This is a genomic window from Streptomyces sp. NPDC052910, from assembly GCF_055585605.1.
In genome coordinates this window covers 1-55,214 of record NZ_JBVJJR010000003.1, presented here as the reverse complement: position 1 = coordinate 55,214, position 55,214 = coordinate 1, and the positions used below count along the sequence as shown (strand labels likewise).

The following is a 55,214-nucleotide window of genomic DNA, read 5'->3' as shown; positions in this document are numbered from 1 at the left end:
CGCGCGAGGCGCTCGGCCTGGGCCCGGACGACTTCGACGACGTGAAGCTCGCCGGCGAGACCGGCCCGCTGCCCGCCTGGTTCCTGCCCGGCGCCCGCGACACCTTCGTGGTCACCGCGCACGGGCTCGGCACCACCCGCGAACACCCCATGGCCCTGCTGCCGTTCCTGCGCCGGCTGCGGCTCCCCGCGCTCGTCCCCGCCCACCGGGGCGACCCCGGAGCCGCCCCGTCCGCCGACGGCCTCGACCGGCTCGGCGCCGTCGAGTGGCGTGACGTCGCCACCGCCGTCGAGGAGGCCGTCCGGCACGGCGCCCGGCGCGTGGTGCTGCACGGCTGGTCCACCGGCGCCACCGCGGCCCTGCTCGCCGCGGCCGACCCACGGGTCCGGCCGCACGTCGGCGGGCTCGTCCTCGACTCACCGGTGCTCGACTGGGACGCCGCGCTGCGCGCCCTCGCCGCGCGCCGGCTCCCGGCCGCCCTGCGCCCGCTCGCGGTGCACGCGGCCCGGGTGCGGGCCGGGCTGGACCAGGAGCGGCTTCGCGCCGCCGTCGCCGACTCCGCCCGCCCGGCCGTGCCCGTCCTGCTGCTGCACAGCCCGGACGACGCCGTCGCGCCCTGGGCGCACTCCCGGGAGCTGGCCGCGCGCCGTCCGGATCTGGTCACTTTGCGGACCGTCCGCGACGCCGGGCACGCGGCCCTGTGGAACGCGGACCGCAAGGGCTACGAGGAGTCCCTGCGACGGTTCCTGACGCCCCTTATGTAGGTCGTCACCAGGGGGCATCCGTGACTGCATGGTTGATTCCGATTGGGTTTTCGGAGCGTGAACGGCAAGACTGCACCTGTGACGTCCCGTACTCCGCGCGACTCCCGGCTCAGACTCGTACCCCGGCAGCCGATCACCGCCGCCCGCAGGGCGGTGGCCGACCGAGGCTCCCGTCCGGCACCCCGGCCGCCCGCCGGCATCCCGGGCCGTCCGGAACTCGCCCGGCAGGCGAGAGCCGGACTCACCGGTGCCGTCCGGCTCGCCCGCTGGGCGGCCGCCGAGCACGCCCGCGGGGCCGGACCGGGCCCCGACGAGGCCGGTGCGCTCGGGCCGGCGACGGCCGAGCGGGCCGCCGCCGACCTCGGCCTGACACTGCGCCAGGTGCAGGCCGACTGGGACCGTGCCCGGCTCGCCGGACTGCTCGAACTGCACGACGGCAGCGCCCGCGCCGGCTGGCGGCTGACCGCCTGGGACCGCGACGACAGCGCCGTGCTGCGCGGCTGGGTCGCCTTGTTCGACGCCTGGTCGCTCGCCCACCCCGAGCCGGCCGGCACCGACCCGACCGTGGCCGCCGAGGTCGTCGAGGCCGCCCCGCAACTGCTGTCCGTCATGCACCTGTCCGGCGGCCCGGTCGCCGTCGCCATGCTGCTCGACCTGCTCCGGCAGCGGGTGGCGGAGATCCGCGCCGAGCGCTGCGAGATCTCCTACGACGGCCCAGGACCGGTCCCGTCCGGGCCGCCCGTGCCCGCCCCCCGCGCCGGGGACGCGGACGACGCGGGACCGCTGCCGGACCTGCTCGCCTGGGCGCTCGACGGCCTGGCCTCCGTCGGCGCCCTCGTGGTCCGCGGCGGCACCGGGCCGGACGCCGAGGCCGTGCTCACGCCGCTCGGCAACTGGGCGGTCTGGGTCAAGCTCGAACAGATCTGCGTGGCCGCCCAGAGCCCCGCCGGCAACATCGAGCTCTCGGCCGAGGCGATGCTGCGCGGCTGCGCCGACCTCAGCCCCGGGCCCGCCCGCGCCGAGTACCGGGCCTGGCTCGCCGCCCGCCCCGTGCGCAGCGCCGTTGCCGAGCTCCTGGAGGCGGCCCGGGGCGACGACGCCCTCGTCCGCGGCCTCGCCTTCGAGGCGCTGCGGGCCGTCGGCGCCCCCGCCGAACCCGCCGTCCGCGCGGTCGTCGACGAGACGGTGCTGCGCCCCTACGCCCTGCTGTGGCTGGCGGAACAGGACGGGCGCGACCCGGAGGAGGCCGCCGAGGTCCTCACCCGGGAGGAGGCCACCTGGCTGTGGGTCGACACGGCGGCGGCGGTCGCCGACCACGGGGAGAGCCGGCTGCTCGTGCGGCACCTGGAGTCCGCCGTGCAGGGCACGGTGCCGGCGCTGCTCGCGGAGGTACGGGCGGTGGGGCATCCCCGGACCGTCCAGGTGCTGGTGGCGCTGGCCGCCGCGCACCCGGATCCGGCCCTGGCGAAGGCGGTGCGCAGGGCGGCGTTCCAGGTGCACCGCGGGGGGAGCTGAGCCCCGGTCCCGCCCCTTCGCCGCTCGTCCTCAAGTGCCGGACGGGCTGAAATCAGCCCGTCCGGCACTTGAGGACAGCGCGCGCAGCGCGCTTCGGGGGGCGGGGGCTCGCCCCGCAGGAAACGGTGAATGGGGGTTCCCCCTCTGAGGGAGGGCCAGGGGCAAACTCCCCGACGTCAGCCGGCGACCTCCGGCCCCGCCGGCGCATACGTCCCGAACGTCCAGAGGTTGCCCTCCAAGTCCCGCGCCAGATAATCCCGCGCCCCGTACACCTGGTCGGCCGGCGGCACCAGAATCTCCGCCCCCTGCCGCCGAGCCCGCTCGCAATGAGCGTCCACATCGTCCACGACGACATAGATCCCGGCAGGCCCCGCATCGGCCATGGCCTCGGCGAAAGGGCCGCCCCGCCCGGCCGAGCCGATCATCACCATGCCGTTGCCGTGGACGAGCTCCGCGTGCAGCACGGTCCCGTCCTCGCTCTCGTAGAGCGCGGACCTGACAAAGCCGAAGGCGGTGGTGAGCTGGGCCAGGGCCGCCCGGGCGTCGCGGTAGAGAAGCGCCGGGGTGACGGTGGGACGGATGGTGTGGGTGAGGTCCGACATGGCACTGACTCCTCGCTTCCGCGGGTCACCGGCTACCGGAACGTGTCGCAGGCGGCCACGTTCCCCGTCCGGTACCCGGTGGTGAACCACTGCTGCCGCTGCTGTGCCGACCCGTGGGTCCAGCTCTCGGGGGTGACCCGGCCCTGGAACTTCTCCTGGATGCGGTCGTCGCCGACCGCCGCCGCGGCCGACAACCCGTCCTCGATGTCCGTCGTGGTCAGCGGCTTGAGCAGCGGCTTCCCCGTCGTCTTAGACGGCGTCGAGGCCGCGTGGTGGGCCCAGACGCCCGCGTAGCAGTCGGCCTGGAGCTCGACCTTGACCGCGTTGCTGCCGGCCCCGGTCCTGCGGTCCTGGGAGCGGGCGAGCGTCCCGGTGAGGTTCTGGATGTGGTGCCCGTACTCGTGGGCGACGACGTACGCCTCGGCGAAGGGGCCGCCGCGCGCCCCGAACTTGCTCGTGAGCTCCTTGAAGAAGTCCAGGTCCAGGTAGACCTTGTGGTCGCCGGGGCAGTAGAACGGCCCGACGGCCGACGTCGCGGCCCCGCAGGCGGTGTTCGTCCGGCCGGTGAACAGCTTCGTCTGCGCCTGGCTGTAGGCGGTGGAGCGGCGGGCGAACTCCTGGCTCCAGAACGCCTGGGCACTGTTGACGACGCCGACGATCCGGCAGTCCTCGCGGGTGTTGGCGTCCCGGCCCTTGTGGCAGTCCCGCTGCACCTGGGCGTCCGTGCTCGCCGAGGACGAGGTGCCCGGCTCGCCCGAGGACAGCCCCAGCTCCTGCGGGCCGATGCCGAAGAAGAGGCCGGCGAGCAGCGCGAGCAGCCCCACCAGGCCGCCGCCGACGGTCAGCCCGCCGCCGGGGATCCGGCTGCCCCGCTCGTCCTGGACCTGCGAGGTGTCGAGATCCGCGTCGTCGTCGAACTGCATGCGCGACCGCCTCTCCACCCGGGGACACCACCCCGAGTATCCGTTAAACGCCCGATGTGTGCTCCGTCACGGCTTTTGCCTCGGCCGGGACGGTGCCTTCCCGGTGCCTCCGGTGCTTCCGCAGGAGGGGCTGCCCTGCGCGCGACGGGCGAAACGGCGGGCAAGGAGAGCGGAGGCCAGGGGAGGCCGGCGGAGGACAGCGGAGGCCGGGGAGCGCAGGGCAGGAGCGGACAGGACGAGCAAGAGGAAGCCGAGGGGATGGGATGGCAGGGAAGACGACATGGGCGCAGCCGGGGAACCACGCGGATGCCGGTACGGCGCACCCCCCCCGCCTGCCCCCGCCGCCGGGCGCACCCCCCGCCCATCACCGGGCACCCACCGTCACCGGGCACCCACCCGTCACCGGGCACCCACCCGTCACCGGGCACCCGCCCCGCCGCCGGGCGTACACCCCGCCCGTGACCGGGCGCACACCCCGTCCGCCCCCGGCGTGCGACGCGTGCGACCGGCGCGGCGGAACGCCCCGTCCGCCCCGTCGTCCCGCCGCCCGGCCGGGAAATCCGCTTGCCCGCCCCCGTTAGAATCTTCCCCATGGCTTCTCTCCTCGTGCATTAGACGGCGCAGCCGCCCGCGCGGCAGTGTTCGCCCCCTCCCCGGCCCCAGCGGCACCGGGAGGTGTCCCCCTCGACCGCCGTCCCACCCGCCCAGGAGTAGTCCCGTGATCACCGCCTCCGGCATCGAGCTGCGCGCCGGCGCACGCGTCCTCATCGAGTCCGCCAGCTTCCGTATCGCCAAGGGCGACCGCATCGGTCTGGTGGGCCGCAACGGCGCGGGCAAGACCACCCTCACCAAGTGCCTGGCCGGCGAGGGCATCCCCGCGGCCGGCACCATCAGCCGTTCCGGCGAGGTCGGCTACCTGCCGCAGGACCCGCGCACCGGCGACCTCGACGTCCTGGCCCGGGACCGCATCCTCTCCGCGCGCGGCCTGGACTCCGTCCTCCGCAAGATGCGCGAGAACGAGGACCGCATGGCCAACGGCCAGGGCGCGACCCGCGAGAAGGCCATGAAGAAGTACGAGCGGCTGGAGACGGAGTTCCTGACCAAGGGCGGGTACGCCGCCGAGGCCGAGGCCGCGACCATCGCCGCCAGCCTCGGCCTGCCGGACCGCATCCTCGGCCAGCCGCTGCACACCCTCTCCGGCGGTCAGCGCCGCCGCGTCGAGCTCGCCCGCATCCTCTTCTCGGACGCCGACACCCTGCTCCTCGACGAGCCGACCAACCACCTCGACGCCGACTCCATCGTCTGGCTGCGCGACTACCTGAAGACCTACCGCGGCGGCTTCGTGGTGATCTCCCACGACGTCGACCTGGTCGAGACGGTCGTCAACAAGGTCTTCTACCTGGACGCCAACCGCTCCCAGATCGACGTCTACAACATGGGCTGGAAGCTCTACCAGCAGCAGCGCGAGGCCGACGAGAAGCGCCGCAAGCGCGAGCGGCAGAACGCCGAGAAGAAGGCCGCGGCCCTCAACTCCCAGGCCGACAAGATGCGGGCCAAGGCCACCAAGACCGTCGCCGCGCAGAACATGGCCCGCCGCGCCGAGAAGCTGCTCGCCGGCCTGGAGGCCGAGCGCGTCTCCGACAAGGTCGCCAAGCTGCGCTTCCCCGACCCGGCGCCGTGCGGCAAGACCCCGCTGATGGCCGAGGGCCTGTCCAAGTCCTACGGCTCGCTGGAGATCTTCACCGACGTCGACCTGGCCATCGACCGCGGCTCCCGCGTGGTCATCCTCGGCCTCAACGGCGCCGGCAAGACCACGCTGCTGCGCCTGCTGGCGGGCACCGAGAAGCCCGACACCGGCCGGGTCACCCCGGGCCACGGCCTCAAGCTCGGCTACTACGCCCAGGAGCACGAGACGCTGGACCCGGACCGCACGGTCCTGGAGAACATGCGCTCCTCCGCGCCCGACCTCGACCTGGTCGAGGTCCGCAAGGTGCTCGGCTCCTTCCTGTTCTCCGGCGACGACGTCGACAAGCCCGCCGGCGTGCTCTCCGGCGGCGAGAAGACCCGGCTGGCCCTGGCCACCCTGGTCGTCTCCTCCGCCAACGTCCTCCTCCTGGACGAGCCCACCAACAACCTCGACCCCGCCAGCCGCGAGGAGATCCTGGGCGCGCTGCGCACCTACAAGGGCGCGGTGGTCCTGGTGACGCACGACGAGGGCGCCGTCGACGCGCTCGAGCCGGAGCGCATCATCCTGCTGCCGGACGGCGTCGAGGACCTGTGGGGCCCGGACTACGCGGATCTGGTGGCCCTGGCCTGATCCGCCGCGGATCCGGCGGCCCTCACCCCGGGGGCGCCGGTCCGCCCCCGCGGAGCCGCCCCGGTGGCCGGCCGGGCTCCGTTGATCAGTGCCGTCCCGATCATTCGGCCGATGCGTGATCCTTCATCTGAGTGAGGGCGGCTCATCCCCCGGTGTGGTGGAACGCTCCGGCGCACGCACCGCAAGCGGCACCCGGTGCCATTCGCCCCCGCACTCCCCGGCCCCGCCCTGACCTGCCGCTTTCGTCCGCCACCCGGACGGACGTACGGGCCCGAGAAGCCGGAATCGCCTGTTCCAAGCGACTTCCACGGCCCGGATCGCGGAAACCTTCTGTCATCGACCTTGCCGAATGGGTGGCCAGGATCCCGGCAAGGGGTGATCATGAGAGACAAGAGGCGCATCTCCCATGAGGAGGCACGGGTGGCCGAGACTCTGAAGAAGGGCAGCCGGGTGACCGGCGCCGCGCGCGAAAAGCTCGCGGCAGACCTGAAGAAGAAGTACGACTCCGGTGCGAGCATCAGGGCGCTGGCCGAAGAGACCGGCCGCTCCTATGGCTTTGTCCACCGGATGCTCAGCGAATCCGGCGTGATCCTGCGGGGTCGCGGCGGTGCGACGCGTGGCAAGAAGGCCGCCTCGGCCTGACACCGCGCACCTGTCGGGCACCGAAAGCATGGGCAGTGCCACCCGGTCGGCCGTTCGACCGGCCGGGTGGTTACTGTGCAGTCACTTATCAGCGACTGCATGCCGATACCGGAGGCTCCCATGACCGCCCCGCAGGCCCTGCTCGACCAGGACGGCGTTCGGCTCACCGTGGACGACGCGGTGGCCACCGTCACCCTGGCCAATCCCGCCAAGCGCAACGCCCAGTCGCCCGCCCTGTGGCGGGCCCTCACCGAGGCCGGGCGGCTGCTGCCGGGCAGCGTGCGGGTCGTGGTGCTCCGGGGCGAGGGCAAGTCCTTCTCCGCGGGCCTCGACCGGCAGGCCTTCACCCCCGAGGGCTTCGACGGCGAGCCGTCGTTCCTCGATCTGGCGCGCGGCACGGACGCCGACCTGGACGCGGAGATCGCCCGCTACCAGGAGGCTTTCACCTGGTGGCGCCGGAACGACGTCGTCTCCATAGCCGCCGTCCAGGGGCACGCCATCGGCGCGGGCTTCCAGCTCGCCCTCGCGTGCGACCTGCGCGTCTGCGCGGAGGACGTCCAGTTCGCCATGCGCGAGACCAGCCTGGGCCTGGTCCCCGACCTCACCGGCACCCGGCCGCTCGTCGAGCTGGTCGGTTACGCCCGCGCGCTGGAGATCTGCGCCACGGGCCGTTTCGTCCACGCCGAGGAGGCCGAGCGCACCGGCCTGGCCAACCTCGTGGTCCCGGCCGCGGAGCTCGACGCGGCGGTGGCCGACCTCACCGCCGCCCTGCTGGCGGCCCCGCGGAACGCGGTCGTCGAGACCAAGGCCCTGCTCCGCGACGCGGCCGGCCGCACCTACGACGACCAGCGCGCCGCTGAGCGCGCCGCTCAGGCTCGGCGGCTGCGGGACCTGGCGGGGCTGGGGGAGTAGGGGAAGCCCCCTGGGGGAGTCTGAAGGCAACCGCGCGGAGCGCGGTTTCGGGGGTGTGGGGGCTTGCCCCCGCAGGAAACGGTGAAAGGGCGGGACGGGGGCCCACGCCCCCGGTTCTCAGCCGCGTACCCGGACGCCGTACCGCTTCCGGAGGAACCTCAGCTCCCACAGGGCCACCGCCGTCACGGACACCGGACCGCCGAGGAACGCGGCGACCCGCACCGCCGGCGGCCCGTTCGGCAGGCCGTCCCCCACGGAGAGCAGGCTGAGGGCCCACACCAGGACCACCGTGAGGACGGCCGGCAGGGCGGCGTGCACGTCGGCGGTGTTGAACGCGTACCGGGCGGCCGCGCCGGTGGCGAAGACGATGAACAGCGCCAGCCACATCGTCACGGGGGCCACGACCAGGGCCAGCAGTCCCGTCCACCGCCCGAGCGCCCCGGTGCCGTTGAGGTAGGAGAAGCCCAGCAGGCAGCCCGCCAAGGCCAGGACCGCGCCCACGTACCAGCCGACGGCCTTCAGCGGGTACCGCAGCCGTGACCGCAGCGTCGGGCGGCGGTGCGGCGGCGCGTAGCGGATGAAACAGGCGACGACGACCGGGCCGAGCAGGATCATCACCACCGGCGCCAGGAAGTGCTTGCCCACCCCGTCGTCGACCACCGCCGACCAGCCGCCGTCCACTCCGTAGACCGAGACGAGGCCGAAGGTCGCCAGGGCGCCGAGCAGCGCCCGCGCCCGCTGCACCCGGGTGATCAGCGGATCCTCGACCCGGCCGGGCCCCGCCGCGGCGAAGACGTCCCGGGCCTTGCGGCGCGCGGAGCCGAAGACGCCCCCGAGGCAACCGCCGCCGAGGCAACCACCCCCGGCACAGCCGCCCCGGCGGCGGGCCCCGCCGCCGGGGCGGTGGGGCGGCGGCTGCGGCGGTGGCCAGGGCGGTCCCGGATAAGGTCGTCCCGCGTACGTCATGACGGAGCGTCATCCCCCCTGGAATCCGGCCCATCGGACGCCGGCCCCTCCCCTGGGGTCGACGCACCGGATTCTAAGCGCTGTCCCCGCGCCCCTGCGCCCCCTGTGACCTCTGCCGTACCGCCTCCGGGGGCACCTTTCGGTGGTGCGCGTGCGGACCCCCGTCGTCCGCCTCCGTCGGGTCGACGGCCGTGACGACCACCGCGACCGGCGCCGGTGCGACCGCGGCGCGCACCGCCCGGACGACGTCAGCCGCCCGGTGCCCGCCGGCGACGGCGATCTGCACCCGGGCGGCGGGATCCCGGCCGCCGCCGAGCACCGCGTGCTCCCGGGCCACCCCGGGGGCGGCGAGGGCGGCGGCCCGCAGGGCATCCGCGGGACCGGTGGCGGATGGCGGGGCGGGGGCCGGGGGCTCGTCCGCCTCCCCCTCCCTCTCCTCCTCCGTCTCCGGGGTCCTCTCCGGCGCCAGGTCGGGCAGGACGTCCGTTACCCTCAGGTCGATCGCCGCCCACTCCAGTCCCAGCCGTTCCTCGGACACCGCCCACAGTGCGGCGCGCAGCCGGTCCGCCGTTTCGCGCAGCGGCTCGTGCGGGACGTCGTGCGTGAACTCGTGGGGGAGGGCGCCGGGAGTGAGCGCCGCGGTCAGATCCGCCACGCAGCGCAGCGGGCCCGGCGGGAGCGCGCCCGGGGGCGCGGGGCACCCGGACGGCGGTACGGCACCGGACGGAGTACCGGCCGCCGTGACGCGGAGGGCCCCGAGCCGGACGCCCGCCACCCCGCGGGCCGCCCGGCGCAGCACCCCGGCCACCGCCTGCTCGGTGATCCAGGCGCCGTCGGCCGGATCCCCCAGGGGCAGCAGCGCACCGAGGCCGAGCTGCCGGCGGACGGCGCGGACGAGCGCGTCCCGGGAGTCACCCCCTCGGTCGCCGTTGCCGTTGCCGTCGCCGTCTCCCGGCCGGTCCGGCCCGGTCTGTGTCTCCACGGTCATCCCGGTCATCCCTGTCGTCCCACCGCCGTCGTCCGTCCCCGGAGGGCACCAGCCTGCCGTATTCCGTGCCGGGCGGCGCGCCGGACGGCACGGAACACCGGATGGACGCCCGGGATGCCGCGCACGCCGCGAAACTCCCCTCAACAGGGCCTATGGTGGCAACAGGATCGGTGACGCTTTCCCTCCCCTTCTCGTCCCTCGGAACTTTTCCTTCGGAAGCGAGGCGAACGACCATGACCGACACCGCAGGACGCGGCCGGGCCGAAGGGCCGGGCCCGGACGGCCGCGAGGGCGGCGCCAAGGAGTTCGTGGCCCCCGGTGACCGGGGCCGTACCACCATCGCCGACGGCGTGGTCGAGAAGATCGCCGGAATGGCGGCCCGGGACGTGCTCGGCGTCCACGCCATGGGCGGCGGGCTCGCCAGGACCTTCGGCGCGGTCCGCGACCGGGTGCCCGGCGGCGGCAAATCCGTCACGCGTGGCGTGAAGGCCGAGGTCGGCGAGGTGCAGACCGCGCTCGACCTGGAGATCGTCGTCGACTACGGCGTCGCCATCGCCGATGTCGCCCGCGCCGTGCGCGAGAACGTGATCTCGGCGGTGGAGCGGATGACCGGCCTGGAGGTCGTCGAGGTGAACATCGCGGTGAGCGACGTGAAGCTGCCGGACGAGGAGGACGAGGAGCCGGCGCCGCCCAGGATCCAGTGAGGCATACCGGCCGGCCCTCCCCGGGCCGGCCCGCCCGTCCGACTCGTTGAGGAGCGCACGATGAGCATGGCCGTGGTCGGCTTGATCGTCGGCATGGCGCTGGGATTCGCCGGGTACTTCGGCGGGTTCGGCGCCTTCCTGCTGGTGGCGGCGCTGGGCGCCGTCGGGTTCGTCGTGGGCCGGTTCCTTGAGGGGGACCTGGAGCCCGGCGACTTCTTCCGGCCGCGTGACCGCGACCGTGAGCACGACGGCCGGCGGAGGTAGGCGGTGCCGGGAGGGCGGGCCGTGGAACCGGCCGCACGCGGGGCGACCCGGATCGCCGACCGCGTCGTCGCGAAGATCGCCTCGCAGGCCGCGCGCGAGGCGCTCGACGAGGAGCCGGACGGGTCGGGCGGGACCGGCGGGCCGGGCGACGAGTTCGCCGGAGCCGACGGGGGTGCGGACGGCCGGCGCACGCCCCCGTACGCGTCCGTGACCGTCCACGAGGAGACGGCGCGGGTCCGCGTCTCGGTCGAGCTCGGCTATCCGGCGGACCTCGGGGCGCGGTGCCGCGCGGTCCGCCGGCGGATCGTCGAGCGGGTACGGACGTTGGCGGGCATGGAGGTGCCGGAGGTCGTGGTCACGGTGGAGCGGCTGCATTCGCCGCACATGGAGCGCGGCGCGGTGGAGCGGGTCCGATGAGCGGTCCCGCGGCTCCCGGGCCGGACCCGGTGGCACCGGGCCCGCCGGCATCGGATCCGCCGGCACCGGGCCCGGTGGAGCCTCCCGGTTCCCCCGAGGGCCCGGAGCGGCCGGACGCCGGACGCTCCGGACGGTTCTGGTCCGCCCGCCGGCTGCCCGCGGCGCTCGTCGCGCTCGCCGTACTGGCCCTCGCCGGCTTCTTCCTCTACGACGTGATCGCCGTCCGCGCGGGCCACCCGGCCATGGGCTGGCGCCGGCGGCTCGCCCGCGAACTGGCCCACCGGCACCTCGACGACGGCTGGATCGTGACGGGCGCCGTGCTCGCCCTGCTGGCCGGGGTCTGGCTGATCGTCCTGGCGGTCACGCCCGGCCGGCGCGGCGTGCTGCCGATGCGCCGCGAGACCCCCGACATCCGTGCCGGGCTCGACCGCCGGGCGGCGGCGCTGGTGCTCAGGGACCGGGTGATGGAGGTGCCCGGTGTGCAGTCCGTCCGGGTCGAGGTCGGCCGGCTCACCGTCCGGGCCCGGGCCCAGGCGCACTTCCGGGACCTGGACGAGGTCCGTGGCGACGTGGACGGCGCACTTGCCGACGGGGTACGGGAGTTGGGCCTCGCCCGGCGTCCCGTCCTCTCGGTCCGGGTGCGCCGGCCGGCGAGGCGGTGAGCGTACGGTGTTGAGGACCGTCAACCGGGTGCTGCTGGGCCTGACCGGGCTCCTGCTCGCGGCCCTCGGCGCCGCCGTGCTCGTCGGCGCCCTGGACCTGCCCCTGCACTGGGACTTCTCGCTGCCGTCCGACTGGCCGTTCACCGGCCCGGACGACGTCCTGCTCACCGACGGCGACCGGCGCCGGTGGCGGGGCCGCGACTGGTGGTGGCCGGTGGTGCTCGGCGTCCTCGCCGCCCTGGTGCTGCTCGCCCTGTGGTGGCTGCTCGCCCAACTGCGCCGGCGCCGGCTGCGCGAGATCGTGATCGACTGCGGCGACGGAGAGGTGGCCCGGCTGCGCGGCCGGGCGCTGGAGGAGGCACTGAGCGCGGAGGCGGCGGCCCTGGCCGGCGTCGACCGTGCCCGCGTCGTCCTCACCCGCCGCCGGGGCCACCCGGAAGCCCGCGTCACCCTGACCCTCGCCCCCCACGCGGCCCCCGCGACGGCCCTGCGCCGCCTGGACACCGAGGCCCTGCACCACGCCCGCACGTCGACCGGCCTCCCCCGCCTGCGCGCGAAGGTTCGCTTGCGCGCGGTGCGGCACCGGGCGGAACGGGTGGGGTAAGGGCGCGGGGCCGCGCCCCCGCCGCGGGCGGCCGGGGCGTCCGGCCGGCGCCTGCCCGCGGGCCGTACCGACCGCGAACCGCCGCGGCGGGCGCTCGGCGTCGGCCGCCGCCTGCTGCCGCTGATCGGCGACGCGGCCGCCTTTGAACGGGTACGGCCGCTCCCGCGCCTTGCCGGGCCCTCCGGGCGCCCACCGGCCAGGCCCGGCCGGTGGGGCGCGGGCCGGTCGCGGTGGGAAGGCCGGTGCCGTGCGGGACAGGCGGGGCTTCCGGGCTCGCCTGGGGGCGGCCCGCGCCCCGAGTCGCGGCCCGCGCCCCGAGTCGCGGGCCGCGCGCCTCGCGCCCCTCCCGCCGCCGACAGGGGAGCGCCCCGCACCGGGTCAGAAGCCGTGCCGTGCCCCGCCGTCGACCGGGATCATGACGCCCGTGAGGTACGAGGCGGCGGGGGACAGGACGAAGGCCGCCACCGTGCCGAATTCCTCCGGGGTGCCGTAGCGGCGCAGCGGGATCGCCTCCGCGCGGGCGGCCCTGGTCGCCTCGGGGTCCTCGGTGAGACCGTCGAGTTCGCGGACCCGGTCGGTGTCGATGCGGCCGGGCAGCAGGCCGACGACGCGGACGCCGCGCGGGCCGAGCTCCGTCGCGAGGGACTTGGCGAAGCCGGCCAGGCCCGGCCGGAGGCCGTTGGAGACCGTGAGGCCGGTGATGGGCTCGTGGACGGACGAGGAGAGGACGAAGGCGATCACGCCGCCCTCGGACAGCTCCCCGGCGGCGGTCCTGGCGAGCCGGACCGCGCCGAGGAAGACGGACTCGAAGGCCGCCCGCCACTGGTCGTCGTCGTTGTCGGCGAACCGGCCCGTCGGCGGGCCGCCGACGCTGACGAGGACGCCGTCGAAGCGCCCGAAGCGTTCGCGGGCGGTGGCGATGAGCCGCCCGGCCGTGGCGGGGTCCGCGTTGTCGGCGGCCACGCCCACCGCGGCGGGGCCGAGTTCCGCGGCGGCGGCCTCCGCCGCGGCCGCGTCCCGGCCGGAGAGCACCACGCGGGCTCCGTCGGCCACCAGCCGGCGGGCGGTGGCGTTGCCCAGCCCGCGGGTCGCGCCGGTCAGTACGTACACCCGGTCCCTGAGTGCAAGATCCATGCGGCCAGTGTGCCGGGCGGGGAACGGCTTGTCAGGGGGTGAAGCGATCAGTCCGAGGCGGGAGGGGCCGAGGTGGCTCCGGCCTTGGGCTGGGGGTCGGGCTGGGCCTCGGGGTCAGGCTGGGGCTTGGGATCGGGCTGGGACTTGGGATCAGGCTGGGTTTGCGACTCCGGCTTCGCGGCCGAGGCCGATCCCGTCGAGCCCGCCGACCCCGTTGAGCCCTCCGAGCCCTCCGAGCCCTCCGAGCCCTCCGAGCCCGCCGGGTCCGCCGAGCCCTTCGCCGCGGCGGCAGCGGCCGCCGCCTGGTCGCGGCGCTCGCGGCGGACCAGGATGACCCAGCCGACCGGCACGAACGCCGAGAACAGCCACCACTGGACGGTGTACGCCATGTGGTTGCCGATGCTGCTGTGGTCGGGGTCGTCGATGGTCTGCGGCTGGCCGTCGGGCGCGGGGGAGATGAGCTCCAGGTAGCCGCCCAGCATCGGGCGGTGCAACTGCTCGCCCTGCCGCCGGCTGTTGATGATCATGATCATCCGGGGCGGCAGCCCCTTGGTGTCCCGGATGCCGCTGCCCGGGTCCTCGTCCGCGCGCAGGCGTCCGACCAGGTCGATCGTGCCGGACGGCGGGGCGGGCACCTTGGGGAACTCGCGCTGGCCGGCGTCGGCCGGCACCCAGCCGCGGTTGACCAGGATCGCCTTGCCGTCCTCCAGTACGAAGGGCGTGATGACCATATATCCGGACTTGCCGGAGTTGTCGGTGCGGAGCCGCGCCACCACCTCGCCCTTGACGTCGTACCGCCCCCGGGCGGTGCCCCGGCGCCAGACGTTCTCGCCGGGCACCTCGCGCCCGGGCGCGGTGAGTTCCGTGACGGGCGCGGGCGGGCGGGTGAGGCTGCGTTCGATGCGGTTGTTGCGCGCCACCCGTTGCTCATGGCGATGGAGCTGCCAGAAGCCCAATTCGATCATCACCGGGATGAGGACGAGCCCCACGAGCGTGAGGATCACCCACTGCCGGGTCAGCAGGAAGCGGTACACCCGAGTGACGGTACCTGGTGACCCCGCCCGCCCGGTCACGGGGTGCCGGGCCACCGGGTCGCGGCGCACTCGGTCCGGCGCACTCGGCCCCGGCGCACTCGGCCCCGGCCTACCCGGTCACGGCGCACCAGGTCACGGGGTGCCGGGCCGCCGGGTGCCGGGCACGCCCGAGCCGGCGTCCGCCGGGACGACGTGCGAGAGCAACTGGACGAAGACGGCCTCGTCCACCACGGGCGTCCCGAACTGGCGCGCCTTCACCGTCTTCGAGGTGTGGGCGTCCGGATCGTTGGTGACCAGCAGGCTGGTGAGCCGGGACAGGCTCGTCGCCACGTGCAGTCCGGCCTCCGTGGCGCGGTCCTCCAGCAGCTCGCGGTCGATGGAGGTGTCGCCGGAGAACGCCACCCGCATGCCCTGGATGAGCTGTTTGCCCGGTTCGTACCGCCCGGGGTTGGGGTACGGGCAGGCCGGGCGGCGCCGGCTGGGCCGCCAGCTCGCCGGACCCCCGTGCCGCCGGTCCGGCTGGTAGCCGACCGTCGCCGAGCGGACGGCCGCGGGCCCGTCCGACCACTCCGTCAGCGGCTGGCAGGCCAGCAGCGGCAGCCGCAGCCCCGCCTCGGCCGCCAGGTGCAGGCTGGGCCGGAACGCCTCGGCCAGCACCCGCGCGTCGTCCAGCGCGTGGTGCGCCTGCCGCTGCACCACCCCGTAGTGCGCGGCCAGCGACTCCAGCTTGTGGTTGGGCAGCGGCAGCCGCAGCTCCTTGGAGAGCGCGATCGTGCACAGCCGCTGGCGCACCGGGGCCTCGGCCCGTGCCCGGGCGTATTCCCGGGCGATCATGGACCAGTCGAAGGCCGCGTTGTGCGCGACCAGGACCCGCCCGTCGAGCCGGCGCGCGAAGTCCTCCGCGACCTCCTCGAACAGCGGGGCGTCCGCGAGGACTTCGGAGGTGAGCCCGTGGATCCACACCGGCCCCGGATCGCGCCGCGGGTTCACCAGCGTGTACCAGGTGTCCTCCACCCGGCCTCTGGCGTCCAGTTGGTACACGGCGGCCGACACTATGCGGTCGTCCCGGGCGAGACCGGTGGTCTCGACGTCGACGACCGCGTATCCGTCGGGATACGCGGCCGGCCACGAGGCGGGCGATGCGGCTGCGGTGCGGTCTTCGAGCATGGTCCCAGAGCTTACGGGCCCCCACTGACAGCGAGCCCCGGCCCCCGCCCCCGACCGCTCCGGCGGCCGTCCGCCGCTCCGGGGCGCCGGCCGGGCCCCGCCTCGTCGAACCCGGGGTAACCTCGATCGGTACCCGACGGTAACAACCCCTAGCGGGACGCCCGTAGGGGTGCTTATGGTGCCGTCATGCCGCACCTTCCGGATGTCGTGTTGTGGTCGGTCCCCGCGTTCGCCGTGCTCACCGCGATCGAAGTGGTGAGCTACCGGATCCATCCGGACGACGAGGCCGAGGGGTACGAGACCAAGGACGCGGCGACCAGCATCGGCATGGGCGTGGGGAGCGTCGCCTTCGACGCGCTCTGGAAGATCCCGATCGTGGCGGTGTACAGCGCGATCCACGAGCTCACGCCGCTGCGGATACCCGTGCTGTGGTGGACGCTGCCCCTGATGCTGTTCGCCCAGGACTTCTTCTACTACTGGTCGCACCGCGGGCACCACGTCGTCAGGATCCTCTGGGCGTGCCACGTGGTGCACCACTCCAGCCGCAAGTTCAACTTCACCACCGCGCTCCGCCAGCCCTGGACGACCTGGACGGTCTGGCCGTTCTACGTCCCGATGGTCGCCGCCGGCGTGCACCCGGCCGCGGTGGCCTTCTGCTCCGGGGCCAACCTCGTCTACCAGTTCTGGGTGCACACGGAGCGGATCGGCAAGCTGCCCCGGCCGTTCGAGTACGTCCTGAACACCCCGTCGCACCACCGCGTCCACCACGCCTCGCAAGGCGGCTACCTGGACCGCAACTTCGGCGGCATCCTCATCGTCTGGGACCGCCTCTTCGGCTCCTTCGTCGCCGAGGGCGAACGGCCGGTCTACGGGCTGACGAAGAACATCCACACCTACAACCCGCTCCGGGTCGCCACCCACGAGTACGCCGCCATCGCCCGCGACCTCCGCACGGCCCGCTCCTGGCGCGAACGGGCCGGCCGGATCTTCCGCGGCCCCGGCTGGCAGCCGCGGCCGCCGGCGGTGGCCGTGCCACGCCGCGCCCCGGCCGAGGGGGCCGCCGCGCCGGAGAGCGTCGGATGAGGGCCCCGGCCCTCCGGCGCGCCCTGCGGGGAGCCGCGCGCCGGCCCCGGCTCGCCTTCGCCGCCGCCGCGGGCGTCCACCTGGGCGCCCTCGCGACCGGCACGGCGCCCGTCGCCCGCGCCACCAAGCCGGTCCTGATGCCGCTGCTCGCCGAGTACGTCCTGCGGTGCGGCGGGCCCCGGCCGCTCGCCCTGGCCCTGCTGTTCGGCTGCGCCGGCGACACCCTGCTCCAGGTGTCCGGCGAACTCCCGTTCCTGCTGGGCATGGGCGCCTTCGCGGCCGGCCACGCCTGCTATCTCGCCCTCGCCGCACGGCACGGAGGCCGGGGCGCGGGCCGCCGTCTCGCGGCCGGCCACGCCGTCGCCTGGGCCGGCACCACCGCCCTGCTCCTGCCGGGCCTGCCGGCCGGACTCCGGCTGCCCGTCGCGCTCTACGGCCTGCTGCTGACGGCCGTGGGCCACCAGGCGACCCGGCTCGGCGTCCGGGGCGCCGCGGGCGGCACGCTCTTCCTGCTCTCGGACACCCTCATCGCCGCCGGCCTCGCCGGCCGGCCGCAGCCGCCCGTACCCCAGTTCTGGATCATGCTGACCTATCTGGGCGCCCAGTACCTGCTGGCCGACGGGATCCTGCGGGCCGCCGCCGACGACGCGGAGGGGGCCCGGCACCGGCCGGACCCCCTCCGCGCGTCGGGTGTGCGTCAGTTCTTCACGGCCGCCAGGGCGTCGACGATGCCGTAGCCGTAGTGGCTGTTGATGTTCTTGGTGCCGACGCAGGGAGCGTCCGCGGGGGCGTTCACCGGGCAGCCCGGGTTCTTCGCCTGGGCCTTGAGGATCCACTGGATCTCGGCCGCGTTCGACTTCGGGTGCGTGGCCTTCAGCAGCGCCGCCACACCGGCCACGTGCGGACCGGCCATCGAGGTGCCCTGCAGCCAGGCGTAGTCGCCGCCGGGCATGGTGGACAGGATCCGGCCGTCCTTGGCGGGGGCGTCGGGCACCTGACGGACGTCGCCGCCGGGGGCCGCGACGTCGATGGCGCCCTGGCCGTAGTTGGAGTAGTACGACTTCAGCGAGTTGACGCCGGTCGCGGAGACGGTGACGACGCCGGGCAACTGGGCCGGGACGTCCAGGCAGGTGGACGGGTCGATGTCACGCGGCGCGGGCTTGGTGTCGTTGGGGCTCGACGTGTCCCTGATCTTCTTCGAGCCCAGGTCGAAGTTGGAGTTGCCCGCGGAGGCCACGTTGACGACGCCCTTGCGGTCGGCGTACGCGGTGGCGCGCCGGACCGCGTCGGCTATCGCCTTCTGGTCCGCGTCGTTGGCGCAGTTGAACATCCACGGGTCGACGTAGTAGCTGTTGTTCGTCACCGCGATGCCGTGGTCGGCGGCGAAGACGAAGGCGCAGACCACGCTCTCCGCGTAGAAGAAGCTGCCGCCCTTGGTGCTCACCTTGATGGCGGAGACCTTGGTGTTCGGGGCGACCCCCGCGACGCCTATGCCGTTGCGGGCCGCGGCTATGGTGCCCGCCACGTGCGTGCCGTGGTAGTCGGTCGCGGGGTCGTACGGACGCCAGGCGCCCGCCCGGGTGTCCGCCTTGCCGGTGACGCAGCTCGCCGACTGGGCGCGGGAGAAGTTCGGCGCGAGGTCGGGGTGGGTGTCGTCGACGCCCGTGTCGATGACGCCGACGGTGACCTTGCGGCTGCCCGGGTTGACCTTCGCGGCCTTGTCCGCCTTGATGGCGGGGAGGTCCCACTGGAGGCTCTCCAGCGGCTCCTTGCCCGGCTTGGCGGTCTTGGCGGCGGCCAGCGCGTTGCCCTTCGAGAGCTTCAGCTTCTCGGGCTTGCCGACGTCCGTCGTGGCCGCCGGGGCGATGGGGGCGGTCCGGGTGGCTCCCGCCGACTCCACGCCGGGCACCGCGCGCAGCGCCTTGGCGAAGTCGGGGTTCTTGGAGTGGACGACGATGACGCCGATCTTGTCGTACGACTCCACGATGCTGCCGCCGTTGCGGCCCACGGCCTTCTTCGCCTGGTCGAGCGTGGCCCGCTCGGTGCCGGTGTTGACCACGTACGACAGCAGCGGACCGTCCGTCCGCACCTTGGTCTGCGCGGCCGGCGCGACGGCCGAGGCGGTGCCCGGCAGGAAGCCGATCGAGGCGGTCAGCGCCAGGCCGACGGGGAAGGCGAGGGCGGCGTGCCGGCGTCTGGGGCGCAGATGAGCCATGGGAACTCCACATCGTCCGGGGAGCCGTCCGGGCACCGGGCGTGCCGGACGGGTACATGACGAGTGAAGCTAGCGCCGATCATGGGCCGTGAGCAATGAATTCCCCAAGAAAAAAACGGCGCATGCCCGCCGCAAGCCAGGGGGAACGGGACAGTCCGTCCGCTCTCCGCCCGGGGGCGGACACTTCGCCGTACACCCCGCGCGGACGGGCCGACGGGGTGCGCGGCGGGAGCGGCTCGGCGCCTAGGGGCATGAGGGCTCAGTCGGCGCCGCCCCCGCGCAGGGCGTCGATGCTCAGCACCGGCAGCGGCACCCGCGGCCCGTACCAGCGGCCCGCGGTGGGGAGGGCGGCGGGCCGGGCGGCGGGGACGGCCGCTATGGGGGACGTCAACCTGATGATTCCGAACGGGCGTCGACCGGGGGACTGCGGCTGAGGCGGCGACTCGGTGCTCACACCAGGTCAACGAGGCGGCGCGCGCCGGGTATTGCGCCGTCCGGCCGCGCTGCGTCATGCGGCGTCCTCCCCCTGTCGCATACTGCGGTGTCCCTCTACGATGCGTGATCCGAATCACAGTACCTCGCACATCGGTCACCACTCGCACCCCCCAACCCCACCGTCAGGAGAGGCCGTGGACTCAGAAGAGGTCGCGGAGACCCCACCCACCACAGCACACCCGCAGGGCGCGTCCGCCCGTCCCGGCATCCCCGGTCAGCCCGACCGCTTCACCGCCGTCCAGGAGAGCGCCGAGTTCGGCGAACTGCGCCGGGCGCACCGCTCCTTCGCCTTCCCGCTGACCGTCGCCTTCATCGGCTGGTACCTGCTCTACGTCCTGCTGTCGAACTACGCGGGCGACTTCATGGGCACCACCGTGGCCGGGCACGTCAACGTCGCCCTCGTCCTCGGGCTGGCCCAGTTCCTCACCACGTTCCTCATCGCCTGGTGGTACGCGCGGCACGCCGCGGCCCGCATCGACCCCAAGGCGGAAGCCCTCAAGGCCCGTATGGAGGCCGCCGAATGACCGGCGCACCCACCGCCGCCCCGACCGCCGTCCACGCGCTCGCCGCCGCGGGCGGCGCCGGGGAGCACCGCACTCTGATCATCACCCTGTTCTCCGTCTTCGTCGCCATCACCCTGGGCATCACCGTCTGGGCCGGCCGGCAGACCAAGGGCACCGACGACTTCTACGCGGGCGGCCGCTCCTTCACCGGCTTCCAGAACGGGCTCGCCATCTCCGGCGACTACATGTCCGCCGCCTCGTTCCTCGGCATCGCCGGCGCCATCGCCCTCTTCGGCTACGACGGCTTCCTCTACTCCATCGGCTTCCTCGTCGCCTGGCTGGTCGCCCTGCTGCTCGTCGCCGAGCCGCTGCGCAACTCCGGCCGCTTCACCATGGCCGACGTCCTCGCCCACCGGCTGAAGCAGCGGCCGGTGCGCACCGCCGCCGGCACCTCCACCATCGTCGTCTCGATCTTCTACCTGCTGGCCCAGATGGTCGGCGCCGGCGCCCTCGTGGCCCTGCTGCTGGGCGCGAGCGGCGAGGGATCGCGGCGCTGGATCATCGCCCTGGTCGGGCTGGTGATGGTGCTGTACGTGACGATCGGCGGGATGAAGGGCACCACCTGGGTGCAGATCGTCAAGGCGGTCCTGCTCATCGCGGGCACCCTGCTGATCACCATCCTCGTGCTCAACAAGTTCCACTGGAACCTCTCCGAGCTGCTCGGCGCCGCGGCCGACAAGAGCGGCAAGGGCAAGAAGTTCCTGGAACCCGGACTCCAGTACGGCAAGGACGGCACGTCCAAGCTCAACTTCGTCTCCCTGGGCATCGCGCTCGTCCTGGGCACGGCCGGCCTGCCGCACATCCTGATCCGCTTCTACACCGTGCCCACCGCCAAGGCCGCCCGGAAGTCGGTGAACTGGGCCATCGGCATCATCGGCGCGTTCTACCTGATGACCATCGCGCTGGGCTTCGGCGCCGCCGCCCTGGTCGGCTCGGAGGCGATCACCCACTCCAACGAGTCCGGCAACACCGCCGCACCGCTGCTCGCCGAGGAGGTCGGCGGCGGCGCCGGCTCCACCGGCGGCGCCATCCTGCTCGCGGTGATCTCGGCCGTCGCCTTCGCCACCATCCTCGCGGTGGTCGCGGGACTCACCCTCGCCTCCTCCGCGTCGTTCGCCCACGACCTGTGGGCCAACGTGATCCGCAAGGGCCGGACCGGCGAGAAGGAGGAGCTGCTCACCGCCAAGATCGCGGCCGTGGTGATCGGCGGGATCTCCATCGCACTGGGCATCTTCGCCCACCGGCTCAACGCCGCCGCCCTGGTCGCCCTCGCCTTCGCCGTCGCCGCCTCGGCCAACCTGCCGACGGTCCTCTACAGCCTGTTCTGGAAGCGCTTCACCACCCAGGGCGCCCTGTGGTCGATCTACGGCGGACTCGTCAGCTCCGTCACCCTGGTGATCTTCTCGCCGGTCGTCTCCGGCAACGAGAAGGCGCTCTTCCCCGGCATGAGCTTCGACTGGTTCCCGCTCGGCAACCCCGGCCTGGTCTCCATCCCGCTGGGCTTCCTGCTCGGCTGGCTGGGCTCGCTGCTCTCCCGCGAGGCCGCCGACCCGAAGAAGTACGCCGAGCTGGAGGTCCGCTCGCTCACCGGCTACGGCGCCCACTGACCGTACGCCCCGCGTGACCCCCACGCCCCGGAACACCGGCGCTCCGACGAGCTGTCGGCGCTCCGGGGCATCGCGTACGCTGCGGGCATCGGCACATCGGCGATCAGTGGGAGGGGCAGCGCCGTGCTCATCGACACCTACGGCCGCGTCGCCACCGACCTGCGCGTCTCCCTGACCGACCGGTGCAACCTCCGCTGCACCTACTGCATGCCCGAAGAGGGCCTCGCCTGGCTCCCCAAGCCCGAGCTGCTCACCGACGACGAGACCGTCCGCCTGGTGCGGATCGCCGTCACCCTCCTCGGCGTCACCGAGGTCCGCTTCACCGGCGGCGAACCGCTGCTCCGCCCCGGCCTGACGGACATCGTCGCGCGGTGCTCGGCCCTCCGGGCCGACGGGGTCCGCCCCCGGCTGTCGCTCACCACCAACGGCATCGGCCTGGCCCGCACCGCCGACGCCCTGAAGGCCGCCGGCCTGGACCGGGTGAACGTCTCCCTCGACACCCTGCGGCCCGACGTCTTCGCCACCCTCACCCGGCGCCGGCGCCACCACGACGTCCTCGACGGCCTCGCCGCGGCCCGCGCCGCCGGCCTCGAACCCGTCAAGGTCAACACCGTGCTGATGCCGGGCATCAACGAGGACGAGGCCCCCGACCTGCTCGCCTGGGCCGTCGAGAACGGCTACGAGCTGCGCTTCATCGAGCAGATGCCGCTGGACGCCCAGCACGGCTGGCGCCGCGAGCGGATGATCACCGCGGGGGACATCCTGACGAGCCTGCGCACCCGCTTCGACCTCACCCCCGAGCCTGGCCCGGAGCGCGGCTCCGCGCCCGCCGAGCGCTGGCTGGTCGACGGCGGCCCGGCCCGGGTCGGCGTCATCGGCTCCGTCACCCGTCCGTTCTGCGCGGCCTGCGACCGCACCCGGCTCACCGCCGACGGGCAGGTGCGCACCTGCCTGTTCGCCACCGAGGAGACGGACCTGCGGGGCGCCCTGCGCTCGGGGGCCGGCGACGAGGAGATCGCCGAGCTCTGGCGGCGGGCCATGCGGGGCAAGAAGGCGGGCTCGGGCCTCGACGACCCGACGTTCCTCCAGCCGCGCCGCCCGATGTCCGCGATCGGCGGCTGAGGCGGGGACCGGCGGCGGGACGGCCGGGGGCTGAGACGGCCGACGGCCGGGGGATCAGCGCTCCCGCGCCTCCCACTCCTCGAACCGCACCACGTCCTTGAGGAAGCCGCGCAGCCCCAGGAAGTTCGACAGGTGCTCGCGGTGCTCCTCGCAGGCCAGCCAGGTCTTGCGGCGCTCGGGGGTGTGCAGCTTGGGGTTGTTCCACGCCAGCACCCACACCGCGGGGGCGCGGCAGCCCTTGGCGGAGCAGATCGGGGCGGTCTCAGGGAAGTTCACGCGTCAACTCTACGTAACCGCGTACCCCTGGCACTCGCGGCCCCCTCCGGCCTCGGCACGCCCTGCCGGCGTCCGGACACGACGACGCCGGGCAGCCACGGGGGAAGCCGCCCGGCGTCGATCATTCGCTCCGACGGGGGATGCGGAGCGCCTACGAAGTATGTCACGGAGAGCCCCGCGAAGGGCACCGAAAGACATGATTGATTTGAGCTTTTCCTGAGCTTGCCCTTATCGGGCGCTTACGCCAAGGCTCAGTCCTGGCCGCCCTGTTGACCCTCGCGACCGCTCCCATCAGCGGACTCTTCCGCTCCACCGGCCCCGTGCGGCAGCGCGGGCCGCGTCGGCGCGGGAATGAACGTCTGGGGGAGCGAAGGGACGTTCTCCCGGCCCGCGTTGGCGATGACGACCGCGACGTAGGGCAGCAGCAGGCCGAGCACCAGCGTGCCGACCGCCACGTAACGCTCCACGTTCCAGAGCACCACGGTCAGGATGACGGAGACCGTGCGGACCCCCATCGAGATCACGTAACGGCGCTGCCGGCCTCGTACGTCCTCGGCCAGCCCCTGGCGGGCCCCGGTGATCCGGAAGGCCTCCGCCTGTCCGCGCTTCCGTATCACGTCCACCACCCGATTCGCCTCACTGCCCTCCGGCGCGGTCCGTTCCCCGCACCGGTGTGTACTCAACGTTACGCCGCGGCCCGCGACGGGACGAGGGCGGGGCACCTCCGGATTCGCCGCCGGGAGGGCGCTCGACGTGCACGGGACGGCGTACGGAGGGCTTCGGCGTGCGCCGGACGGGTGGCGGGCCGACACTGGCGTGAGCACGCTCCGCAGCGTCGCACGAGGAGGCGGCATGAACTGGTTGTGGGCCATCATCGTCGGTCTCGTTCTCGGCCTGATCGCCAAGGCGATCCTGCCGGGCAAGCAAGCGATCCCCATCTGGCTGACGATCATCTGCGGCATGATCGGCGCCGTCCTGGGCAACTGGGCCGCCACCGGACTGGGGGTCCACCACACCCATGGCGTGGACTGGATCCGGCACCTGCTCCAACTGATCGGCGCCGTCATCGTGGTCGCCATCGGAGACCGGCTCTGGGCCGGGGTGCGGGGCAGGCGGGGAGCGCGGACCTAGGGGGCTTCCGGCGGGAGACCGCCGTACACCCCGACGGATCCGCGCGAGGCCACCGTCCCCTCGAACGCGGGCGGGCGGACCGGAGACCCGGCCCGCCCGCCCGCGCGAGGGACGTTTCGCGAGGCGGACCCCCGGCGGGGGACGACTCGCGGGGACGGCTACAGCCCGCGCAGCTCCGCGATCCGCCGGCCCGTCTTGAGGTAGACGGTGCCCGCCGCCGAAAGCCCCGCGCCCGACAGCAGCTCGGGCACCACCTCGGCCAGCGGACGGATCGCGTCCGCCTCGGCCAGCACGATCGCCTGCTGCCCGCCGTCGGCCTCCACGACCAGCCGCAGACCGTTCTGCTTGGCGACCCGGCGCGCGGCCGAGGCGCTCGGCTGGAAGCCCAGCACCTTGCTCAGCACGGCCGTGACCGGCTCGGCACCGTGCTCGGCCACCTCGACCACCGGCAGGTCGCCCACGTCGGTGAAGGACTTCTTCGAGAACTGGGCGACGAAACCGGCCCGGGCGGCCATCGCGGCCTCGACCCCGTAGAGCGCGGCCACGACCTCACCCGCGAGGACCTTCTTCAGGTCCATCGGGTGCAGCGAGCGCTCCTCGATCCGGGAGAGCGCCTGCTTGATCTCGGCGTCCGTCCACTCCGTCCACGCCTTCAGGTACGGCTCCATCAGCCGGTCCGGGACCGACATGATCTTGCCGAAGACGTCGTCGGCGGGGGCGGTCAGACCGACGTAGTTGCCCTTGGACTTGGACATCTTCGCGCCGGTGCCGTCGGTGCCCTCGATCAGCGGCATGGTCACCACGAGCTGCGGACGCTGCCCGCGCAGCTCCATCAGCTTGCGGCCCATCTGGAGGTTGAGCAGTTGGTCGGCACCGCCCAGCTCCACGTCGCAGTCCAGCGCCACCGAGTCCAGGCCCTGCGCGATCGGGTACATCAGCTCCGACATGGTCAGGCCCGAGCCCGCGGCGAGGCGGTTGCGGAAGTCCTCGCGCTGCAGCAGTTGCGAGACCGGCACCTGGTTGAGCAGGCCCAGCAGCTCCGGGAAGGTGAAGGGGGCCAGCCACTCGCTGTTCTGCCGGAAGCGGACCTTCTCGAAGTCGAAGAAGGGCCGCACCTGCTCGCGGTAGCCCGCGAGGTTCTTCTCGATGTCCTCGTCGGTCAGCGGCGGGCGCTCGGCCGTCCGGCCCGTCGGGTCGCCGATCTTGGCGGTGAAGTCACCGATCAGCAGCGTGACGTCGTGACCCATCCGCTGGAAGCGGTTGAGGACGATCATCGGCACGGTGTGGCCGAGGTGCACGTCGGCCGCCGTCGGGTCGATGCCCAGCTTGATGTGCAGCCGCTCGCCGGCGGCCCGGCGCTCGTCGATCCGCTCGGCCAGCTTGTCCGTGCCGGGCAGCACCTCCACCGCACGGCCGGCGATCAGCTCGGCCTGCTCCCGCGCCGAGAGGTCCGACAGGTCCAGATAACGCCGCGCCTTGGTCTCGGTGAGCAACCGCTCCACGGTCGAGTCGAGGGAGAGGTCCTGTGCGAGGAGCTCACTGGCGCGGGCGACGGATTCGCCGAGGCGTGTCATGGCGTTCCTGTGATCTGTAGCGGACGGTTGTCCCCGGCGCCCTGCGGGCACGGGGGCGGAACAGGTCGGTCGGGCGCCAGTCTATTCGGCCGTGCGCGCGGCACCCCTCCCGTACCGCCCCTCGCTCTCACACCCCCTTGCTCACGGAGCTCATGTGGAAGTCGGGCACCCGCAGCGCCGGCATCGCCGCCCGCGGGCACACCTTGACCAGGTCACGCGGCAGCGTGCGCTCGGTGCGGCCCGCCTCCACCGCCCGGGACAGCAGGTCCACCGGCGACTCGTTGAACCGGAAGTTGTTCACCTCGCCCACCGCCTCACCGTCCCGCACCAGCAGCACACCGTCCCGTGTCAACCCGGTGACCAACAGCGACGCCGGGTCCACCTCGCGGATGTACCAGAGCGAGGTGAGCAGCAGCTCCGGCCCGTCGTGCCCGCTCGCGGCGACCATCTCCTCCAGCGACCGGGCGCCGCCCGCCTCCAGGATCAGGTTGTCCGTGTACGGGGCGACGGGCAGGCCCGTCAGCGCGGCGGCGTGCCGGCCGGCGGTCAGCCGTTCCAGCACCCCGTCGCGGATCCAGTCCGTCGCGGCCAGCGGCAGCCCGCTGTCGAAGACCGACAACCGGGTGTCCGAACCGTCCGTCAGCACGAACGGCGCGCACTCCAGGCCCGGGGCGGACGGGTCGCTGCGCAGGGTCAGCGGCAGCCCGGACAGCTTCTCGCCCACCCGCGTCCCGCCGCCCCGGCGCGCGAACACCGTCCGGCCCTCCGCCGCGTCCCGCGCGTCCGCCCGCAACTGCTGGTAGCACACCAGGTCCGCGACGGCCGTCGGCGGCAGCAGCGTCGGGTACCGCCCGGCGGGCAGCTCGCTCCGGCCCCGGGCCGCCCAGGCCAGCCGCCGCGCCAGCTCCCCGTCCAGGTGCCGCGGGTCGACGCCGGCGAAGTCGTCGGTGGCCCGCGCCAGCCACGTCGAACCGGGGCCGCGCACGTCCTTGGCGTTCAGCTCGACCCGGCCCGTCGGCTGGTCGTGCCGCAACCGCAGCCCCGTGGAGGTCCCCAGGTAGGAGGTGACCATCTGGTGCCGGGCGTAGCCGTACAGCTCGCGGCCCTCGGCCCGGGCCCGGGCGAAGGACTCGCCGAGCGCCGGGGCGAACCCGTCGAACACGGCGGCGGACGTCTCGGCCGGCGGCTCCCCGAACGCGGGGGAGTGCGGCACGCCCGTCACCAGGGGCCGCGCGTCGTCGGCCGGCCCCGCCCCGCGCGCCGCCTCCTCGGCGGCCCGCACCAGCGACTCCACGTCGGCGACCGTCACCGACGAACCCGACACCACCCCGGCGGCCGTGCCCCGCGCCCCGGCCACGGTCGCGATCACGGTCACCGCACGCCCGCGGGCGGTGCCGTTGGTGGTCAGCGCGTTGCGCGCCCAGCGCAGATCGGCCGACGAGCGCTCGGCGACGATCACCGCGCACGCGTCGGCACGGGAGAGCGAGAGGGCCCGCTCCACGATCTCCTGCGGCCTGCTCCGACGTGCTGTCACGTGTGGGCTCCCCTCGTCGTCCCGGTTCCGTACGCTTCCCCGACGCGCCTCACCGGCCCGCCTCCCGCACCGTGTTGAGCACGTTCACCCCGCGGAACAGCGCCGACGGGCAGCCGTGCGACACCGCCGCGATCTGCCCCGGCTGCGCCTTGCCGCAGTTGAACGCCCCGCCCAGCACATAGGTCTCCGGCCCGCCCACGGCGGTCATCGAACCCCAGAAGTCCGTGGTGGTCGCCTGGTACGCCACGTCCCGCACCTGGCCCGCGAGCCGCCCGCGCTCGATCCGGAAGAAGCGCTGGCCCGTGAACTGGAAGTTGTACCGCTGCTGGTCGATCGACCAGGACCGGTTGCCGACGACGTAAATCCCGCGGTCCACGCCCGCGATCAGCTCCTCGGTGGACGGCCCGTCCGGCGCGGGCCGCAGCGAGACGTTGGCCATCCGCTGCACCGGGATGTGCGACGGCGAGTCGGCGTAGGCGCAGCCGTTGGACCGGCCGAGGCCGTGCAGCCGGGCGATCCGGCGGTCGAGCTGCCAGCCGACCAGGATCCCGTCCTTGACGATGTCCCAGGCCTGGGCGGCCACTCCCTCGTCGTCGTAGCCGACGGTCGCCAGCCCGTGCTCGGCCGTCCGGTCGCCGGTGACGTTCATCAGCGGCGAGCCGTAGACCAGCTTGCCCAGCAGGTCCGGGGTGGCGAACGAGGTGCCCGCGTACGCCGCCTCGTAGCCGAGCGCCCGGTCCAGCTCGGTGGCGTGCCCGATCGACTCGTGAATGGTCAGCCACAGGTTGGACGGGTCGATCACCAGGTCGTACGCGCCCGGCCGCACGCTCGGCGCGCGGACCTTCTCCGCCAGCAGCTCCGGCAGCTCGGCCAGCTCCGCGTCCCAGTCCCAGCCGGTGCCCGTCAGGTACTCCCAGCCGCGGGCCGTCGGCGGGGCCAGGGTGCGCATCGACTCCACGCCGCCCGCCGGGTCCACGGCCAGCGCCGTGAGCTGCGGGTGCACCCGGACGCGCTGCTGCGTGGTGACCGTGCCCGCCGTGTCCGCGTAGAACTTGTTCTCGTGGACGGCGACCAGCGACGCGTCGGCGTGCGCCACCCCGTCGGCGGCCAGCAGCCGCGCGCTGAAGTCGGCCAGCAGCGCGGTGCGCTCCGCGGCCGGTACGCCGAACGGGTCCTGTTCGTAGGACGACACCCAGGTCCGCTCCGCGTGCACCGGCTCGTCCGCCAGCTCCACCCGCTCGTCCGAACCGGCCGAGGCCGTCACCTTCCCCGCCAGTCGGGCCATGGCCACGGCCTGGCCGGCCACCCGGGCGGCGGCGTCCATCGTCAGCTCCGTGCCGGCGGCGAAACCCCAGGCTCCGCCGTGCACCACCCGCACCGCGTACCCCAGGTCCGTGGTGTCCGCGGACCCGGCGAGCCGTGCGTCGCGCAGCCGCCAGGTGGCGTTGCGCACCCGTTCCAGCCGGAAGTCGGCGTGGTCGGCGCCCAGCGCGCGGGCGCGGGCGAGGGCGGCGTCGGCGAGCGGGCGCAGGGGCAGTGCGAGGAATGACGCGTCGATGGCGTGCGGCACGGAACCTCCCGGGGTCGTCGCCGAGCATCATGCCCATCTCCCGGCCCGGTTCCGCAGGAGATTCTGTAGAGATCCAACAGGTACCGGCCACACCACCTGTCAGTGCCCGATTGTCGCCCCGGCGACCTCTACCGATACGTTCGTACAGTCCAGCTCCGTCTCTGCACGGATTCATCGAGGGAAGGGTGATCCTTTGAGCCGCTCGGTTCTCGTCACCGGAGGAAACCGGGGCATCGGCCTCGCCATCGCACGCGCGTTCGCCGACGCGGGCGACAAGGTCGCCGTCACCTACCGCTCGGGCGAGCCGCCGGCGGACTTCCTGGCGGTGAAGTGCGACATCACGGACCCGGAGCAGGTCGAGCAGGCGTTCAAGGAGATCGAGGAGAAGCAGGGCGCGGTCGAGGTGCTGGTGGCCAACGCCGGCGTCACCCGCGACCAACTGCTGCTCCGCATGTCCGAGGAGGACTTCACCTCGGTCGTGGAGACCAACCTCACCGGGACCTTCCGCGTCGTCAAGCGCGCCACCCGGCCCATGCTGCGCGCCCGCAAGGGCCGCGTGGTGCTGATCTCCTCCGTGGTGGGCCTGCTGGGCTCGGCCGGCCAGGCGAACTACGCGGCGTCCAAGGCCGGCCTCGTCGGCTTCGCCCGCTCCGTCGCCCGCGAGCTGGGCTCCCGGAACATCACCGTCAACGTCGTCGCGCCCGGGTTCGTGGACACCGACATGACGCGCGTGCTCAGCGACGAGCAGCGCGCGGGGATCGTGGCCAACGTTCCGCTGGGCCGCTACGCGCAGCCCGAGGAGATCGCCGCCTCGGTCCGCTTCCTCGCCTCCGAAGAGGCCGCATACATCACCGGAGCCGTCATTCCTGTCGACGGCGGATTGGGCATGGGTCACTGAACACCATGAGTGGAATCCTCGCAGGCAAGCGCATCCTGGTCACGGGTGTCCTCACCGAGCAGTCGATCGCCTTCCAGGCCGCCAAGGTGGCCCAGAACGAGGGCGCCGAGGTCGTCCTGACCGGCTTCGGCCGGCTCTCCCTGGTCGAGCGCATCGCCAAGCGGCTCCCGAAGCCCGCGCCGGTGATCGAGATGGACGTCACCAACCAGGAGCACCTCGACGGCCTCGCCGGCAAGGTGCGCGAGCACATCGGCGACGAGGTGCCGCTCGACGGCATCGTGCACTCGATCGCCTTCGGCCCCCAGGGTGCCTTCACCTTCCTGGACGCCACCTGGGAGGACGTCTCCACGGCCGTCCAGGTCTCGGCGTACTCCTACAAGTCGCTGGCCATGGCGCTGCTGCCGCTGATGCGCGAGGGCGGCTCCATCGTCGGCCTCACCTTCGACGCCCAGATCGCCTGGCCGAAGTACGACTGGATGGGCGTCGCCAAGGCCGCGCTGGAGAGCACCAACCGCTACCTCGCCCGTGACCTGGGCCCCAAGGGCATCCGCTGCAACCTGGTCTCGGCCGGCCCGATCAAGTCCATGGCCGCCAAGTCCATCCCGGGCTTCGAGGAGCTCGCGGACGTCTGGAACCACCGCGCCCCGATCGGCTGGGATCTGGCCGACCCGGAGCCGGCCGGCCGCGGCGTCGTCGGCATGCTGTCCGACTTCTTCCCCCGCACCACGGGCGAGATCGTGCACGTCGACGGTGGCGTGCACATGATGGGCGCGTGACGCGCACGACGTTCTGAGGGACGCAGCAGAGGGCCGCGGTCGGAGACCGCGGCCCTCGCGCGTCCCCGGCTCCACCCAGCCCGTCCGGCGTTGGAGGACAACCGCGCGGAGCCGCGGTTTCGGGGGTGCGGGGGCCGGCCCCCGCGAGAAACGGTGAGAGGGAGGGACAGGGGCACACCGCACGGGCCGCAGGCCCGACTCGTGAAGCGAGCCGTCCACCCCCACACTGAGAGAACCGCACCACCGTGGGAGGAGGTACGGCAGTGATACGCACCCCCGCACACCACACCCATCACACCCACACCCACCGCCGCCTCACGGCCAGAACCGCCACCCTCCTGCTGCTGGCCACAGCCCTGGCGGCCCCCGCCACCCCGGCCCCCGCGCAGTCGGCCCTCGCACAGCCGGCCCCCGCGCAAGCCGAGTGCCACACCCACGTCCGCGGCTCCCACGCCACAGCGGACTGCTACAACGGCAACGCCACCCCCGACCGCGTCCAGCTCCACCTCCGCTGTGCCCACTGGTGGGACCCGGCCATGGACACGGCCCCGGCGGCCGTCGATCCCACCCGCCACGTCACCCTCTCCCAGCGCTGCTGGCTGCGCATAAGGGAGGCATGGGTGAGTCACACCGCGGGATGACCGCCGTGCGCACCCCCGTCCCGCGCCCTCTCCCGCAGCACGTACGGATGCTCACCGGCCTCCGCGGCGGCGGTCGCCGCGTCCCCGGCCCGGATGGCCTCGACCAGCCGGCCGTGGTCGGTCAGCGTCCGGGGCCGCGGCTCGGCGCCGACGTCCGCACGCAGGAACTCCCGCACGACGACGCCGAGATCGGCGTAGAGCGCGGCCAGTACCTCGTTGTGCGCCGCGGCGACGACAGCGGTGTGGAACGTCGCGTCGGCCTCGACGAACCGTTCCAGATCACCGGACCGCCACGCTTCCGAGCGCCGCCGCAGCAGGAGGTCCAGTGCGTCCAGATCCGCGGCCGTACGCCGCTCCGCCGCCAGGGCCGCGGCCTTCGTCTCCAGAGCGCTGCGCAGTTCCGCGACGTGCCGCGGGTCGGCCCGGGCGAAGCGCCGGCTCATCACCCCGGCCAGTTCGCTGGTGGCGACGACGTACGTACCGGAGCCCTGCCGGATCGCGAGCAGCCCGTTGTGCGCGAGGGCGCGCACGGCCTCGCGCACGGTGTTGCGCGCGACACCGAGCCGTTCGACCAGCTCGGGCTCGGTGGGGATGCGGGAGCCGACCGGCCACTCGCCGGAAGCGATCTGGGTCCGCAGTTGAGCGATCACCTGGTCGACCAAGGGTGCCTTGTGAGGCGAAGTCAGCGGCATGGCACTCCATTCATCCCATGATTCTATGATTGGCTGTATGACAGGTGCAGCGGGCAAGGAGCCCACGACGGCCACGACCCCCGGCGGAACGTCCCCCCGCATCGTGACAGGAGCCGCGCGGCGGCCCGCTCCACCCCGGCGACGGCGGTTCCTCGCCCTCGGCCTGGTGCTGGCGGCCCTCAACCTCCGACCCGCCGTCACCGGTCTCGGTTCCCTCATGGAGGAGGTACGCGACGGGCTCGGCATGAACGGCACCGTCGCCGGACTGCTCACCTCCATCCCGTCCCTCTGCTTCGCGGTCCTCGGCCCCGCCGCCCCCCGGCTGGCCCGCCGCTGGGGCCCGGCGGCCGTCGTCTGCGCCGGCCTGGCGGCCATCGCCACCGGGCTGGCGCTGCGCCCGTTCGCGGGCGGCGTCGTGGGGTTCCTGCTGCTCAGCGCGTTGGCACTGGCCGGTATCGCAGTGGGCAACGTGCTCATGCCGGTGGTGGTGAAGCGCTGGTTCCCGGACCGCGTCGGCCCGCTGACCGGCCTGTACTCCATGGCGCTCACCGGCGGCGCGGCCGTCACCGTCGCCAGTACCGTGCCGCTGACGGACGCGATGGGCGGCGGCTGGCGCCCGGGCCTCGCCGTCTGGGCCCTGCTCGCCGTCGCCGCCGCGCTGCCGTGGGCGGTCATCGCCCGCCGGCCGGACGAACGTCCGGGGCACGACGCGGAGGGGCGGCCGGGCGGGACCGGCGCGCGAGGGGAGAGCGCGGAGCGAGGAGCCGCCCCCGTCCCACAGGCCCCTCAGAGCGCCGACGCCACCGCGGACACGCCCGCCGTACGCGCTCCGCGTATCACCAGCAGCCCCACCGCCTGGGCCCTGGCGGTCTTCTTCGGCCTCCAGGCCACCGGCGCCTACGTCGCCATGGGCTGGATGCCCCAGATCTTCCGCGACGCGGGCGTCCCGGCCTCGACCGCCGGGCTGCTGGCGGCGGTGACGATGCTGATGGGCGTCCCGTTCTCCTTCCTGCTGCCCCGCTTCGCGGCCCGGATGCGGAACCAGGGGGCGCTGGTCGTGGCCCTGGTCGCCTGCGGTCTGGTGGGGTACGCGGGGCTGTGGCTCGCACCGGTGGGCGGCGCCTGGGCCTGGGCGGTGCTGCTCGGCATCGCCAACGGCTCGTTCCCGCTGGCCCTGACGATGATCGGGATGCGTGCGCGGACCGGCGGCGGTGTCGTCCGACTGTCCGCGTTCGCCCAGAGCGTCGGGTACCTCATCTCCATTCCCGGGCCGCTGCTGGTGGGCCGGCTCTACCAGCAGACCGGCGGCTGGGGCCTGCCGATCGCCCTGCTGGCCGCGCTGCTGGTCCCTCAGGCCGTCGCCGGCGTGCTGGCCGGGCGGAACCGGAGCGTCGAGGACGAGCTCCGGCTCCCTTGACCCGCCTCGATCCGTCCTGACCCGACGCGCCCTGACCCGACCCGACCTGACCTGACCCGTCCCGACCTGACCTGACCCGTCCCGACCTGGCCTGCCTCGACCCGCCGCCCGATCCGGCGCCACGGCTTCCCGGCACCCCCGCCGCGAGCCCGACGCCGTTCCGGGCGGCGGGTCGCGCCGACCCCGGTGCCCGGCCGAGGACCGGGGCTGCGACACTGGGTTCCATGCCCGTTCTCGAACCCAACCCCCAGAACGGTCAGAAGACGCTTCTGACCATCCTCGGCGCGATGCTCGGCATCACCATCGTCATCGGCATCATCGCGACCATCGCCGCCGGCTGATCGAGCGACGATCGGCCGACGCACGCTCCCCCCACCCCCCGGGGGGTGGGGTTAACCCCCGTCCCCTAGGGGGTGTATCTCCGGGGTAAGTGGGTGGCTTTCCGGATGGGATATCAGGGGTCCCGCTCCGTAGATTCGTAGTGCACCGCGACGCGGCGGTGCACCGGACCCACGGAGGAGATCATGCTCGCCGGCAGGCACGCCCCCACCCGAGACACCGCGCGGACCCGCCTGCCGTGGTGGGCCGCGGTGCTGCCCGCCCTGGCCTTCACCGCGCTCTTCCTCCTGCTGGCCGTCCCCGTTCCGGAGGCCTCCGCGGCCCAGGCGGCGGAGAGCGACCGTGCCGCGGCGCCGAGCCCCGTCGCGCAGGTCGTCCGCGTCGCCCGGGACACCCTGGAGCACTGGATATCGTGAAGCGTTACCCCGAGGAGGGCAAGCCTCCCAACACCCCGCGCCTCACGGCTGGTTTCATGCGAAGCTGGACGGCATGAGCGCCGACATCACCCGCAGGATCGTCCTCTTCCGCCACGCCAAGGCCGAATGGTCCGACGTCGACGACCACGAGCGACCGCTCGCCGACCGCGGGCGCAAGGACGCTCCCGTCGCGGGCCGCTGGCTCGCCGGCTCGGGTGTCGCGCCCGACCTGGCCCTGTGTTCGACGGCGGCCCGCACCCGCGAAACCTGGAAGCTCGCCGTCTCCGAGCTCCCCCAGCGCCCCCGGACGGTGTACGAGGAGCGGCTGTACGAGGCGTCGCTCGGCGAGCTGATCGCCCTGCTCAACGAGGTGTCCGACGAAGTGGGCGACCTCATCGTCGTGGGGCACAACCCGGGTATGCACGCCCTGGCGGACGCCCTCTCGGGCGAGGCCGAGGGGGACCTGCTGGCCCGAATGAACCGTTCGGGGTACCCCACCTCGGCCATGGCGGTGATCACTTTCACCGGTTCGTGGAAGAGCGTCGAGCACGGGGTCGGCCGCCTGGCCGCCTTCTGGACGCCGCACGCCTGACGTAACCCCGTGGACCCGTAAGGAACCCCAGGCGGGGCCGGAGACGGAGGCCGGCACCCATGCGGGTGTCCGCCGTCCACCCGGCGCCGGCCGACGGAGCGGCATCAGCGGCACCGGCGGCGGGGAAGCGAGGGAGTGGGGGAGCGGGGAAGCGGACGAGTGACACCCCGGTGTCACTCGTGCGTGTTGGCCGCCTCCACCTCTTCGCGGGTGACGCCCAGCAGATACAGCACCGTGTCCAGGAACGGCACGTTCACCGCCGTGTGCGCCGCCTCCCGCACCACCGGCTTGGCGTTGAAGGCCACACCCAGGCCGGCCGCGTTGAGCATGTCGAGGTCGTTCGCGCCGTCGCCGATCGCCACGGTCTGGGAGAGCGGCACTCCGGCCTCGGCGGCGAACCGGCGGAGCAGCCGTGCCTTGCCCGCCCGGTCCACGATCTCGCCGGTGACCCGGCCGGTCAGCCGGCCGTCCACGATCTCCAGCGTGTTGGCCGAGGCGAAGTCCAGGCCCAGCCGCTCCCGCAGATCGTCCGTGACCTGCGTGAAACCGCCGGAGACCACGCCCACCTGGAAGCCCAGCCGCTTCAGGGTGCGGATCAGGGTCCGCGCCCCCGGCGTGAGCTGCACCTCCGCGCGCACCTTGTCCACCACCGACTCGGGCAGCCCCTCCAGGAGCGCCACCCGCGCGTGCAACGACTGTTCGAAGTCCAGCTCGCCGCGCATCGCGCGGGCGGTCACCTCGGCCACCTCGGCCTCACAGCCCGCGTGGGCCGCGAACAGTTCGATGACCTCGTCCTGGATCAGCGTCGAGTCGACGTCCATCACCACCAGGCGCTGCGCCCGCCGCTGCAACCCGGCCGCCACGACGGCCACGTCCACCCCGAGCCTCGCCGCCTCGATCGCCAGCGCGGTACGCAGCTCCTCCGTCCCGGCACCGGAGACCGCGAACTCCACCGCTGTCACGGGGTATTTGGCGAGGCGGAAGATACGGTCGATGTTGCCGCCGGTGCCGGTGATACGGGCCGCGATGGCGGCCGTGGACTCCGCGGTGAGCGGGTGCCCCAGCACGGTGACGTGGGAACGGCCCGTGCCACGCGGCCTGTTGTCACCCCGGCCCGAGATGATCTCCGTCTGGAGGTGCATGGACTCGGCCCAGCTATGCACGGTCGCCCGCAGGCCGCCCTCGGCCGCGGGGCCTCCGGCGGGCGCGGTGACGAGCGCGCACAGGGTGATCCGGCCCCGGGTGACGACCTGTTCGATGTCCACGACGTCGACCGCGTAGGCGGCGAGCGTGTCGAAAAGGCCGGCGGTGATGCCCGGCCGGTCCTTTCCGAAGATCTTGACGAGGAGGGTGGGCACGTCGTCACCGGCGGCGGGGGTGACGGGCGGGGGCAACGGTGCGCTCATGGTCCTTCTACCGTATCCGGTGCCCGAGAGGCGGTCGCAGGGGGAGGCGTGCGGCGGGACGACTGTTCACCGCGCGGCTACCGGCGCGGCGGCCGCCCGTCCGGGCCCGGCCACCTCCGGGGTGCCGGTGGCGGAGGAGGCGGCGGCGGGGGCGGACTCCCATACGGACGGCGCGGACGCCCCCGCGACGAGCCGGAAGAGGGACCGGAAGGACCACCGGAAGGACCACCCGGCGCGGTGACGGACCAAGGATCGACCGGATGCCCCGCCCCCGCCCCCGCCGAAGCACCGGGTTTTGCCCCGGGTCCGGACCTGGACTCGGCCCCGGACGGGGACCCGGACTCAGGTCCGTTCCCTGACCCAGACCCTGTCCCTGGCCCAGATCCAGATCCGGTCCGAGACCTAGCTCCGGACTCAGGCCCGGGCTCGGACCCAGACCCGGACCCAGACTCAGACTCGGACCTGGACCCGGATTCGGGCTTGGACTCGGACCCAGACTTGGACTCAGGCCCGGGCCCAGACCCGGACCCAGACTCAGGCCTGGACCCGGATTCGGGCCCAGACCCGGACCCAGACTCAGACCCGGGCCTGGACCCGGGCCCGGACCTAGGCCCGAGCCCAGACCGAGACCTGGACCCGGACTCAGATCCGGGCCTGGGCCCGGGCTCAGGCCCGGACCCATACCTAGACCCAGCCCCAGCCGCAGCCTCAGATTCGGAACCAGCCCGGGAGCCGGGCCGCGGACGCAGGTAAGGGTTGGTCTCGTCCCGCGCCGGCCGATAGCCGGGCGACGGCCGGTGCGGCCCGGGCACGTCCCCCGGCGCCCTGCCGGATGGGCCCCCCGGCGCCCCGCCGGAAGGGCCTCCCTGCGTCCCGCCGCTCGGATTCCCCTGCGTCCCGCCGGCTGGGCTCCCCGGCCTCCCGCCGCTCGGATTCTCCAGCCTCCCGCCGGATGAGCCCCCTGGCGTCCCGCCGGGCGGATGCCCCGTCGTCCCGCCGGCCGCATTCCCCAGCGTCCCGCCGCTCGGATCCCCCGGCTCCCCGCCGGCCCCCTTCGCCCACCCGTACCCGGCCTCACCGTGGCCGGAGCCGTTCCACTCATCGGCCCGCCCGGTTCCCGCCTCCCCTGTCTCCCAATTCTCCCGTGGCTCCCATGCCTCCCGCCCCCACCCGCCTTCCCTCTCCTCCGCCTTCTCCTCCGTCCTCTTTTCCTTCCTCTCCTCTTCCCGCCGCGCGTACGCCGCCGCCCCTCGCCCCGCGGCTCCCGTGGCGCAGGCGAGCAGCCCGCCCATCGTCCCGGCCGTGAGGCCCCATGCCGCTCCCAGGAGCACCGCGAGGAGCGCGTTGCCGCGCAGGTCGAGCCCGGCGCCCACCGCGTCGACGCCCAGTACCGAAAGCGCCGCGTCCGCCTTCACCCGCGTCGCCAGGACGAGCAGGGGCAGTGCCACGGCCGTCGCCGCGCCCAGCGCGAGGCCGCACCGGCCCGCGTACGCCGCAGCCGCAGCCACCGCACCCCGCGCGCGCCCCGCCCCCCGCGCGCGCCCCGCGCCCCGCGCCGCCCGCACCCCCCGGGGCGTCCGCACCGCGGTGAGCACTCCGGCCAGGAGTACGGCCACCGCGCAGGCGACCGCCAGCAGCCACACCCGCCCGTCGTACTCCGCGAGCCGGGCCACCGTGACCGGCCGGTCGGTGCCTCCGGCCAGCAGGTCGTCCAGCGGGTCGGGGAGCACTTTCGTCAGGGACCCGGCGGCCCGGCCGTGCCAGGGCACGAAGAGGCCGAGGGGCAGTCCGAGCCACACCCCGTTCGGCGCCCCGAGCAGCGCGCCGCCCAGGACCCGCCGGGGGTGGTCGTCGCCGGCCGCCGCGACCAGCGCCGCGGCCCAGCCGGCGGCGACGGTCAGCACGAGGACGGAGCACAGCGCCGAGGCCGCCGGCCGTACCGTCCGGTGCAGGGCGCCGGCTCCGGGGGGCAGCGGGGCCCGGCGCGCGGCGAGTACGGCGACCAGCAGTACCGCCGCCACCCAGACCGCGCCGCCCAGCAGGGAGGGCCCGGTCCGCACCGAGAAGCCGATGTCCGCCTTGGCCCGGGCGAGGTCGGCCAGCCGGTCGGCGAGGCCGCCTCCGATGTCCCCGATGTCGCCGATGTCCCCGACGCCGGGGATCTCCAGTTTCGGGCCGTGTCGCGCCGCGTCACCGAGGCCGAGCCCTTCGCCCTGAAAGGTGAGAATGGAGGAGCCGGCCCACGCCAGCCCGCCGACCAGCAGCAGGAACACCGCGACCACCGACCCGGCACGCAGCGCGAGTTCACGCCCGCCGATCACCGGCCCCGCCGCCCGCAGCGACCGGGCGAACGACCAGCCGAGCACCAGCGCGCCCACCAGGCTCACCCCGAGGGGCATCAGCTCGATGGTGGTGTGCGCGTCGGCGCCCCGGATCCCGAACGCGTCCAGGGCCCCCGAGGGTGCGACGGACCCGCCGACCGCGAGGACGGTCACCGCGGCCGTCATCGGCCCGAGCTCCCCGGCCGCGTCCGCGCCCAGGAGGTGCAGCCCCAGGGCCGCGACCCCCGCCATGGCGAGGAAGGCCCAGCCCACTCCCGCCACCGCGAAGACGATCATGTGGATCCCCCGCGCGGGACGCCGTCCGCTGGTGATGGTCATCACGGCCCCCCGGTCCGCCTCCGCCCCGGCCCCATGCCCGCGGAGTGAGTGACTCCCGCGCGGCCGTGGGTGATTACCACTCTCCGGTGGTGTTTCCGGCACGTCAACGGCGCCCGGGAGGCGGGGGGCGCCCGTCCCCGACTTTCGATCGGGGACTGTGCCTGAAATAGTTCCTCCCGATGTTCGCCATCCCTAGACTCCCTGTGCAGGGGGTACATCGGGGGACAAGTAGTGGGGCATGGAGTGCCTGAACTCGTACTGGAATTGAATGGACAGACCTGGACGCTCGATCCGTCCCGGTCGTACACCCTCGGACGCGATCCGCAGGGCGACATGGTGCTGGAGGACGCCAGGGTCTCGTGGCGGCACGCCATCGTCCGCTGGAACGGGCGCAGTTGGGTGCTCGAGGATCAGGGCAGCACCAACGGCACCTATGCGCAGGGGCAGCGGGTCCACCAGGTGGAGATCGGCCCCGGCTCGGTCGTCCACCTGGGCAACGCGACCGACGGTCCGCGGCTGAGCGCCGCCGGTGCCGCCGCGGCGCCCGCCGCCGGTGACCTGTACAGCGCGCAGACCGCGCTGGCGGCCCAGCCGGGCCACGCGGCGCCCGCGCCGCAGCAGCCGGCCCCGGGCATGTGGCAGCAGCCCCCGCACGGCGGACCCCAGCAGTACCCGCAGCAGCCGCAGTACCAGCAACCCCACGGGGGCTGGCAGCAGCCGCAGGCCGCCGCCCAGGCGCCGTGGCAGCAGCCCCAGCAGGCGCAGCAGCCCCAGCCCCACATCCCGCACCAGGCGTCCTCGCCGGAGCAGGACCGGCCGGGCCAGGGCGCGGGAGCCGGTGCTCCGCCCGTCTACGGCGACCGCAGCCCGACGACGTTCCACCAGCTCGCCCAGGGCCGGGTGATGCGCATCGGTCGTGCGCTGGAGAACGAGCTGGTCGTCGCCGACCTCCAGGTCTCCCGCTACCACGCCGAGTTCCGGGCCACCTCCGACGGCCGTTTCGAGATCGTCGACCTGGGCAGCCACAACGGCACCTACGTCAACGGCCAGCCGGTCCGGCAGCAGATCATCGGCCCGCAGGACATCGTCGGCGTCGGTCACTCCACGTTCCGGCTCGTCGGCGACCGGCTGGAGGAGTTCGTCGACACCGGCGACGTCTCCTTCTCGGCCCGCCACCTGACCGTCACCGTGGACGGCGGCAAGCAGATCCTCAAGGACGTCTCCTTCGGCGTCCCCGAGAAGTCGCTGATCGCCGTCATCGGCCCGTCGGGATCCGGCAAGTCCACCCTGCTCAAGGCGCTGACCGGCTACCGGCCCGCCAACCAGGGTGACGTCCTCTACGACAACCGGAACCTGTACAAGCAGTTCGCCGAGCTCCGGCAGCGCATCGGTCTGGTTCCGCAGGACGACATCCTGCACAAGGAGCTCACCGTCCGGAAGGCGCTCCGCTACGCCGCCAAGCTCCGCTTCCCCGGCGACACCGCGCCCGCCGAGCGCGAGGCCCGCATCGACGAGGTGCTCCGCGAGCTCAAGCTCGACGTCCACAAGGACAAGAAGGTCACCTCGCTCTCCGGCGGCCAGCGCAAGCGCGTCTCCGTCGCCCTGGAGCTGCTGACCAAGCCGTCGCTGATCTTCCTGGACGAGCCGACCTCGGGCCTGGACCCGGGCATGGACCGCGACGTGATGCAGTTGCTGCGCGGCCTCGCCGACGACGGCCGCACGGTCCTGGTCGTCACCCACTCCGTCGCCGAGCTGGCCCTCTGCGACAAGCTGCTGGTCATGGCCCCCGGCGGCTCCGTCGCCTACTTCGGCCCGCCCGAGGAGGCGCTCAACTTCTTCGGCTACGAGACCTGGGCCGACGTCTTCTCGGCGTTCGAGAACTACCGCGACTACGACTGGGCGGGCCGCTGGAAGGGCTCACAGCACTACCAGATGTACGCCGCGGACATCGACGCCGTCGCCCCGCAGTCGGTCCACGTCCAGCCGCAGATGGTCCGGCCGCACAAGGCCCAGAGCTGGGGCTCCCAGTTGTGGACGCTGATGCGCCGCTACGTCTCGGTCATCGCCTCCGACCGCGGCTTCATGGGCCTGATGCTCATCCTGCCCGCCGTCCTCGGCGGCGTGAGCTGTGTGATCCCGTCCGACTTCGGGCTCTCGGCGCCCCCCAAGGGCCACAACCAGGACGCCGGCACGATCATGCTGATCCTCGCGGTCGGCATGTGCTTCTCCGGAGCCGCCAACTCCGTCCGTGAGCTCATCAAGGAACGGGTGATCTACGAGCGGGAACGGGCGGTCGGCCTCTCCCGGTCCGCCTACCTGATGTCCAAGGTCATCGTGTTGGGCGCGATCACCGCGGTGCAGGGCGTGATCATCTGTGCCATCGGCTTCTCCGTCCGGAAGCTGCCCGCGGAGGGCCTGATCCTCAAGGCGCTCCCGGCCGCCGAGCTCTGCCTGGTGATCATCGGGCTGGGCTTCACCTCGATGATGATCGGCCTCGTCATCTCCTCCCTGGTGAAGACCGCGGAGAAGACCATGCCGCTGCTGGTGATGTTCGCGATCGTCCAGGTCGTCTTCACCGGCATCATGTTCAAGGTCTACGACGCCCCCGGTGTCGAGCAGGTCGCCTGGCTGATGCCCTCCCGCTGGGCCATCGGCGCCGCCGGCGCCACGCTGGACCTCTCCCACCTCATGGCGCCCTTCGACAAGAACGACCCGACCAACCTCGACCCGCTCTGGGAGCACAGCGTCGCCCAGTGGGGCATCGACCTGTTCGTCCTCCTCGCGCTCGGCGTCGCCTGCGGCTTCGCGGTCGCCCGACTGCTGCGCCGGCACGAACCCGAGGTCATGCGGAAGTAACGCGAAAGGCCATCGGGAAAAGCGGGAATCCCCGATGGGAATTGCGACGGCAAAAAGGGCGGTGGCACCCGGGAAACCGGGTGTCACCGCCCTTTTCGTATGGCGTCTTCGGTCGGCTCAGTAGGCCGAGTTGACGTTGTCCATCGAGCCGTAGACCGCGGCCGCGTAGTTGCAGGCGGCGGTGATGTTGGCGACCGGGTCGTAGATGTCCCAGGAGGTGCCCTCGACGTGGTACGCCTTGAAGGTCGGGTCGATCACCTGGAGCAGGCCCTTGGAGGGGATGCCCGCGGCGGCGTTCGAGTCCCAGTTGTTGATGGCCTGCGGGTTGCCCGTCGACTCCCGCATGATGTTGCGGTAGATGCCGTCGTAGCTGCCCGGGATGCCCTTGGCCTTCATGATGTCCAGGGCCTCGCGGATCCAGCCGTCGAGGTTGTTCGCGTAGGCCTTCGGGGCCGGGGCGGCGGGCTTGGCCGGCGCGGCGGGCGCGGCCTGGACCGGCCGGCGCGCGGCGGACCGGCTCGCGGCCTCCTTCTCGGCGCGCTCCTTGTCGGCCTTGGCCTTCGCCTCGGCGGCGGCCTTCTTCTTGGCCTCGGCCTCCGCACGGGCCTTGCCCGCGGCGGTGTCCGACTGCTTCACCAGCTCGTCACGCTGGGCCGCGGTGTCGAACGCCTTGGCGTTCCACGCGACGGGCTTCACGCCGATCGCGGCCTGCTGCTCACCTTCGGAGGAGCCGCTCGGGACGACGGCGAGCGCCAGTGCCGCCACGCCGGCCGCGGCGATGCCCGCGGCGGAGAACTTGTGGACCTTGGTGAGACGGCTATAGCCGGAGACGGTGGAGCGCATGACTGTGCTGAACCTCTTCCAATCGCGTGAGTCGCAGTGGCCCGGATCGGCGCGGATGAAGCGCCGTTTCTCGATCTACGGCGCCCTGCGACGGGGCAATTGTTAGCGGCTGCAAAATGCGCTGGCAAAGGTGTGACGTACTATCCGACTTCGTTGTCGGCGCTTTCGGTGCGGCACCCCCGGCCGGGTCCCGCACCCGCTCAGCACCCCTCTTATGGCGGTTTTACGCTTCCACTACCGCGTGTCGTAGGTGATGTGCGTCCTATGCGCGGCGTCACACCGAGCAGCGCTCCGTCGCACTCGGTGTGACCGCCTCCGCACCGTGTGTACCGTGTTTTCGGACGCTCCCCAGGGCCGGCTCGCGGACCGGTGCGGGGGCAGGCCCGAGACCGGTCTCCGGACCGGCCCCGAGGCGTTCCGGGAGCCGTCACCCGGGGTCTTCCCGGGGCTCGCGCCGGACCCTTCCCCGGACCCGGCGGATCACACCTCGACCAGCACCTGGTCCAGACTCTTCCGCACCAGATCTGGCACCCGGCAGTCGTCCGCCGGATACCCCACCGGGATCACCGCGAACGCCTTCTCGTTCACCGGCCGCCCCAGCACCTCCCCGAGGAACCGCATCGGACTCGGCGTGTGCACCAGTGCCGCCAGTCCGGCCAGGTGCAGTGCCGACAGCAGCATCCCGACGGCGATGCCCACCGACTCGTCCACGTAGTAGTGCTTGCGCCGCTCCCCGTCCGGCCCCAGCCAGTACCGCTGCTGAAAGACCACGATCAGCGCCGGCGCGTCCGTCAGGTGCGGCTTCACCTCGTCCGTGCCCAGCGGCCGCAGCGCCGCCAGCCACTCCTCGCCGAGCCGCCCGGCGTACGAGACGCGCTCCTCCTCCTCAGCCGCCGCCCGGATCCGCGCCCGGACCTCGGGGTCCTTCACCAGGACGAACGTCCACGGCTGCTGGTGCGCCCCGGACGGCGCGGTGGCGGCGCACGCTATCGCGTCCCGCACCACGCGCTCCGGTACGGGATCGGTGGAGAACCGGCGCACGGTCCTGCGGCCCGCCATCCGCTCCCGCAGCTCGGCGGCGCGGGCGAGCGACTCCTCGGCGGGCATCCGCGCGGGCCGGTAGGGCACCGGCCGGTAGGGCTCGCCATGGGTGGGTGTCCACTGCACAGAGGTCGACATGGACCGAGTCTGGCGCCGGCAGGGCCCTTCGGCCTAGGGCGCGTGGCCCAACCTCCGGCCACCCGCGGCCCGATCCGCCGGTGGATCACCGCCGGTTACGGTGGCCGCATGAGCCAAGGCCCCCGCTCCGGCCTGCCCGCCGTGAGCACCGCGATCCTCGCCATGAGCAGACACCTGGAAGTCCGCGACGTCCTCAAGACCATCGTCGTCTCCGCCCGCGAACTCCTCGGGGCCCGGTACGCCGCCCTCGGGGTCCCCGACGACCACGGCGGCTTCGCCCAGTTCGTCGTCGACGGCGTCAGCGAGGAGGAGTGGAAGGCCATCGGCCCGCTGCCCCGCCAGCACGGCATCCTCGCCGCGATGCTCCAGGAGAAGGCGCCGCAGCGGCTGCCCGACGTCCGTGAGGACCCGCGCTTCGGCGGCTGGCCCGACGCCCACCCCGACATGTCCGATTTCATCGGCATGCCGATCGCCGACGGCGACGAGAACCTCGGCGTCCTCTTCCTCGCCAACCGGGCGGGGGAGGAGGGGACGCGGAAGTGCCCCCCGGGCGGCTGCGCCTTCACCGAGGAGGACGAGGAGCTCCTCTCCGTCCTCGCCCAGCACGCCGCCATCGCCCTGACCAACGCCCGCCTCTACGAGCGCAGCCGCGAGCTGACCATCGCCGGGGAGCGCGCCCGCCTGGCCCACGAGCTGCACGACGCCGTGGCGCAGAAGCTGTTCTCCCTGCGCCTGACCGCCCAGGCCGCCACCGCCCTGGTGGACCGCGACCCGGCCCGCGCCAAGGACGAGCTCCACCAGGTCACCCGGCTCGCCGCCGAGGCCACCGACGAGCTGCGCGCCGCCGTCGTCGAGCTGCGCCCGGCCGGACTGGACGAGGACGGGCTCGTCGCCACCCTGCGCACCCAGGTCAAGGTGCTCGACCGGGCGCACGCCGCGCACGTCTCCTTCTCCTCGCACGGCATGCGGGCCCTGCCGTCCGCCCAGGAGGAGGCACTGCTGCGGGTGGCCCAGGAGGCGCTGCACAACGCGCTGCGCCACTCCGGCGCCGCGCACGTCGACGTCACCCTCGCCCGGCGCGGGCAGGGCGCCGTGCTGCGGGTGGCCGACGACGGAAGCGGATTCGACCCCTCCGCGGTCCGGCGGGCCGGCCGGCACCTCGGCCTGGTCTCCATGCGCGACCGGGCCAACGGGGTCGGCGGCAGGCTGACGGTGGAATCGGAGCCCGGCGAGGGCACCGCGATCGAGATGGAGGTGCCCGGTGGCTGAAGAGAACGCACAGGGGAAACAGGGGGCCGCGAGCGACCGGACGATCCGGGTGCTGCTGGTCGACGACCACCAGGTGGTCCGCAAGGGGCTGCGCACCTTCCTGGAGATCCAGGACGACATCGAGGTCGTCGGGGAGGCCGGCGACGGCGCCGAGGGCGTGGCACGGGCCGAGGAGCTGTCGCCCGACGTGATCCTCATGGACGTGAAGATGCCCGGCACGGACGGCATCGAGGCGCTGCGCAGACTGCGCGCCCTGGACAGCCCGGCCCGGGTGCTGGTCGTCACCAGCTTCACCGAGCAGCGCACGGTGATCCCGGCCCTGAAGGCCGGCGCGGCGGGCTACGTGTACAAGGACGTCGACCCCGACGCGCTCGCCGGCGCCATCCGCTCGGTACACGCCGGGCACGTGCTCCTCCAGTCCGAGGTGGCCGGCGCGCTGCTGGCGCAGGACGACACGGGCGGCTCGCAGGGCCGGGGCAACGCGCTGACCGAGCGGGAGCGGGAGGTCCTCGCGCTGATCGCGGACGGCCGGTCCAACCGGGAGATCGCGCGGGCGCTGGTGCTGTCGGAGAAGACGGTCAAGACGCACGTCTCCAACATCCTGATGAAGCTCGACCTCGCCGACCGCACCCAGGCGGCCCTGTGGGCCGTCCGGCACGGCATCGGCGACTGACCGCCCGGCCGGCCGCGCGACGGACCGAGCCGTCACCGGAACGTCTCATTCCGGCGATTGATTCATGCGGTCGTGTGATTGTCGGGAGACCCCAGAAACCCGATCGGCGGTGGCCCGTTCTCCATGACGTAGCCGCGGCGGCTGGCCGCGGCAACGTTCCAGGAAGGTCAGAGGAAGAGTGAAGAACATGAAGAAGGCCGCTGCCGTCACGATCGCGGCCGGCGGTCTCGCCCTCGCCGGTGCCGGCATCGCGTCGGCCCACGGGGGAGCCCCGGCCGCCGGTGCCATCGCCAAGAACAGCCCCGGCGTCGTCTCCGGCAACGTCGTCCAGGTGCCGGTCACCATCCCGGTGAACCTCTGCAACAACACCGTCAGCGTGATCGGTTCGATGAACCCGACCCACGGCAACGTGTGCGTCAACGAGTAACCGACGCGTAACGGCGGCGTTCGGCAGGCGCTTCCGGACGGTCGGCCCCGCTTCGGCGGGGCCGGCTTCGAGGGTGATCAATCGTCCGAATGAGGGCAAACTCCGCGATCGGCGTGCCGTCGGCGGAGTGATGGCGTTCATCAGGGCGCGACTCCGTCACCGGGGCCGCGAGGTCACCAGCAAAGGAAGACACCCATGAACAGTGCCAAAAAGGCCGCCCTCGTCCTGGCCGCGGCAGGCGTAGCCGTCGGCGCTTCCGTCGGCACCGCAGCCGCGCACGACAGCGACGGTGCCACCGCCCACGGTGTCACCAAGGGCTCGCCCGGCGTCATCTCGGGCAACGTCATCCAGATCCCCCTGGACGTCCCGATCAACGCCTGCGGCAACACGGTCGACATCCTGCTCGGGATCCTGAACCCGACGTTCGGGAACGTCTGCGTCGTCAAGTGACACTCAGGAAGGCCCCGCGGACCACACGGCTCGCGGGGCCTCCCCCTGTCCGGACCCCGACCGGTCCTCTCCGGGCTACGGCCGGTCCCTTCCGGACCCCGGCCGGTCCGCACCGGACGGCAGCCGATCCCTTCCGGGCCACGACCGGCCCGCACCGGCCCGCGGCCGGTCCCGCCCGGGCTACGGCCGGTCCCGCTCCCGTCGCTCCACCGGCGCGTTGTACGCCGCCACCCGGGCCCGCCGGGCCGTCCGTTCCACCGGCCGCAGGGCCGCCGCCCGGGCCGCGATCTCCGACGCGCTCATCGCGCCGCCGTGCTCCCGGCCACCGCCGTCCCCCGTCCCGTACGCCAGGTCGACCAGCGCGCCCACCCGCTGCGCCAGCTCCAGTACCCGCGCCGCGCGCTGCGGGTATCCGGGGGCCAGGATCGCGCGGTCCCGTTCGGCCCGCGCCCGGTAGGCCTCCAGCGCGGCCCGGGCCACCGGGCCCGATCCCGCCACGTCGAGCCGTGTCAGCACCTCCGTCGCCTCGCGCAGCGCCTCGGCCAGCTCCCGCTCCGCCTCGCCGAGCGACGGCACGTCCGCGGGCGGCGCGTCGCGCACCGGCGCGCACCGCCAGACGACCTCCACGTGCAGGTCGGCGGCGTCCGACCCGGAACCCGCCGTCCGCACCTCGGGCACCAGCCCCACTCCCGCCTCGGGGGCCAGGACCGCCTCCTCCGCCTCGATGGCGAGCGCGTTGAACTCCGGCGGTCCGCTCAGCCCCAGCGGATGGCCCGGCACCGGCAGCGCCAGCCGCAGCCCGGTGGCCCCCAGCGCGCGCAGCCGGCCCAGGGCGAGGGTCAGCCCCACCGGGCCGGACTCGCCCGGCAGGCCGGTCACCCGGTGGATCGCGTCACTCCCCGTGATGTGGTGCGCAGCGTCATCAGGTGAGACATAACCGGCAAGAAGGGCGTTTCCCCACGCGGTGAGGCGCCCCGATCGATGTTCGTCGAGCATGGGCCCCAGCCTAGGGACCGGCGATGACGGCCGGTGGCGTAGGTTTTCCCTGGGGGCTGCGCCGACAGGCGCCAGCGACGACGAACTGCAATGGGAGACAACGCGCTCATGAGCGATGTGCTGGAACTGGTGGACGTATCCGTGGTCCGCGAGGGCCGGGCTCTGGTGGACCAGGTCTCCTGGTCGGTCAAGGAGGGGGAGCGCTGGGTCATCCTCGGCCCCAACGGCGCGGGCAAGACCACCCTCCTGAATGTCGCCTCCAGCTACCTGTTCCCGACCAAGGGCACCGCGCGCATCCTCGGCGAGAAGCTCGGCGCCGTGGACGTCTTCGAGCTGCGCCCGCGCATCGGCATCGCCGGCATCGGCCTGGCCGACAAGCTGCCGCGCAGCCAGACCGTCCTGCAGACGGTGCTCACCGCCGCCTACGGCATGACGGCCACCTGGCGCGAGGACTACGAGGCGGTGGACGAGCAGCGCGCCCGCGCGTTCCTCGACGTCCTCGGCATGACCGAGTACCTGGACCGCAAGTTCGGCACCCTCTCCGAGGGCGAGCGCAAGCGCACCCTCATCGCCCGCGCGATGATGATCGACCCCGAGCTGCTGATGCTGGACGAGCCCGCCGCGGGCCTCGACCTCGGCGGCCGCGAGGACCTGGTGCGCCGCCTCGGCCGGCTCGCCCGCGACCCGCTCGCGCCGTCCATGATCATGGTCACCCACCACGTCGAGGAGATCGCCCCCGGCTTCACCCACGTCCTGATGATCCGTCAGGGCAAGGTGCTCGCCGCCGGCCCCATCGAGCTCGAACTCACCTCCCGCAACCTGTCGAAGTGCTTCGGCCTCCCGCTGGTCGTCGAGAGCCGCGGCGACCGCTGGACCGCCCACGGCCTGCCGCTCTCCTGACCCCGCCGGGCTCCGCGGCCCCTCCTCCCGGGGGACCGAGGAGCCCTGTCGGTGACCGGGTCCCCGCGCCTACCATGACCACGTGAACACATGGGCGTGGTGGCTCGTGGCCGCCGTCGGTCTGGGCATTCCCCTGGTCGTCACCGCGATGCCGGAGTTCGGCATGCTGGCGATCGGGGCCGTCGCCGCCTCCGTCACGACCGCCCTCGGGGGCGGCATGGTGCTGCAGTTCGTCGTCTTCGCCGTCGTCTCCGTCGCCCTGATCGCCGTGGTGCGGCCGATCGCCAACCGGCAGCGCTCCGGCCGGCCCACGCACACCTCGGGTGTCGAGGCCCTGAAGGGCCGCCAGGCCGTCGTCCTGGAACGGGTCGACGGCCAGGGCGGACGCATCAAGCTGGCGGGCGAGATCTGGTCGGCGCGCTCCCTCGACGGTGAGCGGACCTACGAGGTGGGGGAGCAGGTGGACGTCGTCGACATCGACGGCGCGACGGCGGTGGTGATGTGAGGCGCCCGCCCGGAGTGGACGCCGCGTCGGCAACGGGCGTACGCACAGGGGCCGTACGACGGACGGCCGTCCACGGCGGAGGGGGAGCGGCGATGTGACGGATCCCGGTCCGGCACCTGCGCGGCACCGCCGGTTCTGACAGACTCCCTCAACACGCGGATCCCGTCCGAGCGACGGCCGGCCGACCCACGAGAAAGGCACGAGGAGCCACGACATGGCGATCATCATCGTCCTGATCATCCTGGTGGTGCTCGTCTTCATCGCCCTCATGAAGACAGTGCAGGTCATCCCACAGGCCAGCGCCGCCATCGTCGAGCGCTTCGGCCGCTACACCCGCACGCTCAACGCCGGCCTCAACATCGTCGTCCCGTTCATCGACTCCATCCGCAACCGCATCGACCTCCGCGAACAGGTCGTGCCCTTCCCGCCGCAGCCGGTCATCACCCAGGACAACCTCGTCGTCAACATCGACACCGTCATCTACTACCAGGTGACCGACGCGCGTGCCGCGACCTACGAGGTGTCCAGCTTCATCCAGGCCATCGAGCAGCTCACCGTCACCACCCTCCGCAACATCATCGGCGGCATGGACCTGGAGCGGACCCTCACCTCCCGCGAGGAGATCAACGCGGCGCTGCGCGGCGTCCTCGACGAGGCGACCGGCAAGTGGGGCATCCGCGTCAACCGCGTCGAGCTCAAGGCGATCGAACCGCCCACCTCCATCCAGGACTCGATGGAGAAGCAGATGCGCGCCGACCGGGACAAGCGCGCCGCCATCCTCACCGCCGAGGGCATCCGCCAGTCCCAGATCCTCACCGCCGAGGGCGAGAAGCAGTCCGCGATCCTCCGCGCCGAGGGCGAGGCCAAGGCCGCCGCGCTCCGCGCCGAGGGCGAGGCCCAGGCCATCCGCACGGTCTTCGAGTCCATCCACGCCGGCGACCCCGACGAGAAGCTGCTCTCCTACCAGTACCTCCAGATGCTCCCGAAGATCGCCGAAGGCGACGCCAACAAGCTCTGGATCGTGCCCAGCGAGATCGGCGACGCCCTCAAGGGCCTCAGCGGAGCCGTCGGCAACTTCGGCCCCATGGGCGGCGGCGGCAAGTCCGCCGGCACCAAGGAGAACCCGCGCCGCGAACGCCCGCCGATCGACTGACCGGAAGCCCCGCACGAGCCCAACTCCCCACGCGGCGAACGGCTTCCCCAGGTCATCGCTTTACCGGCGGTTCTCGTGCATGATCGGTGCGGCCCCCCGACCTCTCACGGCGGGGAGGCGTCGTACCGATCCTAAGGAGATGGCCTTGTCCATCTGGGAAGCACTCGCGGTCTTCGTGGCCGGCATCGGGGCCGGCACCATCAACGTCGTCGTCGGCTCCGGAACCCTCTTCACCTTCCCGGTGCTCCTCGCCACCGGACTGCCACCGGTCACCGCCAACGTCTCCAACACCCTCGGCCTCGTCACCGGCAACATCAGCGGCGTCGTCGGCTACCGCCGCGAACTACGCGGCCAGCGAGGGCGCATCATCCGCTTCGGTCTCGTCGCTCTGGCCGGCGGCCTCACCGGAGCGGCCCTGCTGCTCACCCTGCCGTCCAAGGCGTTCGACGCGATCGTCCCCGCCCTCATCGCCCTGGCCCTGGTCCTCGTCGTCCTCCAGCCCCGCCTCGCCCGCGCCCTCGCCCGGCGCCGGGAACGCACCGGAACCCGGCCGCACACCGACGGCGGCGTGGCCCTCCTCCTCGGCCTGCTCCTCGCCAGCGCCTACGGCGGCTACTTCGGCGCGGCCCAGGGCGTCCTGTACCTCTCCCTGATGGGCCTGCTCCTCGACGACGACCTCCAGCGCGTCAACGCGCTCAAGAACGTGCTCGGTGTCGTCGTCAACGGCGTCGCCGCCCTCTTCTTCCTCTTCGTCGCCCACATCGACTGGACGGCCGTCCTGCTGATCGCCGCCGGCTCCACACTGGGCGGCCAACTGGGCGCCCGCGTCGCACGCCGCCTGCGACCACAGGTCCTGCGCGGCGTCATCGTGGTGGTGGGCGTCGTCGCCATCACGCAAATGCTGCTGCGCGGGTAGCACGGCAGGGGGTGCGGGCCGCCCACGAGAAGCCCCGCACCCCTGCCCCTTCCGCGCACGCTTCACGCGCACGCCTCACGCGGCGGGGACCGCCGGCCACCCCGGCAGCCGCCCCCCGTCGTACGCACCCACCGCCAGCAACAGCGCGTCGGAGGGCGTCGGCTCGAACGGCCGCCGCAGCAGCCGCATCCCCGCCTGCTCCGGCGTCCGGTCCGCCTTGCGGTGGTTGTCCTCCGCGCAGGCGGCGACGGTGTTCAGCCAGGTGTTCCCGCCGCCGCGGGACCGCGGCACCACGTGGTCCACCGTCGTGGCGCGCCGTCCGCAGTACGCGCACCGGTGCCGGTCGCGCACCAGCACCCCCCGACGGGACCACGGCGCGCGTCTTCGGAACGGCACCCGGACGTACCGGCGCAACCTGATCACTTGGGGCACCGGTACCTCCACCGTGGAGGCGCGGAGGCGAGGCCCGGGGCGGGCCTGTTCCACGACGGCCTTGTCCTGCATCACGAGCACCACGGCGCGCCGCGGCGAGACCGTCGCCAGCGGCTCGAAGCTCGCGTTCAGGACCAGCGTCTCCCGCATTTCCGTTCCACCTCCCGGCCGTCCCCGCGCCCCGGTGGCGGCGGAGATGGCTCAACTGTGCCGGGAGGGCCGGAAGGCGACAACGCAATTTTCGCTGTGCGAAAGGGAGTTGAAACGGACGAGGGCAGCGGGACAAGTGAGGTGACGCGAGAGCCCGGAAGTCGGCAGCGCTGGCCGGGGACGCTCCGGGCCCTTCCCCCGTGTCGAAACCGGGCCCGGAGCGTACGGCAGCGGACGCGGCCACCCCGGGCCCACGCCCGGGACTCCGGCAGACGACCGGCGCGCGACGCGCCGAACCGTCCCCGCCCTGCGGTATCCGCTGCCCGACGGCCGCATGCGAAACCGTCGGCCTCCACCACTGTGCGGGCCGGAGGCGAGGCGGCGCAACGGATTATCCGGCCGCCCGGGGGGATGCCGGGCCGGTGGCCGGAACCGGCCGCCCTGGTCGCCCCTGGTCGCCCTGACCATCGCGACCGGGTGGCCGGACGGCCCGGCCACCCGGCCGCGGCGCCGGATCAGCCGTTCGCCGGGATCTCGTACTCGCCGATCAGTTGCGCCCGGGCCAGCGTGTGGAAGCGCAGGTTGAAGCCGACGACGGCGGGCGAGACGTCCGCGTCGGGCCCCAGCTTCTCCTGGTCCACCGCGTACACGGTGAACACATAGCGGTGCGGGCCGTCCCCCGGCGGCGGCGCGGCACCGCCGAAGTCACGCGTCCCGTAGTCGTTCCTGACGTGCACCGCGCCCGCGGGCAGCCCCTTCATCTCGCCGCCGCCCGCACCGGCGGGCAGCTCGGTGACGTCCGCCGGGATGTCGAACAGCACCCAGTGCCAGAACCCGCTGCCCGTCGGGGCGTCCGGGTCGAAACACGTGACGGCGAAACTCCGGGTCTCCGCCGGGAAGCCCTCCCACCGCAGGTGCGGAGAACGGTTGGCGCCGCCGTGCGTCTGCGCGTCGGCGAGCCGGCCACCCGGCCGGACGTCGTCGCTCACCACGGTGAACGCGGGCACGGGCGGCAGGAAGTCGTGGGGGAGCGGCGGACGGCCCTGCTCATCGGACACGGATGACACGGTGACACCTCCGGAAACGTACGGACATGTGAAGCGGACCTGTGAAAGCGCCAGCCTAACGAGGCCGGGACGGCTCGGCCTGCGACCATAAGGCGCGTGCTTCGACGTGTGCTTCGACAGGTGTCCCGACACGTGTCACGACGACGCGGACGACGACCCTCCGGCCGTGCCCTGCGCACCCTGACGGTCCTCCTCACCGCCCTGCCCCTGTTCCTCCTCCCCGCCTGCTCGTCCGGCGGCCACGGCAAAACCGGGAAGACGACGACATCACCCCACGGCTCCGCCGACGGCGGCTCCCGGGGCACAGGCCCGACGCCCTCCTGGGCCAAGGGCATGAAGACCGTCACCCCGGACAGACTTCCCCCCGAAGCCCGGCGCACCCTCGAACTCATCGCGAAGGGAGGACCGTTCCCCTACCCCAAGGACGGCACGGTCTTCGGCAACTACGAGAACCGCCTGCCCAGGCAACCGCGCGGGTATTACCACGAGTACACCGTCCCGACCCCGGACGCGCGCAACCGCGGCGCACGCCGCATCGTCACCGGCAGCCACTCCGAGCGCTACTACACCGGCGATCACTACAAGACATTCGAAGCGGTGGTGCAACCATGACGACCGGTACGACCAGCGACCTCCCCGCTCCCGGCGTGCCCGGACTCCTCGACGGCACCCTCCCGCCGGGCGTCTACCGGCTGCCCGTCACCGAATCGCCCTCCCACGCGGCGAAGCTCGCCGCCGAAGCCGGCTGGCACACCGCCCGGCTCCGCCTGAGGGACGTCGACGGCAAGGCGGCCTTCCTCGACCGCTGCGCCGCCGACCTGGCCTTCCCTGGCTGGTTCGGCCACAACTGGGACGCCCTCGCCGACTGCCTCACGGACCTGTCCTGGTGGCGCAAGGACGGCGACCCCCGCGGCTACCTGCTCCTGGCGGAGGACTGGGACGCCTTCCGGAGGGCCGCCCCGGACACGGCGGCGACGGCGGCGACGATCCTCGACGACGCGGTCGGCTTCTGGCGCGACCGGGAGAGCCCGCTGGCGGTCCTGCTGACGTGACCGCCCGGGGACGCCGCCGGGAGACGGGAGCCGGGGGCGGGGTCCCGCGACTCCGCCGCCGGCAGGCTCCCGAGCCGCTCCCACTCACTCCCGGCGCGTCCGCTCTCCCTTCACCCCCCTCTTCCACCCCTTCCCGACCCGCCTCTTCCACCCCTACCCGACCCGGCCGGAGGGCATCGGCGCCCCCGCACTTCGCCGTCCGGTCCAGTACCCTCGGCCCGCATGTCCTCCTCCGACCACCGCACCCCGCTTGCCCGCACCTTCTTCGACCGCCCCGTGCTGGAGGTGGCGCCCGACCTGCTCGGACGCACCCTGGTCCGCACGAGCCCCGACGGTCCGATCGAGCTCCGCATCACCGAGGTGGAGGCCTACGCGGGCGAGCTGGACCCCGGCTCGCACGCCTACCGGGGGCGGACGGAGCGCAACGCGTCCATGTTCGGCCCGCCCGGCCACGCGTACGTGTACTTCATCTACGGCATGTGGTTCAGCCTCAACCTGGTCTGCGGCCCCGAGGGAACGGCCAGTGGTGTGCTGCTGCGCGCCGGCGAGATCCTCACCGGCCACGACCTGGCCCGGGCCCGCCGCCCGAAATCCCGCAACGATCGCGACCTCGCCCAGGGCCCGGCCCGCCTCGCGACCGCCCTGGACGTGGACCGCACCCTGAACGGCACCGACCTCTGCGCCGGCCCCGCGTCCCCCCTCTCCGTACTCCAGGGCACCCCCGCCCTCACCGACCACATCCGCAACGGCCCCCGGACGGGCGTCGGCGGCGAGGGCGCCCTCCACCCCTGGCGTTTCTGGATCGACGGCGACCCGACCGTGAGCCCCTACCGGGCCCACGTGCCGCGCAACCGCGGCAAGAACCGCGCCACCAGCGACGTCTGACGAACCGGGAGCCGGTGCTTGACTCCTGGCAGCCGAGCGCCTAACGTAGCCCGAGCCGCTGGAGACGGGGGCAGCGCCATGGGCGTCTGCACCGGTGAGCGGCACAACCACTACTGACGAGGGATCCCCGAAGGGGTCTTGTTTCCGTTGCGCTTTTGCGTGCCGGATTCGGACTTCACGGCTCGATTTGAGAGCCGGCGGGAAATTCCGCTAAAGTGGTGGACACCCCGCCAACAGGGGATCGGATTTCGAATCCGGGCCGGAAACGGAACGGAAAACGGATCTGGTAAGGTTGGAAACACCGAAGGGAAGCGCCCGGAGGAAAGCCTGAGAGAGTCTCTCGGGTGAGTACAAAGGAAGCGTCCGTTCCTTGAGAACTCAACAGCGTGCCAAAAGTCAACGCCAGACTATAAAACAACCCCGTCCACGGATCTTTGTGGTCCTGGATGAGGTTCCTTTGAAATACACAGCGAGGACGCTGTGAACGGCCGGGCTTATTCCGCCTGGTCGTTCCGCTCTCGTGATGTGTGCACCGGATGACCGGTAAACATTCACGGAGAGTTTGATCCTGGCTCAGGACGAACGCTGGCGGCGTGCTTAACACATGCAAGTCGAACGATGAACCTCCTTCGGGAGGGGATTAGTGGCGAACGGGTGAGTAACACGTGGGCAATCTGCCCTGCACTCTGGGACAAGCCCTGGAAACGGGGTCTAATACCGGATACGACCGCTGACCGCATGGTCGGTGGTGGAAAGCTCCGGCGGTGCAGGATGAGCCCGCGGCCTATCAGCTTGTTGGTGGGGTGATGGCCTACCAAGGCGACGACGGGTAGCCGGCC

Annotated in this window: 57 protein-coding genes and 1 rRNA gene (1 of these 58 running past the window's edge); 36 read left to right on the top strand and 22 right to left on the bottom strand. The window is 73.2% G+C overall.

What is annotated here, in order from left to right:
- Together ACZ6X9_RS11250 and ACZ6X9_RS11245 are read left to right on the top strand one after the other, a co-directional pair.
- A protein-coding gene (locus ACZ6X9_RS11250) for an alpha/beta hydrolase family protein (RefSeq protein ID WP_469777738.1) crosses the window boundary here: on the top strand, window positions 1–764 show its 3' portion. Its footprint begins 373 nt before the window's first position; the window shows 764 of its 1,137 coding nt (coding positions 374–1,137); its start codon lies off the left edge, out of view; the stop codon is at window positions 762–764.
- A 78-nt stretch (window positions 765–842) separates the two neighbouring features.
- On the top strand, window positions 843–2,279 hold the full coding sequence (locus tag ACZ6X9_RS11245) for a hypothetical protein (RefSeq protein ID WP_469777737.1): 1,437 nt from the start codon (window positions 843–845) through the stop codon (window positions 2,277–2,279).
- A 176-nt stretch (window positions 2,280–2,455) separates the two neighbouring features.
- On the opposite strand, the gene ACZ6X9_RS11240 is transcribed toward ACZ6X9_RS11245, so the two are convergent.
- Both ACZ6X9_RS11240 and ypfJ read right to left on the bottom strand, forming a co-directional pair.
- Window positions 2,456–2,881, bottom strand: a complete 426-nt coding sequence (locus tag ACZ6X9_RS11240; RefSeq protein ID WP_469777736.1) for a VOC family protein — start codon at window positions 2,879–2,881, stop codon at window positions 2,456–2,458.
- 32 nt (window positions 2,882–2,913) lie between these two features.
- Entirely contained in the window at window positions 2,914–3,804 is an 891-nt protein-coding gene (gene ypfJ / locus ACZ6X9_RS11235; RefSeq protein ID WP_469777735.1) for a KPN_02809 family neutral zinc metallopeptidase, read from the bottom strand.
- 718 nt (window positions 3,805–4,522) lie between these two features.
- Between ypfJ and ACZ6X9_RS11230 the strand changes: the two genes are divergently transcribed.
- From ACZ6X9_RS11230 to ACZ6X9_RS11220, 3 genes are all read left to right on the top strand, one after another.
- Window positions 4,523–6,121, top strand: coding sequence for an ABC-F family ATP-binding cassette domain-containing protein (locus ACZ6X9_RS11230; protein WP_469777734.1), 1,599 nt, complete (start codon window positions 4,523–4,525; stop codon window positions 6,119–6,121).
- A gap of 420 nt (window positions 6,122–6,541) precedes the next feature.
- Window positions 6,542–6,763, top strand: a complete 222-nt coding sequence (locus ACZ6X9_RS11225) for a helix-turn-helix domain-containing protein (protein ID WP_030366669.1) — start codon at window positions 6,542–6,544, stop codon at window positions 6,761–6,763.
- A gap of 120 nt (window positions 6,764–6,883) precedes the next feature.
- Complete coding sequence (locus ACZ6X9_RS11220; protein WP_469777733.1) at window positions 6,884–7,675, top strand: enoyl-CoA hydratase/isomerase family protein; 792 nt, start codon at window positions 6,884–6,886, stop codon at window positions 7,673–7,675.
- Between the two features lie 117 nt (window positions 7,676–7,792).
- On the opposite strand, the gene ACZ6X9_RS11215 is transcribed toward ACZ6X9_RS11220, so the two are convergent.
- Window positions 7,793–8,641, bottom strand: a complete 849-nt coding sequence (locus tag ACZ6X9_RS11215; RefSeq protein WP_469777732.1) for a hypothetical protein — start codon at window positions 8,639–8,641, stop codon at window positions 7,793–7,795.
- A gap of 73 nt (window positions 8,642–8,714) precedes the next feature.
- Window positions 8,715–9,629 carry a hypothetical protein gene (locus ACZ6X9_RS11210; protein ID WP_469777731.1) on the bottom strand — a complete coding sequence of 305 codons (915 nt, stop codon included), beginning with the start codon at window positions 9,627–9,629 and terminating at the stop codon, window positions 8,715–8,717.
- 233 nt (window positions 9,630–9,862) lie between these two features.
- Here ACZ6X9_RS11210 and ACZ6X9_RS11205 point away from each other — a divergent pair, with 233 nt between their 5' ends.
- Genes ACZ6X9_RS11205 through amaP form a run of 5 tightly spaced genes read left to right on the top strand, consistent with a single transcriptional unit; the run spans window position 9,863 to window position 12,280 of the window.
- On the top strand, window positions 9,863–10,333 hold the full coding sequence (locus ACZ6X9_RS11205) for an Asp23/Gls24 family envelope stress response protein (RefSeq protein ID WP_469777730.1): 471 nt from the start codon (window positions 9,863–9,865) through the stop codon (window positions 10,331–10,333).
- Between the two features lie 60 nt (window positions 10,334–10,393).
- Entirely contained in the window at window positions 10,394–10,597 is a 204-nt protein-coding gene (locus ACZ6X9_RS11200; protein ID WP_171171412.1) for a hypothetical protein, read from the top strand.
- 21 nt (window positions 10,598–10,618) lie between these two features.
- On the top strand, window positions 10,619–11,014 hold the full coding sequence (locus ACZ6X9_RS11195; protein WP_469777729.1) for a hypothetical protein: 396 nt from the start codon (window positions 10,619–10,621) through the stop codon (window positions 11,012–11,014).
- Entirely contained in the window at window positions 11,011–11,676 is a 666-nt protein-coding gene (locus tag ACZ6X9_RS11190) for a DUF6286 domain-containing protein (protein ID WP_469777728.1), read from the top strand. The genes ACZ6X9_RS11195 and ACZ6X9_RS11190 overlap by 4 nt, the downstream gene beginning before the upstream one ends.
- Window positions 11,677–11,683: 7 nt before the next feature.
- Entirely contained in the window at window positions 11,684–12,280 is a 597-nt protein-coding gene (amaP, locus tag ACZ6X9_RS11185) for an alkaline shock response membrane anchor protein AmaP (RefSeq protein ID WP_469777727.1), read from the top strand.
- A 378-nt stretch (window positions 12,281–12,658) separates the two neighbouring features.
- Here amaP and ACZ6X9_RS11180 read toward each other — a convergent pair whose 3' ends face one another.
- The 3 genes from ACZ6X9_RS11180 to ACZ6X9_RS11170 all read right to left on the bottom strand — a co-directional run bounded on the left by ACZ6X9_RS11180 (window position 12,659) and on the right by ACZ6X9_RS11170 (window position 15,615).
- A complete protein-coding gene (locus ACZ6X9_RS11180; protein ID WP_469777726.1) occupies window positions 12,659–13,414 on the bottom strand; it encodes an SDR family oxidoreductase in 756 nt (251 codons plus the stop codon).
- A gap of 47 nt (window positions 13,415–13,461) precedes the next feature.
- Window positions 13,462–14,448: an SURF1 family cytochrome oxidase biogenesis protein gene (locus tag ACZ6X9_RS11175; RefSeq protein ID WP_469777725.1), complete on the bottom strand. Its 987-nt coding sequence runs from the start codon at window positions 14,446–14,448 to the stop codon at window positions 13,462–13,464.
- 132 nt (window positions 14,449–14,580) lie between these two features.
- The gene (locus tag ACZ6X9_RS11170) at window positions 14,581–15,615 is read right to left on the bottom strand and encodes a DEDDh family exonuclease (RefSeq protein ID WP_469777724.1); all 1,035 of its coding nucleotides are present in this window, start codon (window positions 15,613–15,615) and stop codon (window positions 14,581–14,583) included.
- Between the two features lie 186 nt (window positions 15,616–15,801).
- Here ACZ6X9_RS11170 and ACZ6X9_RS11165 point away from each other — a divergent pair, with 186 nt between their 5' ends.
- A complete protein-coding gene (locus tag ACZ6X9_RS11165) occupies window positions 15,802–16,698 on the top strand; it encodes a sterol desaturase family protein (protein ID WP_469777723.1) in 897 nt (298 codons plus the stop codon).
- Entirely contained in the window at window positions 16,695–17,435 is a 741-nt protein-coding gene (locus tag ACZ6X9_RS11160) for a lysoplasmalogenase (protein ID WP_469777722.1), read from the top strand. The genes ACZ6X9_RS11165 and ACZ6X9_RS11160 overlap by 4 nt, the downstream gene beginning before the upstream one ends.
- Here the strand turns inward: ACZ6X9_RS11160 and ACZ6X9_RS11155 are convergent.
- Window positions 17,396–18,913: a S8 family serine peptidase gene (locus ACZ6X9_RS11155; RefSeq protein ID WP_469777721.1), complete on the bottom strand. Its 1,518-nt coding sequence runs from the start codon at window positions 18,911–18,913 to the stop codon at window positions 17,396–17,398. The two genes, ACZ6X9_RS11160 and ACZ6X9_RS11155, sit on opposite strands and share 40 nt — an antisense overlap.
- A gap of 259 nt (window positions 18,914–19,172) precedes the next feature.
- Entirely contained in the window at window positions 19,173–19,304 is a 132-nt protein-coding gene (locus ACZ6X9_RS11150; protein ID WP_469777720.1) for a hypothetical protein, read from the bottom strand.
- A 310-nt stretch (window positions 19,305–19,614) separates the two neighbouring features.
- On the opposite strand from ACZ6X9_RS11150, the gene ACZ6X9_RS11145 reads away from it, so the two are divergent.
- From ACZ6X9_RS11145 to moaA, 3 genes are all read left to right on the top strand, one after another.
- The gene (locus tag ACZ6X9_RS11145; RefSeq protein WP_469778627.1) at window positions 19,615–19,932 is read left to right on the top strand and encodes a DUF485 domain-containing protein; all 318 of its coding nucleotides are present in this window, start codon (window positions 19,615–19,617) and stop codon (window positions 19,930–19,932) included.
- Window positions 19,929–21,578, top strand: a complete 1,650-nt coding sequence (locus ACZ6X9_RS11140) for a solute symporter family protein (RefSeq protein ID WP_469777719.1) — start codon at window positions 19,929–19,931, stop codon at window positions 21,576–21,578. The genes ACZ6X9_RS11145 and ACZ6X9_RS11140 overlap by 4 nt, the downstream gene beginning before the upstream one ends.
- Window positions 21,579–21,701: 123 nt before the next feature.
- Window positions 21,702–22,700, top strand: coding sequence for a GTP 3',8-cyclase MoaA (gene moaA / locus ACZ6X9_RS11135; RefSeq protein WP_469777718.1), 999 nt, complete (start codon window positions 21,702–21,704; stop codon window positions 22,698–22,700).
- A gap of 54 nt (window positions 22,701–22,754) precedes the next feature.
- Here the strand turns inward: moaA and ACZ6X9_RS11130 are convergent, their stop codons facing one another.
- Entirely contained in the window at window positions 22,755–22,976 is a 222-nt protein-coding gene (locus tag ACZ6X9_RS11130) for a hypothetical protein (RefSeq protein WP_469777717.1), read from the bottom strand.
- A 251-nt stretch (window positions 22,977–23,227) separates the two neighbouring features.
- Complete coding sequence (locus ACZ6X9_RS11125; RefSeq protein ID WP_469777716.1) at window positions 23,228–23,602, bottom strand: DUF3099 domain-containing protein; 375 nt, start codon at window positions 23,600–23,602, stop codon at window positions 23,228–23,230.
- Between the two features lie 226 nt (window positions 23,603–23,828).
- Between ACZ6X9_RS11125 and ACZ6X9_RS11120 the strand changes: the two genes are divergently transcribed.
- A complete protein-coding gene (locus ACZ6X9_RS11120) occupies window positions 23,829–24,107 on the top strand; it encodes a GlsB/YeaQ/YmgE family stress response membrane protein (protein ID WP_469777715.1) in 279 nt (92 codons plus the stop codon).
- A 158-nt stretch (window positions 24,108–24,265) separates the two neighbouring features.
- Here the strand turns inward: ACZ6X9_RS11120 and tyrS are convergent, their stop codons facing one another.
- The 3 genes from tyrS to ACZ6X9_RS11105 form a co-directional block, all read right to left on the bottom strand.
- Complete coding sequence (gene tyrS, locus ACZ6X9_RS11115) at window positions 24,266–25,681, bottom strand: tyrosine--tRNA ligase (RefSeq protein WP_469777714.1); 1,416 nt, start codon at window positions 25,679–25,681, stop codon at window positions 24,266–24,268.
- Between the two features lie 127 nt (window positions 25,682–25,808).
- A complete protein-coding gene (locus tag ACZ6X9_RS11110; RefSeq protein ID WP_469777713.1) occupies window positions 25,809–27,215 on the bottom strand; it encodes a metallopeptidase TldD-related protein in 1,407 nt (468 codons plus the stop codon).
- 49 nt (window positions 27,216–27,264) lie between these two features.
- A complete protein-coding gene (locus ACZ6X9_RS11105; RefSeq protein ID WP_469777712.1) occupies window positions 27,265–28,785 on the bottom strand; it encodes a TldD/PmbA family protein in 1,521 nt (506 codons plus the stop codon).
- A gap of 193 nt (window positions 28,786–28,978) precedes the next feature.
- Here ACZ6X9_RS11105 and fabG point away from each other — a divergent pair, with 193 nt between their 5' ends.
- From fabG to ACZ6X9_RS11090, 3 genes are all read left to right on the top strand, one after another.
- Window positions 28,979–29,683, top strand: coding sequence for a 3-oxoacyl-[acyl-carrier-protein] reductase (gene fabG, locus ACZ6X9_RS11100; protein WP_436781795.1), 705 nt, complete (start codon window positions 28,979–28,981; stop codon window positions 29,681–29,683).
- 5 nt (window positions 29,684–29,688) lie between these two features.
- Entirely contained in the window at window positions 29,689–30,459 is a 771-nt protein-coding gene (gene fabI / locus ACZ6X9_RS11095) for an enoyl-ACP reductase FabI (RefSeq protein WP_469777711.1), read from the top strand.
- A 263-nt stretch (window positions 30,460–30,722) separates the two neighbouring features.
- Window positions 30,723–31,100, top strand: a complete 378-nt coding sequence (locus ACZ6X9_RS11090; RefSeq protein WP_469777710.1) for a hypothetical protein — start codon at window positions 30,723–30,725, stop codon at window positions 31,098–31,100.
- Here the strand turns inward: ACZ6X9_RS11090 and ACZ6X9_RS11085 are convergent.
- Window positions 31,085–31,792 carry a FadR/GntR family transcriptional regulator gene (locus ACZ6X9_RS11085; RefSeq protein WP_469777709.1) on the bottom strand — a complete coding sequence of 236 codons (708 nt, stop codon included), beginning with the start codon at window positions 31,790–31,792 and terminating at the stop codon, window positions 31,085–31,087. The genes ACZ6X9_RS11090 and ACZ6X9_RS11085 overlap by 16 nt on opposite strands.
- Window positions 31,793–31,829: 37 nt before the next feature.
- On the opposite strand from ACZ6X9_RS11085, the gene ACZ6X9_RS11080 reads away from it, so the two are divergent.
- The 4 genes from ACZ6X9_RS11080 (at window position 31,830) to ACZ6X9_RS11065 (ending at window position 34,556) form a co-directional block, all read left to right on the top strand.
- On the top strand, window positions 31,830–33,209 hold the full coding sequence (locus ACZ6X9_RS11080; protein WP_469777708.1) for a CynX/NimT family MFS transporter: 1,380 nt from the start codon (window positions 31,830–31,832) through the stop codon (window positions 33,207–33,209).
- 224 nt (window positions 33,210–33,433) lie between these two features.
- Window positions 33,434–33,550, top strand: coding sequence for an SGM_5486 family transporter-associated protein (locus ACZ6X9_RS11075; RefSeq protein WP_436781034.1), 117 nt, complete (start codon window positions 33,434–33,436; stop codon window positions 33,548–33,550).
- Window positions 33,551–33,733: 183 nt separating this feature from the next.
- The gene (locus ACZ6X9_RS11070; RefSeq protein ID WP_469777707.1) at window positions 33,734–33,964 is read left to right on the top strand and encodes a hypothetical protein; all 231 of its coding nucleotides are present in this window, start codon (window positions 33,734–33,736) and stop codon (window positions 33,962–33,964) included.
- A gap of 73 nt (window positions 33,965–34,037) precedes the next feature.
- Window positions 34,038–34,556 carry a SixA phosphatase family protein gene (locus ACZ6X9_RS11065; RefSeq protein WP_469777706.1) on the top strand — a complete coding sequence of 173 codons (519 nt, stop codon included), beginning with the start codon at window positions 34,038–34,040 and terminating at the stop codon, window positions 34,554–34,556.
- A 173-nt stretch (window positions 34,557–34,729) separates the two neighbouring features.
- Here the strand turns inward: ACZ6X9_RS11065 and serB are convergent, their stop codons facing one another.
- On the bottom strand, window positions 34,730–35,962 hold the full coding sequence (serB, locus tag ACZ6X9_RS11060) for a phosphoserine phosphatase SerB (protein ID WP_469777705.1): 1,233 nt from the start codon (window positions 35,960–35,962) through the stop codon (window positions 34,730–34,732).
- 77 nt (window positions 35,963–36,039) lie between these two features.
- On the bottom strand, window positions 36,040–38,535 hold the full coding sequence (locus ACZ6X9_RS11055; protein WP_469778626.1) for a streptophobe family protein: 2,496 nt from the start codon (window positions 38,533–38,535) through the stop codon (window positions 36,040–36,042).
- A 330-nt stretch (window positions 38,536–38,865) separates the two neighbouring features.
- Between ACZ6X9_RS11055 and ACZ6X9_RS11050 the strand changes: the two genes are divergently transcribed.
- Window positions 38,866–41,478, top strand: a complete 2,613-nt coding sequence (locus ACZ6X9_RS11050) for an ABC transporter ATP-binding protein/permease (RefSeq protein ID WP_469777704.1) — start codon at window positions 38,866–38,868, stop codon at window positions 41,476–41,478.
- A 117-nt stretch (window positions 41,479–41,595) separates the two neighbouring features.
- Here ACZ6X9_RS11050 and ACZ6X9_RS11045 read toward each other — a convergent pair whose 3' ends face one another.
- Together ACZ6X9_RS11045 and ACZ6X9_RS11040 are read right to left on the bottom strand one after the other, a co-directional pair.
- Window positions 41,596–42,321: a transglycosylase SLT domain-containing protein gene (locus ACZ6X9_RS11045; RefSeq protein ID WP_469777703.1), complete on the bottom strand. Its 726-nt coding sequence runs from the start codon at window positions 42,319–42,321 to the stop codon at window positions 41,596–41,598.
- 480 nt (window positions 42,322–42,801) lie between these two features.
- On the bottom strand, window positions 42,802–43,500 hold the full coding sequence (locus ACZ6X9_RS11040; RefSeq protein WP_469777702.1) for a nitroreductase family protein: 699 nt from the start codon (window positions 43,498–43,500) through the stop codon (window positions 42,802–42,804).
- Window positions 43,501–43,608: 108 nt separating this feature from the next.
- Between ACZ6X9_RS11040 and ACZ6X9_RS11035 the strand changes: the two genes are divergently transcribed.
- From ACZ6X9_RS11035 to ACZ6X9_RS11020, 4 genes are all read left to right on the top strand, one after another.
- Window positions 43,609–44,769 (top strand): GAF domain-containing sensor histidine kinase, encoded by a 1,161-nt coding sequence (locus ACZ6X9_RS11035; protein ID WP_469777701.1) that lies wholly within the window; start codon window positions 43,609–43,611, stop codon window positions 44,767–44,769.
- Complete coding sequence (locus tag ACZ6X9_RS11030; RefSeq protein WP_469777700.1) at window positions 44,762–45,442, top strand: response regulator; 681 nt, start codon at window positions 44,762–44,764, stop codon at window positions 45,440–45,442. Before ACZ6X9_RS11035 ends, ACZ6X9_RS11030 begins: the two co-directional genes overlap by 8 nt.
- A gap of 178 nt (window positions 45,443–45,620) precedes the next feature.
- Window positions 45,621–45,869: a chaplin gene (locus ACZ6X9_RS11025; protein WP_469777699.1), complete on the top strand. Its 249-nt coding sequence runs from the start codon at window positions 45,621–45,623 to the stop codon at window positions 45,867–45,869.
- A 195-nt stretch (window positions 45,870–46,064) separates the two neighbouring features.
- A complete protein-coding gene (locus ACZ6X9_RS11020) occupies window positions 46,065–46,319 on the top strand; it encodes a chaplin (RefSeq protein WP_469777698.1) in 255 nt (84 codons plus the stop codon).
- Window positions 46,320–46,499: 180 nt separating this feature from the next.
- On the opposite strand, the gene ACZ6X9_RS11015 is transcribed toward ACZ6X9_RS11020, so the two are convergent.
- On the bottom strand, window positions 46,500–47,315 hold the full coding sequence (locus ACZ6X9_RS11015; protein WP_469777697.1) for a hypothetical protein: 816 nt from the start codon (window positions 47,313–47,315) through the stop codon (window positions 46,500–46,502).
- A 90-nt stretch (window positions 47,316–47,405) separates the two neighbouring features.
- Here ACZ6X9_RS11015 and ACZ6X9_RS11010 point away from each other — a divergent pair, with 90 nt between their 5' ends.
- The 4 genes from ACZ6X9_RS11010 (at window position 47,406) to ACZ6X9_RS10995 (ending at window position 50,789) form a co-directional block, all read left to right on the top strand.
- Window positions 47,406–48,215, top strand: a complete 810-nt coding sequence (locus ACZ6X9_RS11010; protein ID WP_469777696.1) for an ABC transporter ATP-binding protein — start codon at window positions 47,406–47,408, stop codon at window positions 48,213–48,215.
- Window positions 48,216–48,297: 82 nt separating this feature from the next.
- A complete protein-coding gene (locus tag ACZ6X9_RS11005; protein ID WP_469777695.1) occupies window positions 48,298–48,720 on the top strand; it encodes an NfeD family protein in 423 nt (140 codons plus the stop codon).
- A 214-nt stretch (window positions 48,721–48,934) separates the two neighbouring features.
- Complete coding sequence (locus tag ACZ6X9_RS11000) at window positions 48,935–49,873, top strand: SPFH domain-containing protein (RefSeq protein ID WP_469777694.1); 939 nt, start codon at window positions 48,935–48,937, stop codon at window positions 49,871–49,873.
- 145 nt (window positions 49,874–50,018) lie between these two features.
- The gene (locus ACZ6X9_RS10995; RefSeq protein ID WP_469777693.1) at window positions 50,019–50,789 is read left to right on the top strand and encodes a sulfite exporter TauE/SafE family protein; all 771 of its coding nucleotides are present in this window, start codon (window positions 50,019–50,021) and stop codon (window positions 50,787–50,789) included.
- A gap of 75 nt (window positions 50,790–50,864) precedes the next feature.
- Here ACZ6X9_RS10995 and ACZ6X9_RS10990 read toward each other — a convergent pair whose 3' ends face one another.
- On the bottom strand, window positions 50,865–51,371 hold the full coding sequence (locus tag ACZ6X9_RS10990; protein ID WP_469777692.1) for an HNH endonuclease: 507 nt from the start codon (window positions 51,369–51,371) through the stop codon (window positions 50,865–50,867).
- A gap of 515 nt (window positions 51,372–51,886) precedes the next feature.
- Window positions 51,887–52,429: a YbhB/YbcL family Raf kinase inhibitor-like protein gene (locus tag ACZ6X9_RS10985; protein ID WP_469777691.1), complete on the bottom strand. Its 543-nt coding sequence runs from the start codon at window positions 52,427–52,429 to the stop codon at window positions 51,887–51,889.
- A gap of 141 nt (window positions 52,430–52,570) precedes the next feature.
- On the opposite strand from ACZ6X9_RS10985, the gene ACZ6X9_RS10980 reads away from it, so the two are divergent.
- From ACZ6X9_RS10980 to ACZ6X9_RS10965, 4 genes are all read left to right on the top strand, one after another.
- Complete coding sequence (locus ACZ6X9_RS10980; RefSeq protein ID WP_469777690.1) at window positions 52,571–53,050, top strand: guanyl-specific ribonuclease; 480 nt, start codon at window positions 52,571–52,573, stop codon at window positions 53,048–53,050.
- Window positions 53,047–53,490, top strand: a complete 444-nt coding sequence (locus ACZ6X9_RS10975) for a barstar family protein (RefSeq protein ID WP_469777689.1) — start codon at window positions 53,047–53,049, stop codon at window positions 53,488–53,490. The genes ACZ6X9_RS10980 and ACZ6X9_RS10975 overlap by 4 nt, the downstream gene beginning before the upstream one ends.
- 222 nt (window positions 53,491–53,712) lie before the next feature.
- A complete protein-coding gene (locus ACZ6X9_RS10970; RefSeq protein ID WP_469777688.1) occupies window positions 53,713–54,375 on the top strand; it encodes a DNA-3-methyladenine glycosylase in 663 nt (220 codons plus the stop codon).
- Between the two features lie 550 nt (window positions 54,376–54,925).
- A 16S ribosomal RNA gene (locus ACZ6X9_RS10965) occupies window positions 54,926–55,214 on the top strand; the annotation flags it as partial.

Coding starts and splice junctions, on each gene's coding strand:
- ACZ6X9_RS11155 (WP_469777721.1), bottom strand. CDS start 18,913: ATGGCTCATCTGCGCCCCAGACGCCGGCACGCCGCCCTCGCCTTCCCC.
- ACZ6X9_RS11180 (WP_469777726.1), bottom strand. CDS start 13,414: ATGGATCTTGCACTCAGGGACCGGGTGTACGTACTGACCGGCGCGACC.
- ACZ6X9_RS11055 (WP_469778626.1), bottom strand. CDS start 38,535: ATGGCGGGGGTCGCGGCCCTGGGGCTGCACCTCCTGGGCGCGGACGCG.
- ACZ6X9_RS11080 (WP_469777708.1), top strand. CDS start 31,830: ATGACAGGTGCAGCGGGCAAGGAGCCCACGACGGCCACGACCCCCGGC.
- ACZ6X9_RS11075 (WP_436781034.1), top strand. CDS start 33,434: ATGCCCGTTCTCGAACCCAACCCCCAGAACGGTCAGAAGACGCTTCTG.
- ACZ6X9_RS11040 (WP_469777702.1), bottom strand. CDS start 43,500: ATGTCGACCTCTGTGCAGTGGACACCCACCCATGGCGAGCCCTACCGG.
- ACZ6X9_RS11045 (WP_469777703.1), bottom strand. CDS start 42,321: ATGCGCTCCACCGTCTCCGGCTATAGCCGTCTCACCAAGGTCCACAAG.
- ACZ6X9_RS11215 (WP_469777732.1), bottom strand. CDS start 8,641: ATGACGTACGCGGGACGACCTTATCCGGGACCGCCCTGGCCACCGCCG.
- ACZ6X9_RS11165 (WP_469777723.1), top strand. CDS start 15,802: ATGCCGCACCTTCCGGATGTCGTGTTGTGGTCGGTCCCCGCGTTCGCC.
- ACZ6X9_RS11160 (WP_469777722.1), top strand. CDS start 16,695: ATGAGGGCCCCGGCCCTCCGGCGCGCCCTGCGGGGAGCCGCGCGCCGG.
- ACZ6X9_RS10970 (WP_469777688.1), top strand. CDS start 53,713: ATGTCCTCCTCCGACCACCGCACCCCGCTTGCCCGCACCTTCTTCGAC.
- ACZ6X9_RS11200 (WP_171171412.1), top strand. CDS start 10,394: ATGAGCATGGCCGTGGTCGGCTTGATCGTCGGCATGGCGCTGGGATTC.
- ACZ6X9_RS11220 (WP_469777733.1), top strand. CDS start 6,884: ATGACCGCCCCGCAGGCCCTGCTCGACCAGGACGGCGTTCGGCTCACC.
- ACZ6X9_RS11010 (WP_469777696.1), top strand. CDS start 47,406: ATGGGAGACAACGCGCTCATGAGCGATGTGCTGGAACTGGTGGACGTA.
- ACZ6X9_RS10975 (WP_469777689.1), top strand. CDS start 53,047: ATGACGACCGGTACGACCAGCGACCTCCCCGCTCCCGGCGTGCCCGGA.
- ACZ6X9_RS11070 (WP_469777707.1), top strand. CDS start 33,734: ATGCTCGCCGGCAGGCACGCCCCCACCCGAGACACCGCGCGGACCCGC.
- fabI (WP_469777711.1), top strand. CDS start 29,689: ATGAGTGGAATCCTCGCAGGCAAGCGCATCCTGGTCACGGGTGTCCTC.
- ypfJ (WP_469777735.1), bottom strand. CDS start 3,804: ATGCAGTTCGACGACGACGCGGATCTCGACACCTCGCAGGTCCAGGAC.
- ACZ6X9_RS11000 (WP_469777694.1), top strand. CDS start 48,935: ATGGCGATCATCATCGTCCTGATCATCCTGGTGGTGCTCGTCTTCATC.
- ACZ6X9_RS11015 (WP_469777697.1), bottom strand. CDS start 47,315: ATGCTCGACGAACATCGATCGGGGCGCCTCACCGCGTGGGGAAACGCC.
- tyrS (WP_469777714.1), bottom strand. CDS start 25,681: ATGACACGCCTCGGCGAATCCGTCGCCCGCGCCAGTGAGCTCCTCGCA.
- serB (WP_469777705.1), bottom strand. CDS start 35,962: ATGAGCGCACCGTTGCCCCCGCCCGTCACCCCCGCCGCCGGTGACGAC.
- ACZ6X9_RS11190 (WP_469777728.1), top strand. CDS start 11,011: ATGAGCGGTCCCGCGGCTCCCGGGCCGGACCCGGTGGCACCGGGCCCG.
- ACZ6X9_RS10990 (WP_469777692.1), bottom strand. CDS start 51,371: ATGCGGGAGACGCTGGTCCTGAACGCGAGCTTCGAGCCGCTGGCGACG.
- ACZ6X9_RS11035 (WP_469777701.1), top strand. CDS start 43,609: ATGAGCCAAGGCCCCCGCTCCGGCCTGCCCGCCGTGAGCACCGCGATC.
- ACZ6X9_RS11210 (WP_469777731.1), bottom strand. CDS start 9,629: ATGACCGTGGAGACACAGACCGGGCCGGACCGGCCGGGAGACGGCGAC.
- ACZ6X9_RS11065 (WP_469777706.1), top strand. CDS start 34,038: ATGAGCGCCGACATCACCCGCAGGATCGTCCTCTTCCGCCACGCCAAG.
- ACZ6X9_RS11205 (WP_469777730.1), top strand. CDS start 9,863: ATGACCGACACCGCAGGACGCGGCCGGGCCGAAGGGCCGGGCCCGGAC.
- ACZ6X9_RS11240 (WP_469777736.1), bottom strand. CDS start 2,881: ATGTCGGACCTCACCCACACCATCCGTCCCACCGTCACCCCGGCGCTT.
- ACZ6X9_RS11085 (WP_469777709.1), bottom strand. CDS start 31,792: ATGCCGCTGACTTCGCCTCACAAGGCACCCTTGGTCGACCAGGTGATC.
- ACZ6X9_RS11120 (WP_469777715.1), top strand. CDS start 23,829: ATGAACTGGTTGTGGGCCATCATCGTCGGTCTCGTTCTCGGCCTGATC.
- ACZ6X9_RS11020 (WP_469777698.1), top strand. CDS start 46,065: ATGAACAGTGCCAAAAAGGCCGCCCTCGTCCTGGCCGCGGCAGGCGTA.
- ACZ6X9_RS11170 (WP_469777724.1), bottom strand. CDS start 15,615: ATGCTCGAAGACCGCACCGCAGCCGCATCGCCCGCCTCGTGGCCGGCC.
- ACZ6X9_RS11140 (WP_469777719.1), top strand. CDS start 19,929: ATGACCGGCGCACCCACCGCCGCCCCGACCGCCGTCCACGCGCTCGCC.